The sequence below is a fragment of the Magnetococcales bacterium genome, from assembly GCA_015231755.1.
Taxonomy (GTDB): domain Bacteria; phylum Pseudomonadota; class Magnetococcia; order Magnetococcales; family Magnetaquicoccaceae; genus Magnetaquiglobus.
Genome location: JADGAZ010000007.1, coordinates 1 through 57,671 on the forward strand (window position 1 = coordinate 1; position 57,671 = coordinate 57,671).

General features: G+C 60.8%; 50 protein-coding genes (1 of these 50 running past the window's edge). 15 read left to right on the plus strand and 35 right to left on the minus strand.

All coding sequences use genetic code 11. The features are described from left to right. The first annotated feature begins 165 nt into the window (after window positions 1-165). Window positions 166-798 carry a hypothetical protein gene (locus HQL98_06065; GenBank protein ID MBF0271606.1) on the plus strand — a complete coding sequence of 211 codons (633 nt, stop codon included), beginning with the start codon at window positions 166-168 and terminating at the stop codon, window positions 796-798. Here HQL98_06065 and HQL98_06070 read toward each other — a convergent pair. The 4 genes from HQL98_06070 to HQL98_06085 all read right to left on the minus strand — a co-directional run bounded on the left by HQL98_06070 (window position 750) and on the right by HQL98_06085 (window position 6,335). Next, on the minus strand, window positions 750-1,595 hold the full coding sequence (locus HQL98_06070; protein MBF0271607.1) for a 3'-5' exonuclease: 846 nt from the start codon (window positions 1,593-1,595) through the stop codon (window positions 750-752). The genes HQL98_06065 and HQL98_06070 overlap by 49 nt on opposite strands. A 426-nt stretch (window positions 1,596-2,021) precedes the next feature. Next, complete coding sequence (gene feoB / locus HQL98_06075; protein MBF0271608.1) at window positions 2,022-4,157, minus strand: ferrous iron transport protein B; 2,136 nt, start codon at window positions 4,155-4,157, stop codon at window positions 2,022-2,024. A gap of 34 nt (window positions 4,158-4,191) precedes the next feature. After that, the gene (locus tag HQL98_06080) at window positions 4,192-4,461 is read right to left on the minus strand and encodes a ferrous iron transport protein A (protein MBF0271609.1); all 270 of its coding nucleotides are present in this window, start codon (window positions 4,459-4,461) and stop codon (window positions 4,192-4,194) included. Between the two features lie 176 nt (window positions 4,462-4,637). Further along, on the minus strand, window positions 4,638-6,335 hold the full coding sequence (locus tag HQL98_06085; protein ID MBF0271610.1) for a GGDEF domain-containing protein: 1,698 nt from the start codon (window positions 6,333-6,335) through the stop codon (window positions 4,638-4,640). Window positions 6,336-6,819: 484 nt separating this feature from the next. Here HQL98_06085 and clpB point away from each other — a divergent pair, with 484 nt between their 5' ends. The 3 genes from clpB to HQL98_06100 all read left to right on the plus strand — a co-directional run bounded on the left by clpB (window position 6,820) and on the right by HQL98_06100 (window position 11,597). Next, window positions 6,820-9,399: an ATP-dependent chaperone ClpB gene (gene clpB, locus HQL98_06090; GenBank protein MBF0271611.1), complete on the plus strand. Its 2,580-nt coding sequence runs from the start codon at window positions 6,820-6,822 to the stop codon at window positions 9,397-9,399. A gap of 222 nt (window positions 9,400-9,621) precedes the next feature. Then, window positions 9,622-10,893, plus strand: a complete 1,272-nt coding sequence (locus tag HQL98_06095) for an ATP-binding protein (GenBank protein MBF0271612.1) — start codon at window positions 9,622-9,624, stop codon at window positions 10,891-10,893. A 5-nt stretch (window positions 10,894-10,898) separates the two neighbouring features. Beyond that, on the plus strand, window positions 10,899-11,597 hold the full coding sequence (locus HQL98_06100; protein MBF0271613.1) for a hypothetical protein: 699 nt from the start codon (window positions 10,899-10,901) through the stop codon (window positions 11,595-11,597). A 62-nt stretch (window positions 11,598-11,659) separates the two neighbouring features. Here the strand turns inward: HQL98_06100 and HQL98_06105 are convergent, their stop codons facing one another. The 7 genes from HQL98_06105 to HQL98_06135 all read right to left on the minus strand — a co-directional run bounded on the left by HQL98_06105 (window position 11,660) and on the right by HQL98_06135 (window position 18,546). Further along, a complete protein-coding gene (locus tag HQL98_06105) occupies window positions 11,660-12,274 on the minus strand; it encodes a DedA family protein (protein ID MBF0271614.1) in 615 nt (204 codons plus the stop codon). Between the two features lie 61 nt (window positions 12,275-12,335). Beyond that, window positions 12,336-13,238 carry a phosphate ABC transporter substrate-binding protein gene (locus tag HQL98_06110; protein ID MBF0271615.1) on the minus strand — a complete coding sequence of 301 codons (903 nt, stop codon included), beginning with the start codon at window positions 13,236-13,238 and terminating at the stop codon, window positions 12,336-12,338. Between the two features lie 26 nt (window positions 13,239-13,264). Further along, window positions 13,265-15,490 carry an AAA family ATPase gene (locus tag HQL98_06115; GenBank protein ID MBF0271616.1) on the minus strand — a complete coding sequence of 742 codons (2,226 nt, stop codon included), beginning with the start codon at window positions 15,488-15,490 and terminating at the stop codon, window positions 13,265-13,267. Then, the gene (locus tag HQL98_06120) at window positions 15,487-15,690 is read right to left on the minus strand and encodes a hypothetical protein (GenBank protein MBF0271617.1); all 204 of its coding nucleotides are present in this window, start codon (window positions 15,688-15,690) and stop codon (window positions 15,487-15,489) included. Before HQL98_06120 ends, HQL98_06115 begins: the two co-directional genes overlap by 4 nt. 110 nt (window positions 15,691-15,800) lie before the next feature. Then, entirely contained in the window at window positions 15,801-16,940 is a 1,140-nt protein-coding gene (locus HQL98_06125) for a hypothetical protein (GenBank protein MBF0271618.1), read from the minus strand. Next, a complete protein-coding gene (locus HQL98_06130) occupies window positions 16,937-18,121 on the minus strand; it encodes an MFS transporter (GenBank protein ID MBF0271619.1) in 1,185 nt (394 codons plus the stop codon). Before HQL98_06130 ends, HQL98_06125 begins: the two co-directional genes overlap by 4 nt. Continuing rightward, the gene (locus tag HQL98_06135) at window positions 18,118-18,546 is read right to left on the minus strand and encodes a DUF2782 domain-containing protein (protein ID MBF0271620.1); all 429 of its coding nucleotides are present in this window, start codon (window positions 18,544-18,546) and stop codon (window positions 18,118-18,120) included. The genes HQL98_06130 and HQL98_06135 overlap by 4 nt, the downstream gene beginning before the upstream one ends. Between HQL98_06135 and polA the strand changes: the two genes are divergently transcribed. From polA to HQL98_06160, 5 genes are all read left to right on the plus strand, one after another. Continuing rightward, window positions 18,545-21,448 carry a DNA polymerase I gene (gene polA, locus HQL98_06140; protein ID MBF0271621.1) on the plus strand — a complete coding sequence of 968 codons (2,904 nt, stop codon included), beginning with the start codon at window positions 18,545-18,547 and terminating at the stop codon, window positions 21,446-21,448. The genes HQL98_06135 and polA overlap by 2 nt on opposite strands. A 161-nt stretch (window positions 21,449-21,609) precedes the next feature. After that, window positions 21,610-22,389, plus strand: a complete 780-nt coding sequence (locus HQL98_06145; GenBank protein ID MBF0271622.1) for a TIGR04255 family protein — start codon at window positions 21,610-21,612, stop codon at window positions 22,387-22,389. Beyond that, on the plus strand, window positions 22,386-23,057 hold the full coding sequence (locus HQL98_06150) for a hypothetical protein (GenBank protein MBF0271623.1): 672 nt from the start codon (window positions 22,386-22,388) through the stop codon (window positions 23,055-23,057). Before HQL98_06145 ends, HQL98_06150 begins: the two co-directional genes overlap by 4 nt. Window positions 23,058-23,154: 97 nt before the next feature. Next, window positions 23,155-23,520, plus strand: a complete 366-nt coding sequence (locus HQL98_06155; protein MBF0271624.1) for a hypothetical protein — start codon at window positions 23,155-23,157, stop codon at window positions 23,518-23,520. 22 nt (window positions 23,521-23,542) lie between these two features. After that, the gene (locus HQL98_06160) at window positions 23,543-24,232 is read left to right on the plus strand and encodes a leucyl/phenylalanyl-tRNA--protein transferase (protein MBF0271625.1); all 690 of its coding nucleotides are present in this window, start codon (window positions 23,543-23,545) and stop codon (window positions 24,230-24,232) included. A gap of 22 nt (window positions 24,233-24,254) precedes the next feature. Here HQL98_06160 and HQL98_06165 read toward each other — a convergent pair whose 3' ends face one another. From HQL98_06165 to HQL98_06205, 9 genes are all read right to left on the minus strand, one after another. Next, the gene (locus HQL98_06165) at window positions 24,255-24,830 is read right to left on the minus strand and encodes a hypothetical protein (GenBank protein MBF0271626.1); all 576 of its coding nucleotides are present in this window, start codon (window positions 24,828-24,830) and stop codon (window positions 24,255-24,257) included. A 26-nt stretch (window positions 24,831-24,856) separates the two neighbouring features. Further along, complete coding sequence (locus HQL98_06170; protein ID MBF0271627.1) at window positions 24,857-25,927, minus strand: sulfite exporter TauE/SafE family protein; 1,071 nt, start codon at window positions 25,925-25,927, stop codon at window positions 24,857-24,859. A 41-nt stretch (window positions 25,928-25,968) separates the two neighbouring features. Continuing rightward, window positions 25,969-26,202 carry a hypothetical protein gene (locus HQL98_06175; GenBank protein MBF0271628.1) on the minus strand — a complete coding sequence of 78 codons (234 nt, stop codon included), beginning with the start codon at window positions 26,200-26,202 and terminating at the stop codon, window positions 25,969-25,971. A gap of 138 nt (window positions 26,203-26,340) precedes the next feature. Next, window positions 26,341-26,880, minus strand: a complete 540-nt coding sequence (locus HQL98_06180) for a hypothetical protein (GenBank protein MBF0271629.1) — start codon at window positions 26,878-26,880, stop codon at window positions 26,341-26,343. A gap of 4 nt (window positions 26,881-26,884) precedes the next feature. Next, window positions 26,885-28,696, minus strand: coding sequence for a SulP family inorganic anion transporter (locus tag HQL98_06185; GenBank protein ID MBF0271630.1), 1,812 nt, complete (start codon window positions 28,694-28,696; stop codon window positions 26,885-26,887). 93 nt (window positions 28,697-28,789) lie between these two features. Then, a complete protein-coding gene (locus tag HQL98_06190; GenBank protein ID MBF0271631.1) occupies window positions 28,790-30,052 on the minus strand; it encodes a HAMP domain-containing histidine kinase in 1,263 nt (420 codons plus the stop codon). Next, complete coding sequence (locus HQL98_06195; protein MBF0271632.1) at window positions 30,036-30,740, minus strand: response regulator transcription factor; 705 nt, start codon at window positions 30,738-30,740, stop codon at window positions 30,036-30,038. The genes HQL98_06190 and HQL98_06195 overlap by 17 nt, the downstream gene beginning before the upstream one ends. A gap of 85 nt (window positions 30,741-30,825) precedes the next feature. Further along, entirely contained in the window at window positions 30,826-33,114 is a 2,289-nt protein-coding gene (locus HQL98_06200; GenBank protein ID MBF0271633.1) for a bacteriohemerythrin, read from the minus strand. A gap of 108 nt (window positions 33,115-33,222) precedes the next feature. Further along, on the minus strand, window positions 33,223-34,506 hold the full coding sequence (locus HQL98_06205; protein MBF0271634.1) for an HD domain-containing protein: 1,284 nt from the start codon (window positions 34,504-34,506) through the stop codon (window positions 33,223-33,225). 572 nt (window positions 34,507-35,078) lie between these two features. Between HQL98_06205 and HQL98_06210 the strand changes: the two genes are divergently transcribed. From HQL98_06210 to HQL98_06230, 5 genes are all read left to right on the plus strand, one after another. Further along, window positions 35,079-36,632 carry a DnaJ domain-containing protein gene (locus HQL98_06210; GenBank protein MBF0271635.1) on the plus strand — a complete coding sequence of 518 codons (1,554 nt, stop codon included), beginning with the start codon at window positions 35,079-35,081 and terminating at the stop codon, window positions 36,630-36,632. Beyond that, complete coding sequence (locus HQL98_06215; protein ID MBF0271636.1) at window positions 36,625-37,986, plus strand: SPOR domain-containing protein; 1,362 nt, start codon at window positions 36,625-36,627, stop codon at window positions 37,984-37,986. The genes HQL98_06210 and HQL98_06215 overlap by 8 nt, the downstream gene beginning before the upstream one ends. A 359-nt stretch (window positions 37,987-38,345) precedes the next feature. Continuing rightward, window positions 38,346-39,383, plus strand: coding sequence for a rod shape-determining protein (locus HQL98_06220; protein ID MBF0271637.1), 1,038 nt, complete (start codon window positions 38,346-38,348; stop codon window positions 39,381-39,383). A 97-nt stretch (window positions 39,384-39,480) separates the two neighbouring features. Beyond that, entirely contained in the window at window positions 39,481-39,768 is a 288-nt protein-coding gene (locus HQL98_06225) for a hypothetical protein (GenBank protein MBF0271638.1), read from the plus strand. A 91-nt stretch (window positions 39,769-39,859) separates the two neighbouring features. Then, window positions 39,860-41,119 carry a hypothetical protein gene (locus HQL98_06230; protein MBF0271639.1) on the plus strand — a complete coding sequence of 420 codons (1,260 nt, stop codon included), beginning with the start codon at window positions 39,860-39,862 and terminating at the stop codon, window positions 41,117-41,119. A gap of 6 nt (window positions 41,120-41,125) precedes the next feature. Here the strand turns inward: HQL98_06230 and HQL98_06235 are convergent, their stop codons facing one another. From HQL98_06235 to HQL98_06255, 5 genes are all read right to left on the minus strand, one after another. After that, a complete protein-coding gene (locus tag HQL98_06235; GenBank protein MBF0271640.1) occupies window positions 41,126-42,172 on the minus strand; it encodes a DUF697 domain-containing protein in 1,047 nt (348 codons plus the stop codon). Further along, a complete protein-coding gene (locus HQL98_06240) occupies window positions 42,169-43,611 on the minus strand; it encodes a YcjX family protein (GenBank protein ID MBF0271641.1) in 1,443 nt (480 codons plus the stop codon). The genes HQL98_06235 and HQL98_06240 overlap by 4 nt, the downstream gene beginning before the upstream one ends. Further along, window positions 43,608-44,378, minus strand: a complete 771-nt coding sequence (locus tag HQL98_06245) for a hypothetical protein (GenBank protein MBF0271642.1) — start codon at window positions 44,376-44,378, stop codon at window positions 43,608-43,610. Before HQL98_06245 ends, HQL98_06240 begins: the two co-directional genes overlap by 4 nt. Before the next feature lie 256 nt (window positions 44,379-44,634). After that, complete coding sequence (locus HQL98_06250; GenBank protein MBF0271643.1) at window positions 44,635-46,236, minus strand: hypothetical protein; 1,602 nt, start codon at window positions 46,234-46,236, stop codon at window positions 44,635-44,637. 37 nt (window positions 46,237-46,273) lie between these two features. Then, a complete protein-coding gene (locus HQL98_06255) occupies window positions 46,274-47,152 on the minus strand; it encodes a ParA family protein (protein MBF0271644.1) in 879 nt (292 codons plus the stop codon). Between the two features lie 103 nt (window positions 47,153-47,255). Here HQL98_06255 and HQL98_06260 point away from each other — a divergent pair, with 103 nt between their 5' ends. Further along, complete coding sequence (locus HQL98_06260) at window positions 47,256-47,447, plus strand: hypothetical protein (protein MBF0271645.1); 192 nt, start codon at window positions 47,256-47,258, stop codon at window positions 47,445-47,447. 21 nt (window positions 47,448-47,468) lie between these two features. On the opposite strand, the gene HQL98_06265 is transcribed toward HQL98_06260, so the two are convergent. The 10 genes from HQL98_06265 to HQL98_06310 form a co-directional block, all read right to left on the minus strand. Further along, window positions 47,469-48,098 (minus strand): methyl-accepting chemotaxis protein, encoded by a 630-nt coding sequence (locus HQL98_06265; GenBank protein MBF0271646.1) that lies wholly within the window; start codon window positions 48,096-48,098, stop codon window positions 47,469-47,471. Window positions 48,099-48,211: 113 nt separating this feature from the next. Further along, complete coding sequence (locus HQL98_06270; GenBank protein MBF0271647.1) at window positions 48,212-48,883, minus strand: AAA family ATPase; 672 nt, start codon at window positions 48,881-48,883, stop codon at window positions 48,212-48,214. 185 nt (window positions 48,884-49,068) lie between these two features. Then, window positions 49,069-49,563: a hypothetical protein gene (locus tag HQL98_06275; protein MBF0271648.1), complete on the minus strand. Its 495-nt coding sequence runs from the start codon at window positions 49,561-49,563 to the stop codon at window positions 49,069-49,071. A 48-nt stretch (window positions 49,564-49,611) separates the two neighbouring features. Beyond that, window positions 49,612-50,043, minus strand: coding sequence for a hypothetical protein (locus HQL98_06280; GenBank protein MBF0271649.1), 432 nt, complete (start codon window positions 50,041-50,043; stop codon window positions 49,612-49,614). Window positions 50,044-50,090: 47 nt separating this feature from the next. Further along, window positions 50,091-50,714, minus strand: coding sequence for a hypothetical protein (locus HQL98_06285; protein ID MBF0271650.1), 624 nt, complete (start codon window positions 50,712-50,714; stop codon window positions 50,091-50,093). Between the two features lie 302 nt (window positions 50,715-51,016). Next, entirely contained in the window at window positions 51,017-51,742 is a 726-nt protein-coding gene (locus HQL98_06290; protein ID MBF0271651.1) for a hypothetical protein, read from the minus strand. A 6-nt stretch (window positions 51,743-51,748) separates the two neighbouring features. Next, entirely contained in the window at window positions 51,749-52,516 is a 768-nt protein-coding gene (locus tag HQL98_06295) for a hypothetical protein (GenBank protein MBF0271652.1), read from the minus strand. A gap of 62 nt (window positions 52,517-52,578) precedes the next feature. After that, window positions 52,579-53,271, minus strand: coding sequence for a hypothetical protein (locus tag HQL98_06300; protein ID MBF0271653.1), 693 nt, complete (start codon window positions 53,269-53,271; stop codon window positions 52,579-52,581). Window position 53,272: 1 nt separating this feature from the next. Continuing rightward, window positions 53,273-56,956, minus strand: a complete 3,684-nt coding sequence (locus HQL98_06305) for an efflux RND transporter permease subunit (protein MBF0271654.1) — start codon at window positions 56,954-56,956, stop codon at window positions 53,273-53,275. A gap of 96 nt (window positions 56,957-57,052) precedes the next feature. Continuing rightward, on the minus strand, window positions 57,053-57,671 hold the 3' portion of the coding sequence (locus HQL98_06310; GenBank protein MBF0271655.1) for an efflux RND transporter periplasmic adaptor subunit. 569 nt of this gene lie beyond the right edge of the window; the window shows 619 of its 1,188 coding nt (coding positions 570-1,188); its start codon lies off the right edge, out of view; the stop codon is at window positions 57,053-57,055.

The window sequence follows — 57,671 nt, forward strand, 5'->3', positions numbered from 1 at the left end:
TTCGTGATGGAACGGGGGGTGCCGCATATCGAAATGGCAGGTATCCATTATCGGGATCGTTTGCTGCGGCTGGAAAAATTGGTGTGGAGGCATGAGTTTGGACATTACATAGATTATTGGCTTGATGGCTTCACGGAGGGTCCGATCAGCTTTCGGGATGGGGGTATGCGTCGTGCGGTGGTCATGGAGGGGCGGGCCATCGGGATGCGGGCTGGTCTGTTGGGATCCGGGGAGGGGCGCAGGCGCACGGTATTGGCCACCAACCGGGTTTTGTACGGGTTGCGTGAGGTTTGGCGGGGGTTGGCGCCTCAGGCCCGTTCGGGTTGGATGGATGGGGAGTTGCGGGGGTTCGGGTTGACGTTGAATCAGGTGGAGGGGGCTTTGGAGGTGGATTTGGGGTATCGGGGATTTGAGGAGGATCCGGAGCGTTTGTTGATGTTGTTGGTCGCGTTGCGGCGCCGGGATGCTTTTTTATTCGGGGAGCAGGTTTTGGAGTGGGGGCGGCGGCGTCATCAGGAGATGGGAATGGCGTTGATTGTGGCGGATTTGTTTGGGGCGTTGACGGGCAACGTGGTGGGGCGTGGTCATTCGGAGGGCTATTATCGGGACTCTCCGGCGCGGCGCGGGGGGGAGGCTTTTGCCAATGGTTTGGTTTTGTTGGGGGATGGCAATTTGTTTTGGAGTCGGGTGTTGATGGTTTTGGCTCCCCGTTTTGCCGGACGGTTGATGGCGGTGTTGCGTGGGGCGGGTCAGGCTCCCCCGGAGCAGGCGGAGAGGTGTTCCCAGGCGTTCAGGTAATCCAGCAGGTGGGGTTTGACGACCGCTTCGCGGGTGATCATGTCCCGGGCGCGTTGTTGTTCGGTTTGGTAGTCGTCCGGGGAGATGAGGCCGGCGAAGTGGGCCATGCGCAGCCAGACCAGATAGGTTGTTATCGCATCTCTTTCATTGTAGGCGATGATTTTATCCAATTGGCCATCGAGCCACATTTGGGGCACGTCGTCACCGGAGGCATCCATTTTTCCCGGGATGCCGGAGAGGACTGCCAGTTCGTGGAGGGACGGGGAGCCTTGGCCCCAGCCGGGGGCGGCGAAATCTTTCAAGTCGATGTGCCAGTCGCCGCCTTTGGCGAAGTAGTCCACGCCTTCCCAGGGTTTGGCGGGGCGGCGGGCGAAGCCGGGGGCTTGGATGCCCAGGCAGATGCCCCGTTGGGTGAGGATGCGCAGGTCTGCCGCCATGGAGTTGTAGCCCACCAATTGGGGGTGGCGTTCGCCGATGGCGGAGAGGAATTTCTGGATGATCTCTTTTTCGCTGGTTGGGGTTTGGGGATCTCGGGGCAGGGAGAGCAGCGACAGGGTGACCCGGCCATCCGAGTGGAGGTGGCGTTGGACGGCGGCGATGGAGACCATGCGGCACAGGATGGTTTTGAGGTACGGTTGGGGGTTTTCTTCCGTGGCGCCTCCGTTTTTCCACATGGTTTGCATGACTTCGTGGTCCGGGGTTTCTTCCGGCAGGTTATGCAGCAGGCGTCCGGCTTTGGGATCCGGGATCCATTCCGCGTCGAAGGCCCAGACCAATTTATGGATATTTTTGAACATGGGATGGGTGGGTCCGGAGGCGGGAGGGATGGGGTTATGGGGGTGGGAGTGATCATAGCGGAACCCGTTCGGGGTTGTCATGTGCTTTTTTGACTATTGAAAAAAAAGAGAGGGTCTGGGAGATGAATCTCCCAGACCCTCTCTTTTTTTTCAATGGTTGGAACAGAAATTGGAGCGGATTGGAAGCCTTACCTTACCGATTGTCTGGGTCGCTGACCATCTTGATCGGAATGACCTTCGGGCTGGATTCCTGACAGGAACCCTTCCGCTGATCCCCGGATGAAGAACAACCTTCCCCTCCCCCACATCCGCCACAACCGGAATCCGCCCCCGCCGACCGGGAAAACATCCGCTTTAGCCGCCTCAACATGTAAACCACACACCCCATCCCGATCAAAGTCAAAAGAACCGCATCCCAGGTGGCGTTCATGACAACCATCGACCCACAGTCACAATCCCAAACGCCAAACTCCAGGCAATCCCCAACGAAAACACCACCGAGAATCCAGCCCAATGCCATCCCCCCGCCTCACGCCGAATGGCGGCAACCGTGGCCAGACAAGGAGAATACAACAACGTGAACACCATGAACGCAAACGCAACCCGAGGCGGCATCGAACTGGAAAGCATCTTCTTGAGAGAGGCCGATTCCTCGGCTTTTTCCCGCTCCTCCGAATACAAAACCGCATAACTGGCCACCACCACCTCCTTGGCCATCAAACCGGTCAGAATCGCCACCGTATCCCGCCAGGTCAACTCCAACGGCGCAAACATCGGAGCCGCCGCCCGGGCGATCCGCCCCAGATGACTGTTGGACAATGCCTCCTGATCCCGCTGACGGGTCAACTGGGTGATGGCCTCCTGACGGGCCGGAGTCTCCGGAGTGGCCTGCAACCGCTCGATCTGACCCGCATAGTCCTGACTCCAGACGATCTCCTTGGGAAATTCTTTCAGAAACCATAACACTATGGAACCAATCAAGATTACACCAGCGATCTTGTTGAGGAAGTTCAAAGCGTTGTCCCACATGTGCCAAGTCAACGCCTTCAGGGTGGGCATGCGGTAAGGTGGCAACTCCATGATGAAACTCTCCGGCGCCCCCCGTGGCAACAGACGGTTGAGCAGCAAAGATCCTATCAACGCCATGGCCATGCTGATCAAATACATCAAAAAAACCATGCTGGCCGCATGCTCGCTGAAAAAAGCCCCGGCAAACAGGATGAATACCGGCAACCGGGCCGCGCACAACATGAAGGGATTGACCAAAATGGCGATCAATCGGGCACGGGGAGTCTCGATGGTACGGGTGGCCATCACCGCCGGAACATTGCACCCGAAACCGATCACCAAGGGAATCAACGCCTTGCCGTGCAACCCGAAGGTATGCATCAGCCGGTCCATCAGAAACGAAGCCCGGGTCAAATAACCGGTCTCGCTGAACATGGCCATGAAGAAAAATAAAATGACGATGTTGGGCAGAAAAACGATGGTGCCTCCAACCCCGGCGATCACCCCTTCCACCACCAGATCATGCACCATTCCCGTGGGCAGCCATCCCCCCACCATCTCCTTGACCCACCCCACACCCGCCTCGATCCAACCCATGGGATACTCCCCCAGGGTGAAGGTGGTCTGGAACATCAACCACAAGAAAACAAAAAACAAGGGCATCCCCAACAGCGGATGCAGCAACAACCCGTCGAGACGGGCCGTCCGGTCCGGAAGCGGCTCCCCGACAACCCCGGAACGGTCCACCACGGTGGTGATCAGTGTGTGGACATGAGCGTACCGGGCATCGGCGAACAACATTTCACACTCACCGCCATGCTCGGCAGCCAGCGCATCCCGCTCCTGCTGGATCATCTCCAGCAACGAGGCATGATCCCCTTCGCGACGCAACAAGGCGTCATCCCCCTCCAGTAGCTTGATGGCCAGCCAGCGGACCTGATGCGGGGTCATGCGATCCGGATGAAATTGACGGATCTGCGCGCTCACCCGCTCCACCGCGGCCACCAGATGGTCGTCATAGTCGATGACCACCGGCTCCGGGGTCTGTTCGCTGCGGGACATTTCCAACAACGTGGCGCGCAACCGGTCCAATCCCTGACCCGTCACCCCGTTGACCTTGATCACCGGTCCCCCCAGATGACGGGATAACGCTTCGGCGTCGATCGACCACTGCTTGCGCTCCGCCTCGTCGATCATGTTGAGCACAAACACCATGCGCCGTCCCATCTCCACCAACTGGGTGGTCAGGTAAAGCGCACGCTCCAGATTGCCCGAATCCAACACATTCACCCAGATGGAAGCCCGTTCGTCGTGAATGTAATCCCGGGCGCCACTCTCTTCCGGGGTTTGGGTGGTCAGGGCGTACAGACCCGGCAGATCCGCCAGACGGAAGGTCACCCCCTCGTAATCGAAAGTGCGCTCCCGTACCGAAACCGTCACCCGGGGATAGTTGCCCACCGGATCGTTGCTGCGACAAAGACGATTGAAAATCGTCGTCTTGCCGCTGTTGGGATTGCCGATGAGGCCAACGGTTACGGTTGGTTCGGAAGTCATGCCGGGGGCGCCTTGCTTTTTGATGTGGAGTGATTCAGACCGCGGAAACCAGAATGTTTCTGGCGTCGTCGTTGCGCAGAGAAAGACGGTATCCCAGCAGGGTATAAATGCGGGGATCCCCCAGAGGGGCCTTGGTCTCCAAAGCGATCTCGTTGCCCCGCACCACCCCCAAAGCCATGAGACGCCTCTTGGCGATGGCATCCCCGATGAGACCTTCGATCCGGGCGGATCGGCCTGCGGGCAATTCGGCCAGGGTGATGGATTTTTTTTCGGTGGCTGGAACGGCGGGCGTGGAATGATCCATGGAAGATCTCCGAAGGGCGACGGTTGAAAGGTGCTTTAAGAGTCCGGATTCATAATGTAAATGAAAAGCACTCTCATTGTCAAGCGGGAACCCGGTGTCAACGATGGGTTTATTGCCTGGGAATCGACGGGGTGTGCTGGATGTGACGCGGGGTTTTTGATCCGGTCTTTGTGAATTCATCCGACGCGATCGGTAAATGAATGTCTATTTTCAAGATCAGGGTGATAAACGGAAGCATTGTTTTTGCCGCTGCGTTTGACTTCATACAAGGCCAGATCGGCTTTGCGCAACAATTCATTGGGATCCATGTCGTGGAGGGGATAAAGCGCCACGCCAATACTGCAACCGATACGGCAGGATTGGTCGGATATTATGAATTCCTGTCCCATGGCGTGAATAATTTTGCGTGCAACCACCAATACATCTTCTTCGTGGGCGAAGCCGACCAGAAGAACGCAGAATTCGTCTCCCCCCAGTCGGGCGACCCGATCCGACTCCCGCACGCACTCCACGATCCGTTGACAGGATTGAATCAACAAGGCATCCCCGGTCTGGTGTCCGAAGGTGTCGTTCACCTGCTTGAACCCGTCCAGATCGATGAACAACACCGCGCACAGCCGATTTTCCCGACGGCCCCGCACCACTTCCCGACGACACTCTTCCAGGAAGGCCCGTCGGTTGAGCACGCCGGTGAGGGGATCGTACCGGGCCATTTTGGACAGATCCGACTCCAGGTGGTGGCGTTCCACGATGCCGGCCAGGGTATTGGCGGTGGCGTGCAGAAATTCCGCTTCTTCTTCGGGCAGGATGCGACCGTCCGGCACGAAAAGGTTGAGCACGCCCAGCAGACGCTTGCGGGACAGAATGGGCAGGATATGGTGTCCATGGGGCTTGATGCCCGGAAACCGGCTCTCGTGGCGATGATCGAGTTGGGTGGTGAACAGCATCTGTTGGGTTTCGGCCACCCGCCCGCACAGACAGTGGCCCAGCGGAATGCTTCGGCAGTTTTCCACCAATGCCGGGGGCAGTTTGACCTGGGCGGCCAGATACAGATGATTTCCGGAGTCGTGCATCAGAAAAATCGCCCCTTTGGTTTCGACGGTCAACCAGGGCACGGCCAGGATGGTCTCCAGGGCCGAGGTGAGCATTTGCGTCAAGGTGATGGGGGTCAGGGACATTTCCAGCAAAGAGGAGATGGCCATGCGGGAAGTCAGCGCCCGTTGATTGCGTTCGTCGATTTGCCAGCGGGTCCGCACCTCCCGCATGGCCAGGATGCCGGAGGCGATTTGTTCCGTCACTTTGGTCAGATAGTGGACTTCCCCCTCCCGGAACGCCTGTTCCCGGTCGGCGTAAAGATTCAATACCGCGATCACCTGGTCGCCATCCATCACCGGCAGCGCCACGGAAGAGATCAATCCCATCTCGATCAGTCGCGCTTTCCAGGGGTGGAGGGTGGGATCGGAGGGAATGGAGGGGCAGACCTGTGGAACTCGGGTCCGCACCGCCCGACCGGTGGGACCGTGACCGATTTCCACCCGTTCCGACCAACTGACCTGCAACCCCTGAACATAATGGTTACCCGCTCCCGCCCAGGCCACCGGTTCCACGCGGCGGGCCTCATCGCGGTGGGGCACCCCGATCCAGGCCAGACGATATCCCCCCTTGCGCACCACATGATTGCAGAAATGTCGAAACAGATCGGTCTCCGAGGTCGCCTGACTCAACGCCTGGGTGCAGCCGGTCACGGCATGCACGATGCGTTGGGCGCGTTTGAGTTCGTCTTCATGGCGTTGGAGTTGTTTTTTTAATTTATGAATCCGGTGTATCGCATGATGGTTGCACGGACACGGATTTTTCTTTTTGGAGGATTTCATGTTTCGTTTCCAACGATGGCGATTGAATTATAAAATTTGTTTGTCTATAAATGGATTTTGTCATGACTTTGTTTGATCTGTTGGCCATGTTTCAAACAGTTTGATCTGTTGGTTTTGTAAAACTCAATTATGTTCTAAGAATGAGGATGCTGGCAACTGTAAAACGGAGTGCCTGTTTGTCAGCATTATGATGACACGGGCAGGATTGCACGCTTTGTTTTGCATGGAAACCGGAGATTTGTTCTTGTGAATCTTTACAGGATTGGCTGTTGGACTGGTGGATCCGGCAGGATTTCTCAAAAAGAATGGGGAGATGATGATATGGGTTGGTTGTCGAATTTTCGCTCCGGTTAAGGGATGTCCGCTGGTGGCTGAGGTCAAATTGTGGGGGTGCCCTTGTGACCTGGGGGCATCGTGCCTATCTCATTCATCACAAGAACCTCTCTTTCCCCCGGTTTGACCCGAACCACAAGGATCCAAGACCATGCAACAGGAACGTTTGACCACCAAATCCCAGGAGGCCTTGCAACATGCCATCGGTCTGGCGGCGGGCAAACGTCATCAGCGTTTGGAGCCTGAGCATCTCCTGACCGCGTTGCTGGAACAGCGGGATGGCATGATCCGTCCGATTCTGGAGAAACTGGGAGTGCCTTTGGTCCGGCTTGCCGAGGAGCTGAACCGGCTGCTGGAGCGGATTCCCCGGGTGGAGGGGGCGGGGGCGGATCAGGTGTTGTTTTCCCGGCGCATGCAGGCGTTGTGGGCCGATTCGGACCGGCTCGCCCGGGAGATGCGGGATGCCTATGTCTCCACGGAACATTTTTTGTTGGCCATGGCCGAGGAGAAGGAGGGGGATCTGGCGCCGCTGCTCAAGCGTCTCGGGGTGACGGGGGAGGCGTTGCGGCGCACCTTGAGCGAGGTCACCGGCAATCGGCGGGTCACCTCCGCCGATCCGGAGAGCGGCTTTCAGGCGTTGGAAAAATACGGTCGCGATCTCACCGAATTGGCCCGTCGGGGTGAGCTGGATCCGGTGATCGGGCGCGACGACGAAATCCGGCGGGCGATTCAGGTGTTGTCCCGCCGCACCAAGAACAATCCGGTGCTCATCGGCGAAGCCGGGGTGGGCAAGACCGCGATTGTCGAGGGATTGGCGTTGCGGGTGGTGCGGGGCGACGTGCCGGAATCCCTCAAGGGGGTGCGTTTTGTCGGATTGGACATGGGCGCGTTGATCGCCGGCGCCAAGTATCGGGGAGAGTTCGAGGAGCGGCTCAAGGCGGTGTTGAACGAGGTGCGGGAGGCCAATGGTCGGGTGGTGCTGTTCATCGACGAAATGCATACCCTGGTGGGCGCGGGACGCACCGAGGGGGCCATGGACGCCTCCAATCTGCTCAAGCCCGCCCTGGCCCGGGGGGATTTGCACTGCGTGGGGGCCACCACCCTGGACGAATACCGCAAACATGTGGAAAAGGATCCGGCTTTGGCCCGTCGTTTTCAGCCGGTGATGGTGGGGGAACCCAGCGTGGAGGATGCGGTTTCGATTTTGCGGGGTCTCAAGGAGCGTTACGAGTTGCACCACGGGGTGCGCATCACCGACGGGGCCATCGTGGCGGCGGTGACCCTTTCCGACCGGTACATCACCGAGCGTTTTCTGCCGGACAAGGCCATCGATCTGGTGGACGAGGCGGCGGCCCGCATTCGCATGGAGATCACCTCCAAGCCCCAGACCATCGATGAACTGGATCGGCGCATTTTGCAACTGGAGATCGAGCGTTCCGCCTTGTCCAAGGAGACGGATCCGGTCTCCCGGGAGCGTCTGGCGCAACTGGAACGGGATTTGGCCAACGACAAGGAGCGTTCCGCCGGTCTCACTTTGCGCTGGCAGCAGGAGAAATCCCAGATCGACGCCGGACGCCGATTGAAAGAGACTCTGGAAAAATCCCGTCAGGAGTTGGAAGAGGCGGAACAGCGGGGGGATTTGAACCGGGCCGGGGAGCTGAAATACGGGGTGATTCCGGATTTGCAGCGGCGCATGCTCGAATCCGCCGCCGCCACCCCGGAGCGGGATCGGCTGTTGCGGGAAGAGGTGGGGGAAGAGGAGGTGGCCGCCGTGCTGGCCCGCTGGACCGGCATTCCGGTGGCCCGCATGCTGGAAGGGGAGCGGGACAAGCTGTTGGCCATGGAGTCCCGGCTCGCCAAACGGGTGGTGGGTCAGGAGGAGGCGTTGTCCGCGGTTTCCCGGGCGGTGCGGCGGGGACGGGCCGGCTTGGGAGATCCCAATCGTCCCATGGGTTCGTTTTTGTTTCTCGGCCCCACCGGGGTGGGCAAAACCGAACTCACCAAGGCGTTGGCGGATTTTCTGTTCGACGACGATCGGGCCATGACCCGGCTGGATATGTCCGAATATATGGAAAAACACTCCGTGGCCCGCCTGATCGGCGCCCCTCCCGGTTATGTGGGGTTCGAGGATGGGGGACAGTTGACCGAGGCAGTGCGGCGGCGTCCCTACGGGGTGGTACTCCTTGACGAGATCGAAAAAGCCCATCCGGATGTGTTCAACGTGCTGTTGCAGATCCTCGACGACGGACGGCTCACCGATTCCCAGGGACGGGTGGTCAATTTCAAGAATTCGGTGATCATCCTTACCTCCAACATCGGTTCCGCCCATCTGGTCGCCACCCAGGAACAGACCCCGGAGCTGACCCGTGCCCGGGTGATGGCGGAATTGCGGCAGGCCTTCAAGCCGGAATTCCTCAATCGTCTCGACGAGATCATCTTTTTTCACCGCCTGGAGGCCGGACAGATGGAATCGGTGGTGGAGATCCAACTGGATCGGATCCGTCAGGTTCTGGCCCGGCAGCGCATCACCCTGGAGTTGACCCCTGCGGCCCGGCAGTGGTTCGCCCGGGAGGGATTCGATCCCCACTACGGCGCCCGGCCTTTGAAACGGCTCATGCAGCGCCACTTGCAGGATCCTTTGGCCGAGGCGCTGCTGGCGGGAAAATGCCGTCCCGGCCAGACCGTCACCGCCGATGCCGACGCCAACGGGGTGAAATGGGACATGGGGTGAATCTCTCCCCTTTTGTCACTTGGACCGTTATGATAAGATGGTGGTCAACCTATCGAAATCATTGAAAGAAAAGAAGGGGTCTGGGGGATTCGTCCCCCAGGGGTTTGCCTTTGATTCTTTAAGAAAAAATGAATCCTTTTCAGGGATTGAAACCCTGGGGGATGAATCCCCCAGACCCCCTTTTCTTTTTTAATAGTAGATCTTTCACAGCGGATCGTTTGAATGCTTATCGAATTCAGCGTCACCAACTACCTCTCCTTTTGCGAACGCCAGACCCTGAGCATGGCGGCCAGCAGTCAGTATCGGGAAAATCCGGAAAACACCTTCGCTCCCGGTCTGCCCCGCATGCCCAAGTTGCTCAAATCCACCGTGATCTACGGTCCCAACGCCTCGGGCAAGAGCAACCTGATCCGGGCCGCGTTGTTCATGTGGGATTTTGTGCTCAACTCCTCCAAGGGTCAGGAGGGGGACATCATCGATGTGCATCCTTTTTTGCTCAACAACAAAAACATGCAGGCTCCCAGCGTCTTCGAGATGATCTTCATCGAAGACGAGATTCGTTATCAATACGGCTTTGCCGTCACCCGGGAACGGGTCACCCACGAATGGCTCATCGCCTATCCCAGCGGACGCCCCCAACGCTGGTTTGAACGCTATCTGGACGCGGAATCCGGCAAGGAGGTGTGGAACCTCCACAAGAAATACATGCCCGGCAACCGGGAGGTGTGGCGGGATGCCACCCGCAAGAACGCCTTGTTTCTTTCCACCGCCATCCAGCTCAACAGCGCGTCGTTGCGTCCGGTGTTCGACTGGTTCGACAAACGGTTGCGGGTGTTCCGTCCCCATCTGGAGGTGAGCAAGGAGTTTTCCGCCTCGTTGTGCAAGGATGCGGAAGGATGCCTGAAAGTGTTGAAATTCCTCAATCAAGCCGACATGGACATCGAGGGGATCCGTCTGGAAAGCCGGTCGGTGGGGGATCTGGGCATGGAGGATCTTCCTCCGGAGGTGCGGGCCGCGCTGCAAAAAGAGATGTCCAGCACCATCGTCACCGAAGTGCGCTTTGAACGCTCCATGGCCGACACCGGCAAGCCGGTGCTGCTCCCCTGGGAGGCGGAGTCCAGAGGCACGCAGAAACTGTTCGCTTTGGCTTGGCCCTGGATGAACATTCTGGGACAGGGACGTGTGTTGTTCATGGACGAAATGGATACCAGCCTGCACCATCATCTGGTGAAATTTCTGTTCGGCCTGATGCACGATGTCAACACCAACCAGCATCGGGCCCAACTGATCAGCACCACCCACGACACCGCTTTGATGGATCCCGGGGCGTTCCGTCGGGATCAATTCTGGATGATGGAAAAAAGCGGGGATCGGTGCAGCGAACTGTATCCAATCTCCGATTTCGACATCGAACAGGGTGAGCCGTTGCAACGTCGTTATCTGGAAGGCAATTTCGGAGCCATTCCGACCTTCAAAAGGTTCAAGGAGTTGTGAGCGTCTTGCCCAAGGAAGGGATCACCCGTGGCAACGCCTCCCGGATCCGGGAGCGGGCCGGACCCACGCTGGAGCGGGCCACTCCCCGCCGTCCTCCCCACGATCATCATCTGTTGTTGGCCCCCGAGGCGGCCCTGGGTTATCTGGGCGCTCTGATCCTCGCTTTGGGCCTGGAAAAAAAGATTACCCTCGCCCCGTTGCCCCCCATGGCGCTGTGGCTGAAAACCTGCCGGGAGCAGATCCGCCGTTTTGGACCCTTCATGCGGATCGATTGCCTGTTGGAGTGGGATGGAACGGATGCGGATGGCCTTCAGGAGGGCTGGGAAGCGTTCCGGGAGGAGCTTGGCGCCGCCACCGGAGTCCGGCCCCGGCTGGTTTGCTGTCGTCCGGTGTTCGAGTTGTGGATTCTGCTGCATTTTGAATCCCCGGGTCCGGAGTGGGACCACGGGGAGTGGGTGCGGGAACGGGTACGGCAATGCCTGGAGACCCTGCCGGATTCCGGATCCGCCTCGCTGTGGGTTCGCACCGCTCCCCGGTTGGGTCTGGCGGTGCGACGGTCCAGGGAGATGGCCCGTGTGCGTGTCGCCGGTGGTTCCGGGGATGACCGACTGCCAGCCGTGCCCGGTACCCATCTGCACGAATGGATCTGCGGTTGGTACCGCATCGCCCGCTGTGATCTGCCCGCGGGCGACGGCGCGTCTTAGAGCCGATCCGGCCTGAACGCGCCGCCATCCGTCTTGGCGGGTGGATCTTCGTCGAAATCAGATCAATTCCCGTTGGCTTCCGGGGCGGGGTCCACGGCCTGGGGGGACTCTCCCTGGCCCTGCTGGAAAAAACGCCGCCGGACCCACAGCCCGATGAACAGCAGACCGATTCCGGTGAAGAAATAGATCTGGTAGTGCTTGATCTTGTCCAGAAAAGCCTCCATGGCGTGTCCGAAGATGAATCCGCCATAGGCAAAGCTGATGGCCCAGACGATGGCGGCCAGGGCGTTGAGGATCACGAAGCGCAACGTGCGGATTTCGCTGGCCCCCAGGGCGAACGGGGTGACGTTGCGCACGCCGTAGACAAAACGGAATCCCAGAATGAACCAGGTGTCGAAGCGTTGCAGCAGATCCATCACCCGATCCGTGCGCCGTTTCCAGCTTTCGCTGCTGGTGCGTTTGACCAGCAGATGTCCCCAGCGGCGACCGATGAAAAAATAGAGTTGATCCCCGCAATAGGTGCCGGCAAACGACGACAGGATCACCATATTCAGGTCCAGCAATCCGGTCTTGGCCATGTATCCGGCCACCAGCACCATGGTTTCTCCTTCCAGGAAGGTGCCGACAAACAAGACGATGTAACCGTATTCGCGCAAAAAAGCTTCCAGCGTTTCCATCATGCGGTATCCGTTCCTTGTGACGTGATGGGAGGGTATGGGAGGACAGAGGGTGGCGGTTTCAAGGGGGCGGCGTGTAGCCGTTGCGGGTCAGGATCTCCTGGCCCGGGGCGCTGACGATCCACTCCAGGAATTTTTTGATTTCTCCTTGAGGTTCCCCCAGGGTGTACAGATACAAGGACCGGGACAAAGGATAGGTATGGTCCAGGGTGGAGGCGGCGGTGGGGGGCACGCAGGGGGCGTCGGTTTCGTGGAGTTTGGAGACGCACAGGGTCTTGACCGCGTTGGTGACGAAGGCCATGCCCGAATAGCCGATGGCGCAGGGCATTTGCGCCACCATGTTCACCACCCCTTCGGAGGCGTCCAGGCTGAACAATTGCGGATCGAACTGTTCGTTTTTGTTGAGGATGGTCTGCCGGAAGAACATGTAGGTGCCGGAGTTGTTCTTGCGGCTGATGGGTTGGATCTTTTGATCCGGACAGCCGGGAATGCGGACGCCGAGGGAACTCCAGGAGAGCAGGGGATTGCCTTTGCTGTAGATTTCGGTCAGTTGCGGCAGCGACAGCCCGTTGATGGGATTGGAGGGGTGGACCACGATCGAAACCGCATCCTGGGCCACCACGTGGGCGACCGGGATGGCGTGGGCATGTTTTTTGGCGAACAGTTGCAGCTCCCGCTCCCGCAACTGACGGCTGACGGAGGCGATCTCCACATGGCCGTTGAGCAGGGCGGCGACGCCGTTGCCCGATCCTCCCCCCGTCACCTCGATGCGGACATGGGGTTCCCGCTCCTGATAGAGCCGCACCCACTCCTTGAGCACCTTGGACAGGGTGTCGGATCCTTTGATGCGGATCTGGGCATGGGGGGTGGAGCCTGAGGATTCGGAGGCCACCAGCAAACCCGGCAGCAGGATCACGCACAGCAGGAAGGTGGCAAAAAGCGTCGAGGGAGCTTTGGTTTTCATGGTTGATCCCACCTGCCCTGTCAGTGTCAGGAGTGCGGTTGATCCGGAGTACACGGGATGTGACGGGAGGTGGCCAACAATTCCGCCTCCATTTCCGGTGCCGCGACCCAGACCTGGGTGAGCGGGCCATCGAGGGCCAGGAGCGCTTCCAGGGATTCCCGTCCCCGTTGGCGGTCCGAATAGGCCAAAGGCTCGTCCAGGGCGATGAACCGGGCCGATTGGGAGCCGGAGCGGGCGGTGAGAGCCTGACACAGGGCCAGACGCAGAGCCAGATTCACCTGGCGACGCACCCCGGTGGACAGCGCGGTCATGGGGATCGGGTCGTTTTGGGTGGCGGAGCCGATCTCTCCGTTGAGGGCGTCATCCAGGCGCGGCGTGTGATAACGTCCCTGGGTGACCACAGGCACCAGTTGGGCCATCACCCGGTTCAACTCCGCCACGAACAGGGTGTGCAGCTCTCCTTCCGCCCCCTGGAGCAGCTTTCTGGCCAGGTCGCGGATGCCGATGGCGTGCCGATCCTGGTGATTTTCCGTTTCGCGGGCCGCCAGTTCGGCGTTCAGTCGGGACCGTTCCCGTCGTCTGGCCAGTTCGTGGGCCACTTCGGTGGCCACCCGGGTTGCCTGGGCCTGACGTGCGTTTTGCTCCTTTTCGGCCTCCAGGATCCGGGTGGCGATCCGTTCCCGCAGGTCATTCTGTCCATCCAGGAAGATTTGCAACTGTTCGGACAGGGGGTTCAGCTCCCCGGCCAGCAGGGTTTCGTCCATCAGGGGGGCACCCGCTTCCCGGGTCCAGCGGTTCAGGTCGTGGCGCCAGGGGGTGTTCTCCAGGGCGAGCAGTTGTTCCACCTGTTTTTTCAAAGGCTGGCTGGCAGCCTCGGGGATGGTGTCGATGGTGTGCCACGCCGTGGCCGCCTGGAGATCCTGTTGCGCCTTGTCCGCCATGGCCCCGCGGATGCGCATTCCGGCGAACCAGCGGGCGAGCAGATTCCACACCAGGAGCAACGAAAACAGTTCGGCGGTGTATACCAGCAACAGATTCGGCGCCCGATTCAAAAACGGCAGGGCGTTGGACAACAGAGGGGACAGCCAAGCGGGTAGCCGATCGTGCAGGATATGCTGCCACACCACCAGGGTGGCAAACCAACTGGCGAGACTCAACAGCAAAAACAAGGTGATGCGCCGACCCCGCAGGGCGCGCCGATCCCTGGCCCGCTGTTCCTTGTCCGTCAGTTCGGCCCGTTCCCGGGGGAGCGTGGGGGGATCGTCGGGATTCGGCGGGGCCGCCCCCAGCCAGCGCAACAGCCGATCCCGTTCCTCCTGGACCGTGGCCAGGATTTTTTCCAGACCCTCCAGCCGGGCCACCCAGCCCGCGTGCCATTGGCGCAACAAGGTGGCGGGGGGATCGATTGGACCCAAATGGTTCTCCAGACCCAGGGTTTCGATCTCCCGGAGTCCGTCATCCAGTCGGGCGCAATGGTTTTTCCACTCCGGCAGGCCGATGGCGGCGGGAGTCTGGATCAAGGGGGTGCAGGCGGACTCGATACGTTGTCCCGCCTGGACGATTCCCGCTTCCAGCCCGGACCACCGGGCGATGGTGGCGTTGGCGGTGGCGACCTGGGCACAGGCCTGCTGGTGTTTTTCTTCCAGCCGGGCCCGGGTCGATTCCTGGATGTTCAAGGTGACCAACGCGCTCCGCAGGGCCGCCTGTTGGTTTTGACGGGCTTCGATCTGTTGGGCGAGGGTTTGGCTTTCGGCGTCGAGGGAGGCTTCCAGCGCTTCGAGCCGGCTCACACCCGACAACGCCTTGATCGTGCCGCCGGGACGGCCATGGCGTCCCTGGGCCTGATAGAGGGTGTCCAGGTATTCGGAAAAATCACAGCCGATGAGGGGGCTCATGGCCCAGTCCACCGCTTCGACCCCCGAGGCCAAAAGCTTGCCGTCACGGGTGAGGGTGGCCTGATGGTTGCCCTGGCGGTCGAGTTGACGTCGCAGGGTGTGCGGAATCCGGTCCGGACCGATGAAGTCCAGGGTGACCGAACCCTGATCCGCTCCCCAGCGGATCGCCTTGGGAAGATCGGCGCCGGACAACTGGACCGTGCGTCCGAACAGGGCCAGACAGAGGGTTTCCAGAATGGCCGACTTGCCGGATTCGTTCGGGCCGGTGATGAGAATGCCACCGCGCTCGGGCAGATCGTCGAGATTCAGATGCTCGAAGCGCAGAATGTTTTCGGATTGGAGCCGCCGGATGATCATGCGGATGTCTCCCCAGGAGAGCGGGTGGTGTTCAGGCGGTTGAGCAGCAGTTCCGTGGCTTCCCGGAGTCTGGCGGCCTCGATGGAGCCTGTGGGATTGGGAAAGATTTCCAGCGCCTTGCGGCAGTGGGCTTCGAGAATGAACAACGGATCCTGGACGCGGAATGTGGCGCCGTTTGCGGACGGTTCAGGGAGGGACATCGGTTCACCTCGTGGCGGGCCGGGGGTCGTGAAGACGCAAAGAGGCTTGGATTGGAGATTCCGGGATCCATCTTATTCGTTTTGCGGTTCCGGGTAAACCCGGCATCTCACTAGATGAGGCGGATCGGCTGAAAACCGTTGCCCGGTTCGCGGAAATTGGTCACCTGACCCCGGTAGACCCGGGCCGCGACCCCTAAAATCCGATCCCGGTAGACAAACAGGCGTATATCGGTTTTCAAGGGGGTGCCCTGGGGGTCCACCACGGTGAGGGAGGGGGGCACGTGACGTTGCACCAGGGTGGCGGCGGGGTCGAGGGAGTCGAAGCGGGCGCGGCTGATCTTGTCCCCCAGCAGCACTCCCCGTCCTCCGAATCCCTGGCAGGGTTTGAAGACCCAGCGTGCCCGCTCTTTCCAGACCTGGTTGCGGTCCCGTTGGTGGAGAAAGCGGGTTTCCGGCACGATGGAGGCGATGAAGGCCGCCTCTTCCGGGGAACATCCCAACCCGACCAGGGCCGCGGGATCCGACCAGACCACCAAGTGGCGTTTGTCCGCCAGCAGACCGTAGAGGCGGGGATTGGGGGTGAGGCAGACGGTACGGTTGAGCCAGGCGGCTTTCAGACCCGCGAGGGGTGGGCTTTCCAGGTAGAAATCGCAGTGGCGGTTGTAGATCAGATCCACCCGGTTTCCGGCGTGGAATACCCCGTCGGCGTTCATTTCCAGTTTGGACGGATCGAGAATGGCGCAGGGGCTACCGGCGGCGGTGAGCAGGGTGGCGCAGGCGACCATCTCCGGATACAGGAACTGGGCTTCCGGTTGGGCGTCCAGGATCACGATGCGCCGGGGTCTGGCCGCAGGATCGCCGCTGAAGCGGGCCATCTCTTCCCAAAAGGTTTCCAGCAGTCGGGTCTGATGGGGATCTTCGAGGTCGAAGATCTCCGGGGGAAAGGTCGGACCCGGGGGGAAACAGGGATTCTGGGCGCAATGGGCCATGAGGGCGCCACCGGCATTGGTGTTGACCTCGATCAGGCGCGGTCCATCCGGGGTGAGATGAAAATCATAGCCCATCATCACCGCCTCGTGACCCGGATCGAACCGGGCGGTATCCGGGGTGTCCGGCAGGAGGCGGGGATGGTTCAGGGCCAGTCGGCGCAGGGCGCGGGTCAGCCGGATCATGTGGCGCAGATCCCGGCGGCGGATGGTGGCGTGGGGGCGGAGGGGATCCGGCTGCCAGGAAAGGGGGCTTGGGGTCATGGAGCGGTCTCCGGTCGGGCGGCGAGCAGGTTGGCGGCGCGCTGGGAGGCCAGGGTGCCGATGAGGGCGGCGAGTGCCAGAGTCAGGAACATGGCTGCGTGACCGAACCGTTGAAAGATCACCCCGGAGAGGGCCATGCCCAGTCCACCCCCCATGCCATAGGAGAGGGCCGAAAGCCATCCCTGGGCCGTGGCCCTGGCCCGGGGCGGGGCGAAGTCGTGAACCCGGCGCACCGAGGAGACGTGAAAGGTGCCGAAGGTGAATCCGTGCAGCAGTTGGGCGCAGGCCAGCAGGATGATTTCCGTGGTGGTGGCGTACAGGGTCCAGCGGATCGTGGCCACCAGCAGAGAGAAGGTGAGCAGACGCGCCACTCCGAAGCGGGCCAGAATGGCCTGGGAGCGGTTCATCAGCAGCACTTCCGCCAACACGCCCACGGCCCACAGCAAGCCGATGGTGGTGCGGTTGAAGTCGTGTTGCTGCAGATGGAGGGACATGAAACCATAATAGCCCCCATGGGAGAACTGCATCATGGCGGCGCTGAAATAAAACCAGCGGACATCGTGGCGGGCGAACAGGGTGGTGAGGGGGATGCGTTCTCCCCGGGGAACCGGCATGCGGGGCATGCCGGTGGCGCACAGCACCGTGGCGCCCAGCAGCAAGGCGATGACCACCGGCACGACTTCCAGTCCCACCCGGTCGCTTAAGGGCCCCACCCCCAGGGAACACAGAATGAATCCCCAGGATCCCCACAGGCGCAACTGGCCATAGTCCCAACGGTGCGCCACCGCCAGTTCCATGGCGGTGGCGTCGGTCAGGGCCAAAGGCCCGGTATGAAAGATGCTGTAGACCACGGTGACCGCCAGAATCCACAGGGGTCCGGAATCCACAAAGAACAGACAGAAGGATCCCAAGGCGCCGACGCAGGTGGCCAGGATCACCGTGTTCCGGGAGCCCCGATCCGCCCATGCGGCCCACAGGGGCGGGGCGGGAATGCGGATCCATTGGGACAGGGCCGTCAACAGACCGATGGACTGGGCGCCGTATCCCAGACTGGCCAGATGCAAGGGCCAATAGGGAATCCACACCCCCACCACCGCGAAGTAGCAGGCGTAGAATCCGGCGATGGGCCAGCGGGACGGAGTGGTCAACGGAAGGCGGATGGGCCGGGCCGATGGGGTCAATAGCGGAACAGTACCCAGTGGGGGACGGCGATTTTGAGTTCGTAGCCGTTGGAGCGGGACTCGAACAGTCCATCCCCGTCGGTGTCGATGAGGTAGTAGGTCGGACCGTTGACCGGAATCACCTGGATCTGATAAATGGCCCCATGGGTCATGAATTCCCGTACCTGATTGCCCTGGGCGTCTTCGTATTTGCGGATGACGGTTTCGTGACCCGGATGGTCCGGATCCAGATTTTCCCGCAGTTCCGAAACCAACGGTCCTTTGGTGGGGATCGGCTGGGGGTCTCCCCGGTAGGTTTCGGCGGCCAGGGCGTTCTGGGCGGTCAGAAGCAGCAGCGCCAGCAGCGTGGAACACATCACCCGGTCGCGGCGGTCGCGGAGACGGGTTGGACCTTGGGCAACAAGAGAGGGTGATTGGGACTTCATGACGACTCCCCGGCTGTTTCTGATGGATGGCTCCGGATTTTTGTACCGGGCGTTTTATGGCGTCAGGCCCCTTGCCAGACGCGACGGTTTTCCGACCAACGCCATTTTCGGCTTCTTGAAGATGATTCGCAAGGTGGTGCATGAACACAAGCCGGAATACCTGGCGATGGTGTTCGACGCGGGGGGGCCGGTTTTCCGTCATGGACTCTACCCCGAATACAAGGCCACCCGCCACGCCATGCCGGATGATCTGCGGGCGCAGATTCCGGTGATCCGACGGCTGGTGGCGGCTTGGAACATGCCGATCTTCGAGCAGATCGGCCACGAGGCCGATGATCTGATCGCCACTCTGGCCCGTTTGGGGGAGCGGGCGGGATGGGAGGTGGTGATCGTCACCGGGGACAAGGATCTCTCCCAGATGGTGTCGGAGCGGATCCGGATTTTCGATCCGGGCAAGGAGCGCTGGATCGGTCCGGCGGAGGTGGAAGAGCAATGGGGCGTGCCGGTCTCCCATCTCACCCAGGCCATGGCGCTGATCGGCGACACTTCGGACAACATTCCCGGCGTGGCGGGGGTGGGCATCAAGACCGCGGCCAAGCTGATCCGCCAGTTCGGCGACCTGGAAAATCTGCTGGCCCATGCGGATCGGCTCACCCAGCCGGCCTTGCGCAAGAACCTGATGGATCCGGAAACCGTGCGGCTGGCGCGGCTGTCGTTGCAACTGGTGACCGTGGATGACGGGATGGAACTGCCCTTCGATCCCGAGGCGTTGCGGCGTGGCATGCCGGATCTGGAGGCGTTGCGGGCGCTGTTGACCGAAATGGAGTTCGTCTCCGAATTGCGGGATCTGGAACGCAGTCTGCCGGCGACCCCGGCAGCCTCTTCCCGGGGGATGTCGGCTGCGACTCCTCCATCCCCTGGGGAATCCCTTTTGCCCGGCACGTCGGAATCCCCTGGGGAAGCCCTTCTGCCCGACACGTCGGAATCCCCTGAGGAAGCCCTTCTGCCCGGCACGTCGGAATCCTCGGCCCCGACCTTGGAATCCTCCCCCGAATCCCCTGCCGGGGAGGGGATGGAGGCGTCCGCGCCGTTTTCTTATCGGGCGGTGACCGACGAGGCGGGCTGGACCGCGTTTTTGACCGTCTTGCGGGGTCTGGGGGCTTTCGCCCTGGATACCGAAACCACCGGGCTGGATCCGGCGTTGGCGGAGCTGGTGGGGTTGTCGTTTTCCTGGCAAGGCGGGGAGGGGTATTACATTCCGGTGGGGCATCGGCCCGAAACCTTGCCGGAGGGGCGGCAGTTGGACCGGGAGCGGGTGCTGGCGGACCTTGGGCCCATCCTGGAAGACCCCGGGGTGAAGAAGAGCGGTCAGAATTTACGGTTTGAATATGCCATGTTGCGTCGCTACGGCATTACCCTGGCCGGGATCGATCGGGATACTTTGTTGATTTCCGGTCTGTTGCACGGCGCGGGGCGGCGGCACAATCTGGATGCTCTGGCGTTGGCGGAGTTGGGGCGTCAGACCATCACCTTCAAGGAGGTGGCGGGGGTGGGCAAGAAGCAGGTCACCTTTGATCGGGTGGCTTTGGCCCAGGCGGTGCCTTATGCCTGCGAGGACGCGGAGATCGCTTGGCTGCTGGCGGAAAAGATGGCTCCGCAACTGGCGGCGATCCCTGCGATGGAGCGGTTGTACCGGACCATCGAGCTGCCGTTGATGCCGGTGCTTGGCGAGATGGAGCTGGCCGGCACCCTGGTGGATCGGGGGGCGTTGGGGGTGCTGACCGAGGATTTCACCCGGCGGCGGGAGGTGTTGACCGCCCGCATTCACGAGCTGGCCGGAGAGGTGTTCAACATCAACTCCACCCAGCAGTTGGGGGAGATTCTGTTCGGTCGCATGGGCATCAAGGGGGGCAAGCGCACCAAGACCGGGTTTTCCACCGATGTGGAGGTGTTGACCCGTCTGGCCGAAGCGGGGCACGAACTGCCGGAACAGGTGCTGGAGTACCGTTCCCTCACCAAGCTGCAATCCACCTACACCGACGCCTTGGCCGAACGCATCGATCCGGCCAGCGGACGGATTCACACCCGTTTCAATCAGGCCGCCACCCTGACCGGACGGTTGTCCTCCTCGGATCCCAATTTGCAGAACATTCCCGTGCGCCGTCCCGAAGGCAAGGCGATCCGCGCCGCCTTTGTCGCCCCTCCCGGATGTGTCTTGCTTTCCGCCGACTACAGCCAGATCGAGTTGCGCTTGCTGGCCCACATGGGGGACATTCCCCGTCTGAAGCGCGCCTTCGATCAGGGTCTGGACATCCACGCCGCCACCGCCGCCGAGCTGTTCGGAGGCGATCCGGCCCAGGTGGATCCGGAGTCCCGCCGTCTGGCCAAGACCATCAATTTTGGCTTGATCTACGGCATGAGTCCGTATGGATTGGCCAAGCGGCTCAAGATTCCGGTGGGGGAGGCTTTTGCCTACATGGATTTGTATTTCCAGCGTTACGACGGGGTCAAGGCCCACATGGAACGCACCATCCGTTTTGCCCGGGAGCATGGTTATGTCGAGACCCTGGGGGGACGCCGCTGTTTCGTCGCCGACATCGACCACACCAACCGCACCCTGCGGGAGTTGGCGGAACGCACCGCCATCAACGCCCCCCTGCAAGGCTCCGCCGCCGACCTGATCAAGCTGGCCATGATCCGCCTGCACCACGCCTTGCGCCGGGAGTCCCTGGCCAGCCGCCTGATCCTCCAGGTACACGACGAACTGGTCCTCGAAGTGCCTGAAACCGAACTGGAACAGGCCCAATCCCTGACCCGGGAAGCCATGGAACAGGCCCTGTCCCTGTCGGTGCCGCTGCGGGTGGATATGGGGGTGGGGAGGAACTGGGCGGAGGCGCATTGAGGGGGGGTGGTTCGCGGGGCGTATGGGGCTGAACGGTTGGTTTTTTGGTCCGGAGCCGGTTTCTGGCTTGGCCAATCGGAGAGATTGTGATTAACTTTCGGACGAAGAATACCGATTGAATCCCATGATGGTCAGGGTACCCATGTATAGGAGATGATCGGATGTCACGGAACGCACCACTGAAAGAGATGGTCCTTGGGGTGGCTTTTGATCCTGTGAAGGATTTCAAATCTGTACATTATGGCTTGTTTTGGAATCGAATCCGGGAGAAGTTCCCCTTGTGTCAGGATGCGCCACCTTTGGCGCCTTCCGGTCGTGATGGATCAGTGTCCATCCATTTGACCCCTGTTTCGTTGCCGCGTGTGTGGTATATCAATCAGGCTGAGGACCGTTTGCTTCAGATTCAAGCGGATCGTTTTCTCGTCAACTGGAGAAAAAATGAACGCTCCGAGGTTTATGTCGGGTACGAAGCCTGTTTGGGATGGTTTCTGGAAGATTGGAATCTTTTTCAGCAATGGCTGGTTGAGGAAGGATTGGGTGAGGTCAAGTTGCAGCAGTTGGAGTTGAGTTATATCAATCAGGTTTCTCGTGAAGAGATGGATCGGGAAATGCGGCGTCTGGGAGATGTTTTCCCTGTGGTTCGTTTGTCCGACTGGCCTGTGGAATCCGCCTTGCCTGTGCCGGAGAATTTTGCCTGTCAGTTCAGGATCGTTGCACCGGATCGTTCAGGAGAGATGTTGATCAAATTGGCAACAGCGGTCAGGCATGTCGATCAAATGCCACTGATTCAAGTTTCTTTTCATGTGACTGTGCCCATTGTTGGCACGGATCCTGATTTGTTGAAGGAACAGTTTGATGCGGCGCACCATTGGATCAATTTTGCTTTCAAGAAAATGATTTCTGATTCGGCGCGCGAGACGATTTGGGAAAGGCACTCATGAAACCTTCAAAAATGCTTGAGCATGCCATCGAGCAACCTTGTCCCCTTGAAGGCTTCTTCCTGGATTCTTGTTCTTTTAAATACAGGGAAGAACAAACGGATAAGGTTGATCGGGTTGTTCGTGGTATCAAGAATGGTCATGATGTCTGGGATGATCAGACTTGGGGACAGAACACTGTTGGAAAGCTTGAAAAGCAGGTTGAAACCACGACTCCTCTTGCCGAGCGTGATCGGGTTGTCTTGCCAGAAGATCGTGTTCGTCGAATCATTGATGACGCCTCCCGCGATGCCTCGTTGCCATTCAAGGAGGATCTGATTGCGGATTTGAATTATTTGTTGGAACCGGATCCCATGGATGAGGGGATACCGTTTTCTCCCGAAGCTTTGCAATTGTTTTTGGATTTTATGAGGCGGGCGGATTGGTTGAATGAACCACCCCGCTTGACGGCCGGGGTCAATGGTGGTTTGTGTGCCGGGTGGCAGAGATCCAAGAGTCATTACCTTTTTGTTTATTTTATGCGGATCGGGGACATACAGTATATTGTCAAGCATCCGGATGCAGCGTATCAATCGGATCGACTCGCCAGTTCGTTGGACAGGGAGCAAAAAATGGCCCCATTATCTGCGGCCTTCAAGCTGTTTTGTTCGGGTGGTGCGCATGCCTCCTGAGAAGCTGTCTCTCTTGAGGGGGCAGGAGAAATTGCTCCGTTACTGTAGAAGAAAATTTGTTCCCAGAGGTGAGGAGCGGGCAAGTCCGGGGGCGTTCATGCTGCAACCGACGGATCAAGGATTTCTTTCGACCAATTGGTTGGGGAAATATTCGGATCGTTCGGAGAGAGAGCAAGTTGCTTCGTGCGCGCGCGATTATTATGGGAAGGTGCCGATTGATTTCGATGAGAAAGAAAGAAAACGGCTGCGATTTGCCGTAATTCCGGTCGGCAAGACCACGGAGGCATTCTTGGCGCATGATTCTTTGCGCCTTGAGTTGGAGGCGTGGCATCTGCGACACGCGGTTGATCCTTCCTACGCTGGGTTGCTCGGTTTCCCCGAGGGGTTGCCCGAAGAGAACCTGGAGGCTGCGGCAAGGCTTTTGTGGGAGCAAACCGAAGAACACTACCCCGGAAATCTGTAACCCGCGACCCCCATTCCAAGCCATGCCCATCTTCCGCCTCCCCCACGAACCCGTATTTCCCGATCCCGCTTTGGCCGGGCAGGAGGGGCTGTTGGCTGTGGGGGGGGATTTGTCGGTGCGGCGGTTGCTGGTGGCCTATGCCGAGGGGATTTTCCCCTGGTATTCCAAGGGGGAGCCGATTCTGTGGTGGAGTCCGGATCCCCGGCTGGTGCTGGATCCGGCGGAGCTGCATGTCTCCCACAGTCTGCGCAAGACCTTGCGGCGGGGGACTTATGTGGTCACCTTCGATTGCGCCTTCGCCCATGTGATCCGCGCCTGCGCCCGGGCCCGGGAGGCCAGCGGCACCTGGATCACCCGGGATATGGAACGGGCTTTCATTCGGCTGTACCGACTGGGACTGGCCCACTCCGCCGAGTCGTGGATCCTCGACGAGGAGACCGGTTCCTCCCAACTGGTGGGCGGGGTCTACGGTCTGGCTTTGGGGGCGGTTTTTTTTGGCGAGTCCATGTTTTCGGTCCAACCCGACGCTTCCAAGGTGGCTTTCGTCACCCTGGTGGACCATTTGGTGGCGTCGGGATTCGAGATGATCGATTGTCAAGTGGCCTCGGATCACATGTTGCGCTTTGGCGCCCGGGAGATTTCCCGGGAGCTGTTTTTGTCCCGCTTGCGTGCCGCGTTGCTCAAACCCCGTGGTGTGGGATCCTGGCGCTGACTGGGGTTGGGATCCGGATTTTTCAGGGTCGGGCGGCGTGGCTTTGGGATGGATTGGCCGGAGTCGGGGCTTCGGCGCGGGAGACGACCGGAGGGGTGCTGTTGGCGGTCGGAGGGGAAGATCTCAGCCAGCGGAAGCGGCGCAGCAGTCCGGTGATGGCGACCAGAAAGGCGGGCGGGGGCGGCTCCACCACGTGGATCGGACAGGTCAGGGGGGTGGAGGCGTGCTGCCAGGGAAACCAGCCGCTGTGAAGATCCCGGGCCGTGGCCGGGTCGGTGAGGATCAGGGTGGCTCCCCACTGGGCGGTGAGGAGCGCCATCTCTTTGGCCGGATGACCGGAGAGCAGCGAACAGGGCCACTCTCCGGCTCCGGCCTGGGCTACGGCGTTTTCCAGTCCCCCCAGCATGGAGGCCGCAGCACACCCGAAACGATCCTGGCTGGACAATTGTCCCGAGTCCGGAATCCAACCCTGATCGAACAAAGCCACAAAGCGTAGCTGTGCCCGATGCAGCCGTGTCAGCGTGAGGGCTGTGCGGATCACCTGTTGCGGGTGGTCGTGCAGATCGACAACGACGATGACGCGTGCGACGGGTTGCATGGTTTCCTCTTCGGATGGTGTTTTTTTCAGGTGGCAGGCTTGGGAGCCAGCGGGGCCGATTCCTGTGCGGCGGCGCGTCGTCCCTGGATCAGGGCGAACACGATGATCCCCGCACCCAACGCCAGGGCCAGAATCATGATCAAAAAGCTGGAATTTTTCATCAAGGTCATGGTGGCGGGTTCCATGGGCGCCATCCATTGCAACTGGGCCAGATAGACCGGAATCACCAGGGCGCGACTGACCATCACCGTGAGCATGATCACGCCCATCACCAGTTTGATCATGTAGGGTTTGACGTAGGTGGTGCCGATGGCTCCCAACTGAATGCCGAACAAGGAGCCGGCCAGGATGATCATGGCCAACCGGATGTCCACATAGCCGCTCCAGGCGAATTTGATGGTGCCCCCCAGACCCATGACGAAGGCGATCACCAGTTCGGTGGCGGAGGCCATGAGGCTGCTCATGCCCAGCACATAGATCTGGGCCGGGACGCCGATGAATCCGCCCACGGCGATGGTGGCCGCCAGCAGACCGGTGGCGAATCCCAACGGAATGGTGAACAGAATCGAGATGCGGGTGCCCAGGCTGGAAAAATGGACCATGGTGCCGGGAATGTGGATGCTTTGCACCCACAAGGCGAGGCGACCGGGTTTTTCCTCTTCGGCGGTGCCGGAGCGCATGGTTTTAACGGTATCCCGCATGACGAAGCCGCCGACGATGCCCAGCACCACCACAAAGGCCACGGAGACGTACAGATTGGAGCCGATATCGCCGAAGCGTTGTTTGATCACCTCCTGGAAGTGGGCACCGGTGAGCACGCCGGCTTCGGCGGACAGACCCATGATCAATCCCATTTTGACATCCACCTGCCCATAGCGTGCCCGTTTGAGGGCTCCCACCAGGGCCTTGGGAAATTTGTGACACATGTTGCTGGCCACAGCGACGATTCCCGGAACCCCCAGACTCATCATGGCCGGCGTGAGGACAAAGGCTCCCCCCGAGCCGATGAATCCGCTGACCAGTCCCCCGACAAATCCCACGATGAACAGATACAGTCCATTGGTCACATCCAACTGGATGAATTGAAGCGCTTCCATGAGGCACGTTCCCTTTTGCTTGGTATCGAAACCGGATGGTTTCAGTTCTTGGCGCGAATCCCCAGACTTTCCCAGAACTCGCCGGTGAAACGGCCATGTACCAGGGAAAATGTGAAGGCGATCACCACAGGCAGGATGAAAAACCATCCGCCACGAGACGACCAGGCCAGAACCGGCTGCTCGAAGATCAGGAGCAGGGCGTACAGGATCACCGACGCGCCTCCCCAGAGCAGGAGTTTGCCATAAGAACGTGTATCCGGTGGTGCCGATGCCATGATTGTCTCCCGATTGTGCTAGGTTTTGATATTTTGTTGGCGGGAGAATATGTCAAACCAAACGTTAAGCCAACGTTAAGCGAACGTTAAAAAGGTGTTAAGCGAACGTGAATGGCAAAAAATTCCCTCAGCGTATCATCATGGATCAGTTCCTGGTTTGGGGGTGTGGAAATCCGGCCAGAGCCGGACAAGCGGATCGCGACAGTGTTTCAACAGCGTTGCCAGCCGGGAGGGTGGCGCGGGCAGAGGGTGTACGGCACCGGTCAGGGGATGGGGAGGAAAGAGCCAAGCGGGGGCATCGTCTCCGGTGATCCGTTTCAGTTCCGGTTGGGGGGCCAGGATCAGATCCGCGCCCCAGGAGGCGGAGAGTTCCGCCACGGCCCGATTGGCCGGTCCGGCGAGCAGTTTGAACGTCCAGCGGGGCATATCCAGGCGTTGGGCCAGTTGTTTGAAACGGTGTTCGAGGCACTCCTGGGTCCGTTGTTGCCATTGGGCCGGGGTCAGGAATGGCACGTGACAGCTTTCAAAGCCCAGACCGGTTTCCCCCATCAGGGTGACCCAGAGCAGATCCCGCACCCGGGAGCCGCTCAGGAGCTCCATCACCTGTCGGGCGGTGGTTTCGCCGGCGGGCAAGGGATCGAGGATTGCGATCACCCGATAGTGGTGAGGTGTGTTCATGTGTTCAGGCCGCCAACGGGGGGGCGGGCATGGCCACGAGCTGCCCTGGCCGGAGCGGTTCCTGGCTGATGGTGCCGCACTCTTTGAACAGCCGGTGGGTACACAGGGCGCAACCGGCGGGATCCATGCGGGCGAAAATGGCCTGGATCGCGTCTTCCTTGGAGGGGAACAGGTGTTCCGGGCCAATGGTCTGGAGAAATCCGCCTTTTTCCAGCAGAGTGCGGGGACTTTCCTTGAGCCGCACCAAAGAGAGGCTGCCTCCGGCGGCGCGGCGTTTGATGGACTCCTGGGCCAGGAATTCGGCGCCCGCCAGATCCACGAAATTGATCCCCGAAGCCACGATGATCAAGTGGGAGTCGGGTGTGGTATGGTTGTCCAGTTGTTTCTGGATGGGGCCGATGGCCGCGAAGAACAAGGAGCCGTCCACCCGGGCCACCTGGATGCGGGGGCAGGGTTCCCGAAGGGCGGCGGCGGTGAAGCGCCGTCTGGGATGGTCCGGATCCGGAACCCGGAAGACGATGCGGGGATGGGAGGTGCGGGCCAGATGGATGCCCAAGGAGAGCATCACCCCCAGCAGAATGGCCAGTTCCAGATTGACGAACAAGGTGGCCAGAAAGGTGGACAGCAGGATCACGCTTTCCGCACGGCTGGCGTGGAGGGTTTTGTGGATGTGATGCCAATCGATCAAACCCCAGGCCACCAGGAACAGCACTCCGGCCATGGCGGCGTGGGGCAGGAGTTGGGCCAGGGGGGCCACCAGGGTGACCAGACCGATGAGGATCAGTCCGGAGGCGGCGGCGGCGATGGGGGTTTTGGCGCCGGCTTCGATGTTGAGACCGCTGCGGTTGAAGGATCCGGTGGCCACATAAGCCGAAAAGAAGCTGCCGCACAGATTGGAGAGTCCCTGGGCGATGAACTCCTGATCCGAGTCCAGGTTCTGTCCGGAACGCAGGGCCATGGCCCGGGCGATGGAGATGGCTTCGGTGAGGGCCAGCAGGGTGACGGCGATCACACCCGGAGCCAGGGCCCGCAGGGTGGCCAGGGAGAGATCCGGGGTGGACAGGGGAGGCAGGGAGGCGGAGAGGGCCTCCACATGGGTGATGCCGGTGGGCGTGGTGGACACGGATTCCAGGATCCAGGCGATCAGGGTGCCGGCGCCCATGGCCACGATCATGTAGGGAACCCGGGGCAGCCAGCGGCGGCACAGGATGCCGGCCAGCAGGGTGACGGCCCCCACGGTGGTGATGAACGGATTGATATGGCCGATCTGCCGCGCCAGGATCATGAGGGTGTGGATAAAATCGCTGCCCTGGGGAATGGGAATGCCGAAGAAGTGGTGGATCTGGTTGGCGGCGATCAGCAGGGCGGCTCCGGAGGTGAAGCCGATCACCACGGAGTGGGAGATGAAGTTGACCAGCACCCCCAGTCGCAGCAGGCCCAGGGCGAACTGGGTCACGCCCACCAGGAAGGTCAGGGTCAGGGCCAGTTGCACATAGGCGGCGCTCCCCGGTTCGGCCAGGGGGGCGAGCAGGGAGAACAGCACGATGGAAGCGGCGGTGGTGGGACCGGAGACCAGATGCCACGAAGAACCGAACAGGGCGGCCACGATGGCGGGAATCATGCCGGCGTACAGACCGTAGACCGGAGGCATGCCGGCGATGGCGGCAAAGGCCACCCCTTGGGGCAATACCACGATGGCTCCGGTGATGCCGGCGATCAGGTCGGCTTTGACGGTTTCCGGGGTGACCCGATACCACCATTTCAGGGGGGGAAAGAGGATGGGACCGAGTTTGCCGGATGATCGAACCGCAGGCATGGACATGTTGAGACATCTCCCTTGTGAGTATTGTTTGGGGAGAGTCTGGACCGTGTTCGGTTAAGAGATGGTGAGGATTGGGTTAACGCAGGGTTAAAGGATTAAAAATCGTATCACGGCGGTGGTGCCGACACCCTCCTGGCCGGTGAGTTCCAGGGACCAGCCGTAGCGGTCGCAGATGCGCTTGACCAGGGTGAGGCCGATGCCGGATCCCTGATGGTTGGTGAGGTGGCGCGGCAGCAACGAATCGTTTTGTCGGGTTCCCATTCCCCGTCCGCTGTCGCGGATGGTCAGGGTGGTGGTGTCCTGGGTGATGTCGATGGTGCCCTGGTCGGTGTAGGCGAAGGCATTGCGGATCAGGTTGGCGATGGCGATGAAGAGCAATCCCCGGTCCGCGGCGAGGGTGAGGGTGGGATCGGTGGCGATGGTGACGCGGATCGGTTTGTTTTTCAATAAGAAACGGTGTTTTTCCACCGCCTCGCTGACGGTTTCCGCCACACAGGCGTGTTCTTCCAGAGAGAGGGAGCGCTCCTCGCGGGCCATCAGCAGCAGGGCGGCTCCCATTTCGGCCATGTCCCGGGCGGCCCGGTCCACCCGGTCCACGCGACTTTTTTGTTTGTCGGAGAGGGTCTCGTCGGCCTGGAGGATTTCGGCGGCCCCCAGGATCACCGCCAGAGAGGTGCGCAGTTCGTGGCTGAGGTCGGCGGTGAAGGCCCGTTCCCGCTCCATGAAGGCCCGGATGCGCGCCAGATGCAGATCAAACGCATGGGCCAACTCCCACACTTCGTCGTGGGAGAAGTCATCCGCCAGTCGCAGGGACCAGACATCCGGTTGACGGTGTTTGACCCGTTTGGCCAGTTCGGTGACCGGCGCGATCACCAGTCCCACCAGCCAGAATCCCCCGCCGGCGGAAATCAGCACGATCACCAGAATGCTGATGGCGATCAGCAGCAGAAAACGTTGCTCCCGTTTTTGCAGCAGGGAGGTGTCGTAAAGAAAAAAATAACGGGTCTCCTGCTGATCGGTCACCGCCACCCGATAGGAGAGTTCTCCGATGATCAGGTCGTGGCGTCCCGGAGTCAGGGAGGCCAGGTAGTGGGGGAGTTCGTCGCGACTGGCGCCTTTGTCCAGCACGTAGCCGTGCAAAGTGACGGTCCGGGGGGGCAGGGAGTGGGGATTGCGGGCGCGACGGGCGAAGAAGTCGTCGAGTTCGGCGGTGAGGGTTTCGTCGATGAGGCGTACACTCAGATCGTGGGTGGCCAGCAGCAGGGAAAGGGCCATCAGAATGCCCACCATGGCCCCGAAGGCGGCGAACGCCAGAGCCACCCGGGAACGCAGATCAAGCCGTCGGTGCATCACGGCGGGCCAGACAGTAGCCGATACCCCGCAGGGTGTGGAGCAGGGGGGCGCCGTGACCGGGTTGGTCGATGGCGGAGCGCAGGGTGTGCATGTGGACCCTCAAGGCGTCGCTGTCCGGGGGAAAGTCGCCCCAGACCGCCTGTTCGATATCCCGGCGCGCCACCACCCCGGGGGAACGCAACATGAGCAGTTCGAGAATTTTCAAAGGGATGGTCGGCAGTTCCAGGGCGCGGGATCCCCGGCGCGCCAGCAGGGTATCGAGGTTGTATTCCAGATCCTCCACCTGGAGCACCCGCTGTGTCAACCGACCGCTGGCCCGTTTGGTCAAAGCCAGGATGCGCAGTTCCAGTTCTTTGAGTTCAAAGGGTTTGACCAGATAATCATCCGCTCCGCTGGCGAATCCCGCCACTTTGTCGTCCAGGGTGGCCCGGGCGGTGAGCATGATCACCGGAGCGGAGCCTCCCGCCTCGTGACGCAGTTTGCGGCACAAGGTGATGCCATCCATTCCCGGCAGCATCAGGTCGAGCACCAGAATGTCGTAGGGGTTGACCAGGGCCAGATGCAATCCGGTGACCCCATCCATGGCCACATCCACCACATGGCCCTTCTCTTCGAAGTAGTCGGCGAGGTTGGCCGCCAAGTCGGCGTGGTCTTCGATGAACAGGATGCGCAAGGGGGTATGCATGGTCGACAAGGATAGTCGGTTTTTGTCTGCGGGCCAAGAGGGATCGTGGTGATCGAAAGACCGTGCCGGAAAGGCATGGAACCGGTCAGTGTACCCCACGACTGCGTAGATAGGGGGCGTAGCGCAGGTCGGTGCCTTTGATGTGGTTGATCAGCCAGTCCCGGAGGAAGTGGAGAATTTCCAGCCCGACGATCTCTTCCCCCTGCTGCAACTGGGTGCGGAATTGCAGCACCTCGTTGACCAGTTTGGCATGTTTTTGCAGGTGTTCGGCCCGGTCCGGATAGTCGTGCTGGGTGAACAGCACCTCTTCCCGTTTGAAATGGGTGGCGGTGTAGTCGATCAGGCCATCGAGAATGGTGTTGACCTGGGCCTGACCCTGACCGGTCTTGATGGCGTGATAGATCCGATTGATCATCTCCACCAACACCCGGTGATCCTCGTCCAACTGGGCGATTCCCAGGTAAAGACTGGAGTTCCAGGTTACCAGTTCCAGGTGTTTGGCCCTGTCTCCGGTTTCCACCAGATAGAGCTGATCCAGCAGTTTGAACAGGGTTCGGCGTTGTTGATGGATGGGGGCCAGGGGATCCGAATCCCCAGCGTGGAACTCCGGGCGGAGCGTCTCGTCCACCAACCGGTGCAGATGTTCGTGACTGGCGATGACTTCGTCCATCAGCGGCAGGGGCTGGTTCAGGCTGCGCTGGAAGGTGTGCATCCAGCGGCAGAAATCACAGGTTTTCGGGGTGAGAGCCGGCTTCTCGCCACCGCGACGGCTCTGTTCCAACTGTTGCATCCAGTCAAGATGAAAGCGTTTTTTCTCCTGGATGGAAAAGAGGGCATTCTCCACCTGGATGCCCCGTTTGGCGCTGTCCAGGGCCTGGCTGGTTTCCGCCATGCTTTCGATCAGCAGGGCCGCGTGCTGGATCACCCCCTTGAGGTGATCCATGGAGTCGGTGGATTGCAGCATCAGTTTCTGCACGTCCACCGAGGAGATGAAGATTTTTTCCACCGCGTCTCGCACGGATTGACTGCTCTCCTGGGCGGCCAGGATTTCGTCCACCACCTTGCAGGCTTCCTGGGCGATTTTTTGTGCGGAGCCGGCGATGGTGGCGGTCTCTCCGGCGGTGTTGCGGGCCAGTTCCGCCACTGCCGTGGCCGAGTGGGCGAGGGCGTCCACCTGACCGGTGACCTCCTCGGACAGATGGGCCACCTGGGTGACCGCGGCCACGGCGGTCTCCATGGAGCCGTTTTGTTGATCGATCAGCTCCAGGATTTCGCCATTGAACTGGGAAACGATGCGGATCGCCTGATCCAGTTGCTGGGTGCTGGAGAGGGTATCTCCGGCCCGTTTCTGGATGTTCTGGATCAACTGGGAGATGGTGTTGGTGGCGGTGGCGGTCTGGTTGGCCAGTTCTTTGACCTCTCCGGCCACCACGGCGAAGCCCCGGCCCGCATCCCCGGCTCCGGCGGCCTCGATGGCGGCGTTGAGGGCCAGCATGTTGGTCTGACTGGCGATGGTGTCGATCACATCCACCATGGATTGGATCTGGGCGGCGGCTTCCGCCAGTTCGTCCATGCGCACCGCGTTGTCCTTGGAAAGCTGTTCGGCGGCGGAGGTTTCCGTTTCCGCCTGCTGGCAGCGTTCGGTGATGGTCTGCATGCCCTGACGGATATCCTGGAACGCCTGACTCACCGAATGGGTGGTGGTGTCGATGGAGTTCAGATGGGTCTCCACATCCCCCAGATGGCTGCGCATGGTGTCGGAGGTGTCGGCCATGATTTCGGCATTGCGGCTGGTGATCTCCGAGGAGTGGGCAATGGCGGAGACATTGTCCGACAACCGCGTGGAGGCGGCCCGGATGCTCTCCATGTTGAGGGTCACCTGTTCGATGCCGGTTTTGACTTGCAGGGTTTCCGAGTCGAGCTGATTGTTTTCGTTGACCACCCGGTTGGACAGTTCCAGGGTGGTGGTGGAGTCCGCATCCAGGCTGGATTTGGCGTTCAGCAGCGCCTCGGTGATCCCTTTGGCGGTTTCCGATTGCAAATCGATGGTGTGGATCATGTGGGCCAGGCTGCCGATCATGGTGTTGACCCGGGCCCCGATGATGGCCAACTCCGGGCCGAATTCGTGTTCGATGCGCTGTTGCAGGTCTCCCGTGGCCAGATTGTCGAGTGTGACGATCAATTTTTGAAATTGTTTTTGGAGGTTCCGGTAACCGAGGAGCATGCCCACGGTCAACAATCCGGAAACCAGACCCATGCCCCCCACCAGCCAGCGGGGGCCGCAGCCGGGAATCACCCAAAGCAGCCACACCGACAACACAAAAACCACTCCCATTCCGATGCAACCGAGCAGAATGATCGTCAGAATGCCCATGGAGCGGAGCATCCGGGGAGACAATGGCGTCAGTGGCGTGTTGAACACAATATGCTTCCCTTGAGGCGAATTTCTTTGGGGTGATCCGCGTGCAACAGTCGAACCGGGTTACGCATTGTAACGGGGAGCCTGGAGGCATTCCGGCAGGGTGTTGAAGAAATCGCTGTAGCGGGTTTGGGCGTATTTCTGAGAGGTGAGGCAGACATATTTGGCCATTTCCGCCTCTTCGGACAACAGCGAGACCACCCGATGATCCAGCATGCCGCTTTTGACCTGATCTTGAATGATTTCCAAAGCCTTTTCGATCTCCATGCCTTTCCGGTAGGGTCGGTCTTCGATCAGGGCCGTGAAGATGTCCGCCACCGCGAGGATTTTGGCTCCCAGGGGGATCTGCTGGGAGTCGAGACGATAGGGATATCCGGAGCCGTCCAGGCGTTCGTGATGAAAGGCGCACCAATCCACCAATCCGGGGAGTTCTTTCAAGGGGGCGAGGATCTTGCGGGTGAGATAGGCGTGGGGTTTGACCTGATTGAACTCTTCGGCGGTCAATTTGCCGTTTTTGTTGATCAGTTCGGTGGGGACGCCCAGTTTGCCGATATCGTGCAGAAAACCGGCGATCATCATCATCTGGCATTCGTTTTGGGAAAAGCCCACCAGATTGGCCAGCCACTCCGCCACCGCCGACACCCCACTGGAGTGGGTCGCGGTGAACGAGCAGCGAAAGTCGATCAACCGGGCCATGAACCAGGAAAATTCGACCAGATTCAACAAACTCCAGTCTGCGTGGATTTCCGGTATGTTGCGGAACGCATGATCGCTCTGGGTGGCGGAGAGCAGTTCCAGCCAGAAGCTCTCCTTGGCGGATTGCTGGTGGAAGGCGTCGATCACCAAAGGGGAAAACACCGTGCCGGACAGGGGCAGCACCTTGTCGCGAATCGGTCCGGCCTGTTCCAAAAGATTGCGCGAATAGTCCACCAGCACATCGATGCGATCCGCCAGATGCAGGATGTGGGCGGCTTCCGGGATGGCGTCGTCGCTGTCCGAGTAGAAGTTCCAGGGGTGGTGGTGATAGCGCACCACATCCGCGACCGAGGAGAACAGAGGGAAATCCTTGAGATGGTTGTACCCCATCTCGGCGTGGACATGGTGATTTTTCTCTTCAAAGTCCAGGGCGCGTTTGCGGTCCAGCAGGCTCATGGCGCCGATGTCGTGCAGACTGGCGGACAGCACGATCAAGGAGAGGCGGTCGGGAGAGGTCTCCATGGCCCGTCCCAGGGCGTAAGACAGATAGGCGACCCGCTGGTGATGACCCATGATGACCGGACTGACCATATCCATGGCGCGGGAGATGGATGTGGTTAGATCGAGTACGTTGATCATGAATCGTTGCATGAATATTCCTTTATGCAATAAGCGGATTTGATCGATAATGTCGCCCGATTGATACTGAAAGTCGTTTTTGTTTGTGATGGAAATGATGCATTCCTGTACAGCCATTCAAAATATACGTTAGCAGCTTCTTGACGACAATGCAACCATCGTCTGAACATTTTTTGTAGTCAATATAACGACATAACAGACTGTAAATATTTCTGCGTCCTGTTTGTATAACTTTTAAGATACATGAATCCGGAAAAGTCTGAAAACCGATTGATTCAAATCCCGGGTTTAATTTTGATCCGGATCAAGATTGGCCGGAGTCTGCTTTGAGTTCAGGTTTTTCTGTCGAGCCAATGAGTGATCGAATTTTCAGCAAAATTGGCAAAAAAAAGTGAAACGTTTTACTGGTTGCGGTGATTTGGCGGGCAAAGGGTGTGTGAGTTTATATTGATAGAAGTTGTGATGGGGAGGGAATTGAAAAATTATTGAACGGTACGATAATTGCATTGTCTTGCTCCCGATGCGGTCCCCCGCAGCGGGCAGCGTTTGAAAATTGACAGCTTGAAAAAATGAGGATGACCAAAATGAACTTTCCCATTCCCTGGCGAACGGTTTCCACGGATCCCTCCCCCATCGCGCCCGCCAGACGGGTGGAAGAGGCGGTATTGCCTCCGGGGATGCGGCGGGTGAAGAGTACCTGCAAGGCGTGCGGCAAGTCGTTGGGCATCAAGTATCCGGAGGCGGTCACCTGCTGGAAGGTGCAGTGTCCCTCTTGTGGTCAGGTGATCGCCATCGAGCTGGTGGGGGGGCGGAAGTGTCTGGTCTTCAACGTCCAGGGGCGGCGGACCGTGGAGCGGATCGGTTTGACCGATCAGCGGCGGCGTTTTTTTCGCGCCCGCTGTTTCGTCTGCGACGAGACCCTGGTGGTGCCGGAGAGCGAAGCGGGTCGTCTGCGGGGATGTCATGGTTGCGGGTTGGAGTACACGGTGCGGGAAGAAGGCGAGGTCTATTACGAGACCGCGGTGCGCATCAACGACGAGATGACCACCTATCGGGAGAAGGTGCAGGAGTCTTCCGGTTATCTGACCAACAAGAACACCGCTTTTTTTCTCGGTGAGGAGCCGGGTCCGGGCCAGAAGGGGGGGCGGAGCGGGATCGAGCCGAGCGCGACCCTGTTGGCATTGCGGCGGGAAAGCGAGCAGTTGCGGGTGGATTATCGTCAGGCGTTGGCGGAAAAGGAGGCTTTGACCCGCAAGCTGGCCCAGGAGCAGGAACGGGTGAGCGCCTTGGAAAACGGAGCGGAAGCGGGGCTGGAGGTTTGTGTCACCGGGTTGCAGGCCCGGCTCGCCGAATTGGTCCGGGAGCGGGACCGGATCGGGGAGGAGCGGGATGTGTTGCAAAACCGGATGCAGGCCCACAACGAGGCGTTGCGCGCTCTGGATGAGGAGTTGGCCAAACGGGCCCGGTTGGAGAGTCGGCTGACCCAGTTGGAAGCGTCATTGCGTCGCAGCGAGGAGAGCGTCGAGGTGTTGCGGCGGGAGCGGGACGGGGCGCGTCTGGTTTTGCAGGCGAGCGAGACCGCCCAGGCCCAGGCCAAAGAGGGGTTGCGTCAGGCGTTGGAGGAGCGCAAGGGGTTGGAGGCCCGTCTGCTGGCGGCCCGCGAAGCGGTGGCGCGCCTGGAAGAGCGGTTGGCCCGGGCCGATCAGGGGAGTGGATCGGTTCACGGGGCGCGGTTGCGGGAGTTGGAGGCGGAAAACGCCCGTCTGGCCGCCCGTGTGGCGGAAGGCGAGCGGTTGTTGCAGCGGGCCCGGGATCTGGAGCGGGAGGTGGAACGGTTGCGGGCTCCGGGAGCCGGGGAGATGACCGAGTTGGAGGAGGGGGAGAGCTGGTATTGCGAGGAGGGGCAGGAGGGATGCATCCGGGCCGACAGCGAAGTGGGCATGGCCCGTCGTGTTCTGGGGCTCAAGGGGCAACCCACGGTGGCGCGTATCAAGACCGCGTTCCGGCGACGGGTGAAACGTTATCATCCCGACAGGGTTACCTCTTTGGGGTTGGACCTGCGGGATCTGGCCCACAAGAAGATGCAGGAGATCAACCGGGCCTATGGCCTTTTGATGAAAGAGTACGGCAATGGATAGACGCAAGCGTTGGATTTCCTGGTTGGGAGCGGGGTTGCTGTGCGGGGTGGCCTGGGCCGGGGAGCCGGTGGGAGGCGACGGGGCCGATCCTTTGGAGACCGGTCGGGCCTTGTCCCGGGCCGGAGCGCATGCCCGGGCGGTGGAGGCTTTCACCCAGGTGTTGCAGGGCAAAGACAGAGGCCCGGAACGGCGTCTCGGGGCGCTGGAGGGTCGGTGCGAGGCGTTGACCCGGCAATCGTTGCTCGAAAAGCGTGGGGAGTTGGCCTTGCGGGCCGTGGAGGACTGTTCCGAACGGCTCCGGTCGGAGTCGGGTGTGGCGCGGATCTGGCGTTTGCGGGGTTTGGCCCGACTGGCCGCCGGTCAGCCCGAACAGGCGTTGATCAATTTCAACCACGCCTTGCGGCTGGAACCGGATGACCGCTTGACCTTGCGGGATCGGGGGGTGGTGTTGCTGGGTCTGGGGCGGTTGGCCGAGGCCGAGGGGGATTTTCAGCGGGTGGCCCGTCTGGATCCGGATCAGGCGTGGAACCATTTCAACCGGGGACTGGTGCTGGCGCGTAACGGTCGGGTGGCGGAGGCGGCGGAGGCGTGGCGCGCCTTCGTGCGGGTCCGTGGGGAGGGATCCAGGGAGTGGCTGGCCCAGGTGGTGGCCCGTCCCGGGGGGGATCCCGACTCCAGGCGGGTGTTCGAGGCCATGGAGCGCACCGAGCCCGCGGGAGATTCTCCCCAGGGGCGGGGCGATCCGGCTTCGACAGCAGCGGCCACGGCATCCCCGTCCGCCACTCCGGCTGCGACTCCGACAGCCACGGCCACCTCGTCTCCGTCCCCCCCCTCTTCGGGCGCCGCTCCGGCTGCGTCCGTGTCCGTCACTCCGGCTGCGACCGCCACGGCCTCTTCGTCTTCGTCACCCGCTCCATCCCCGTCTTCTTCGGCAACCCCCTCCGAGACCCCGGCTGCGTCCGCGGCGGCCTCTCCGGCTTCGGCTGGGACTCCGGCCCCGTCGCCAGCCCCGCCCAGTGCCGTGGCGGCTTCCGAGGGCACGGGCAAGAACAAACTCCCTCCAGGTGGCGTGGCCCCATCGGCGACAGCTCCCACCAAAACAACCCTTCCGGCCTCGGCCAACGGTTATGAGGTGCGATTGGGTTCGTTTCAGGATCGGGGTAACCTGGAAGCCACGGTGCGCTCCTTGAGTCGTCTGGGTTTGACCGCCCGGGAAGAGGAGGTCACGGTGGGCGAGCGGCTGTTTTATCGTCTGGTGGCCGGACCGTTCGCCGACGAGGCCGAAGCCCGTTCGGTCATGGAACGGGCCGCCAAATTGCCCGGGGTACATCCGGAACCGGTGCGCGCCCGTTGATTTTTACATCAAAAGAGCCAGAAACCCGGCTTTTCATGGGTGGTCGGTCTGGCGCGCCGGGAAAAAATCCGTTAATCTGATCCGATGGCCGATTCCACACGGAAAAAACCTTGAAAACCTGCCCGATGGTCGGGTGTTTTGCACCAGGGGATGATCCGGCTTGCCTTGATGCCGAAGGCGGTCTTGCACCGTGACGGGATCCACGCCATAATTTCCAGCAGATTGAAGGCGTTCGGTCTCTCGTCAGGGTTGGCCCGACGCCGGGAAGGAAAACGGATTGGATATTCACGGGATCGGGAAGTGGTTCCCGGTCATTGCGACTTTTGGCGGACGGTCACGTGCGCAGTCGGGAGGCAGTCATGACGAGCGGGAATGGCGGTAGGGCATTGCTTTTGGGCATAGACATGGGCACGGCGCGGACCGCGGTGGTGAGCAACCGGCAATACAAGGCGCTGGTGAGTTCCGTGGTCGGTTATCCCAGAGACATCATCGGGGTGAAGATCCTCAATCGCACCCAGGTGATCGGTGCCGAGGCGATCGAAATGCGCTCCTGTCTGGATCTGCATTTTCCGTTGCAAGACGGGGTGCTGAAAGAGGCCAGCGACAAGGATCTGGAAGCGGCCCAGGAACTGCTGAAACATATCATCGCACTGGCGGATCCCAAATCCGGAGACAAAATCTGCGGCATCATCGGGGTTCCGGCCCGGGCTTCGGTCTCCAACAAGGGGCAGTTGCTCAAGATCGCCGGGGAACTCATGGATATCGCCATGGTGGTCTCCGAGCCGTTCATGGTGGCCTACGGCCTGAATCGACTCAACAACGCCATCGTGATCGACGTGGGCGCCGGAACCATCGACCTGTGCGCCCTGCGGGGCACGGTGCCGGGTCCGGAAAATCAGTTGAGCATCCTCAAGGGGGGCAACTACATCGACCGGCTTTTGGAGGCCGCGATCCGCGACGCCTACGCCGGGGTGCAGATCGATCGTTATCTGGCCCAGGCCATCAAGGAGCAGTATGCCTTTGTCGGCGAGCCGCAACAGCGTGTGGTGGTGCCCTTGCGGGTCAACGGCAAGCCGGCGGAGGTGGATGTCACCGACGCGGTGCGGGTGACTTGCGAAACCATCGTGGTGGATATCGTCGAAAACATCAAACGCATGCTGCCGTTGTTCGATCCGGAAAACCAGTCCGCGGCCTTGGCCAATCTGATCCTGGCGGGCGGGGGTTCCCGCATCCGGGGTCTGGGCGCCATGATCGAGTCCCAGTTGCGGGACTACGGCCAAGTAAAGGTGACCACGGTGGAAGACCCGGAGTTCGCCGGCGCGGACGGGGCGTTGCGTCTGGCCATGGAACTTCCGCCGGAATATTGGGATCAGATCGGGGAGAAGGTGGGGCAGTGACGGGGTGGAAGAAAGGCCGGGATTTCGGCGTATCGGTTGCCGATGCCGGTTGTCTTTGGCGGTTTTTTCTGATTCATCCTTGAAGGAGAAGGGGTTTGTGGAATCCTGGAATCGACCCAAGAGAAATTCTTTTAATCCGAAAAGAAAAATGCGTCCTGCGCCGCAGAGTGAGCAGGATCAGATTTTTCTGAATGCGTTGGCGGCACGGGTGGGTTATGGAGGCAACCCGGAACACAAACGCAATCCAGGTGATTTTGGTTTGACACCACCCAGCCATCCAAGACCCGACAAGACGTTGTGCGATCAGGTGGGAATTTTTACCCGGGCAGCGGCTTTGTGCCTGCTCAGGACAGGAATCAAGAGGGGTTTCGGCAGGAAGTGCTGAACCGATGGAACAAAACAAAGTGTGAAAAGTCATGAGCGGATCTTTTGTCTTCTCGCCTGAGTGGTCGCTTACAGATTTCGGTCCTGAAGAAATGCGACGGACCTCGGGCACTTTGTCCATCAATCTGAACGATCGTCTGGTGACACGGGTGGAAGAGGCATTGTCCAGGTCGGTCCGCACGACGGTACGGGTATCCTGCTATCCCCTGGCTCTTTGGTTCGCATCCTCGTGGTGGCGTTTGTGCTGGGAGTTGGCTCCATCATGGAGAAAATCCCAGACCGATTGGTCCTTGTCGCATGAGATGAGCAGTGCGGGTCATGGTTATCTCTGGCCACCCATGCGTTTTGAATCGGATGGCGAGATGGTGAGTGTCAGCTGTCAGTCTGCGCTTTCTTCCGGACACGAACCGATCCGTTATTTGACTGAGTTTCGTGATGTCGCCATTCCTGTACCTGTACTGACAGCAGCCATTGAGTCGTTCGTGCAAACGGTTTTGGCCCGCCTGGAAGTCGTTGGGATCCAAGACACGGAGTTGCACGCGCTTTGGCAGGAGCTGTCGAATGAAAGACGGGATCCAAGAATCGCGCTTTATCGCAAGCTGGAGGCCGGGCTTGGTTTTGATCCGGATGACGCGCCAGAAGATATTGTTGATTTTTTTATGGGATTGAGTGCGGAAGCGGGGAAGGCGGCGGTTGGGGAGTTGGCTGCGGCTTGTGCAAGCAGGGACTCTTCTTTTGTATGGGATGCGCTTGACAAGAGCAGGAGTTCCGGGGGCGTGCCCGGCAGTTTCTCCGAGCTTAGAACATTAAAGATAAAAAACACCCGTCATGATTTTCCCTGGGATCGGGGCAGACAGTTGGCACGGGCAGCGCGCTGCGCCATGGGTCATGGGAATGATCCGATTTCAGACAAGAATCTTTGTGACCTGCTGGGTTTGCGGGAAGCGGAGTTGACCGACAGCGCGTCTCCCCCCGTGGATGCTTTGCCTTGGAGTCTGGCCATTCGGGAACCGCAGCGGGATGAGGCGCGTTTGCTGTTTCGGCGCAAGCACCGGTGTGGGCGGCGATTTGAAATGGCGCGGTGGTTGGGTGATTTTCTGGCCGACCCCCAGGAGCGGTGGTTTCCGGCAACGGATACCAAGACAGCCCGTCAGAAGCAACAACGCGCCTTTGCCGCCGAATATCTGGCTCCGATCGATGAATTGGGCGCCTTTCTGGGAGAGGCGATCACCGACGAAGAGCGTATTGAAGAGGCCGGAAGGCATTTTGGCGTCTCGGCTCTCACGGTCAAAAGTCACTTGGCCAACCATGGTCTGGTGCATCCGGACGAGGTGAGGACTCCCTCTTATTGATGCGTTTCATTCCCCTGCGGTTTTGGGTGCCGCCAGTGCGGCCTTGAGTTCCCGGCGGATCTGTTTCAATCCCGGCTCTTCGTTTTTGGGGAAGGGGATCGGGCGGCACAGGCGCAGACACTTCAACCCCACCCGGGCGGTGAACAGGGCATTGCTGGCCGCCTGACCCGCGCTGGCCAGGGCCACTCCCGCCAGAGTCTCCCCCAACGCCTCGCTGGCGGATTTGGCGAGTACCTCTCCGGCCCCGGCGGCCAGCATTCCTTCCGCCAGATGACGCATCAGCACCACGGTTCCCGCCGGTCCGGGACGCAGACCGTAGATGGTCGCGATCTCCCGCATCATGCGGGTATTGCGCCACAAGAACAGCAGCGCGTCCAGAATCGCCAACGGACTCAGCACCGCCAGAAAGGCCGCCGAGGCGGCGTGACGGCCAATCACCCGCAAGGCCGCCTCATCCAGGGGACGCAGGGCGCGGGAGGAGAAGAGTTCCAGCATCTCCCGGTCTCCCAGATGGGCTTGATTCATGGCCCGGAAGGCTTCCAGGGAGTCCCGCAGTTCCGGGCGATGGCCGTGCTGGTCCGTCAACTGGGCAATCAGAGGCTGGGCATTGCCGAAAGAACCCCCGGACATCAGCCGCGCCGCCTCGCTGCGTATCGCCCCCTGGGCCCGCAGTTCCCGCAGGGCCAGGAACTCCCGTGTCACCGCCGTGACCAGCAAAGTCAGCAGCACCGCGATCAATCCCGAGAAAAAGACCCCCAACACCACATGCAGACGGAACTGATTCACCAGAAACAGGGCGCTTTCCTCCAGAATGAGTCCGGTCAGAAGCAGGGTCGCGCTCCAGAAAAACCAGCGCCAGCGCCGTCCGGAGTGGGTGAAGGCCAGCTCTTCCGGGGTGGGATCGGGATCCAGGATCTCTTCTTCGGGTTCCGGGGGGTGGTTTTCGTGTTCGGTCAGGGGCAGACAGACCGGACCTGTGGCACGGGGGGTCTCTTCCGGAGGCGGCTCCGGGGACAGCTCCACAGGTGGGGTCCAGCGGGGGCGCAGATTCATCGCAGTTTATCTCCCAGCAAAAATTCCAAAGCCTGATCCATGCGGATGTGGGGTGGCGTGGGGCTTTCGGCATCCGGCGGACGGCGTGGCTCGAACTCCATGAAATGAAAACGATGGGTATCCCACTCTTCGGGGTCGGGGAGGGTTTCCGGGATTTCGCCGGGAAACAGCAAAGTCTCTTTTTCCCGCCCCTTGGGGGTGCCCTGAACAAAAGAAAGGCGTCGTCCGTTGTGATCCCGCACCACGGTACGGGTGCAGCGCAACGAGGCCAGGGACTGGCTTTGGATCTCCACCCCCAGAAACGAGGCGTCGTTGGCCGAACGGGCCACCAACCGACGCAACAGCCGTTCCATGTTGTGATGCTGATTGGCGGCCACATAGTCGGCCTTGGTGGCGGCGAACAGCAGACGGTCGATGCGGGGACTGAACAGCCGGGTCAACAGGCTGGAAGGACCATGGCGGAAATTTTCCAGAATGGCTTCCAGGGAGGTGTGCATGTCGGCAAAGGCGGTCGGCCCCCGGTTGAGGGCTCCCAGCAGGTCCAGCAGCACGATCTGACGGTCGAAACGGGAGAAATGACGCTTGAGAAATCCTTCGGCTACCAGTTTGAGATAGGAGTCGAAACGTCTGGCCATGGCCTCGCGGATGGATCCGGCGGGAGAGCCTTCCGGACCCGGCGGGGGCAGAGGACAGAAGGTGAGCAGCGGCGCCCCCTTGAGGTCGCCGGGAATGGTGAAGCGTCCGGGTTGCAGAAAGCTCAATCCCACCTTGGGATGTTTGCAGGCCATGAGAAATTCGGTATAACTCTCCGCCGCGCCACGCATGATCTCTTCGCTGGCGGGTTCCGCCGGGTTCAAGGCGGCCAGATGATCGCGCCAGCGACCGGAAAGGGTACGCCGTGGCTCCTCTTCGCACAGTTTCAAGGTCAGCTCCGACCAGGAGTCGAAGGAGTGCTTGAGCATGGGCAGATCCAGCAGCCACTCGCCGGGATAGTCGATGACATCCAGGTAGAGGGTGGAGGAGGCGGAAAGCTTGCTGCTCAACAGTCCGGCGGGACGGAAGCGGATGGCCAGACGGATTTCGCTCAAGGCCTCGGTGGGCATGGGCCAGGCGGGCTTGTTGGCCAGCAGGGTGCGGATGTGACGCTCGTAGGGAAAAGCGGGAATGTCCAGATCCGGTTGCATCATGATCCGGGTGCCCAGCAGACGGTTTTCTTCCGCCGCCTTCAGCCCCGGCAGGTTGGAACCTTGCAGGGCGTGCAGCAGATGATGGATCAAGGTGGTGGTGAAAACCGTCTTGCCGCTTTGGTTCAGGCCGGTGACCGCCAGTCGCACCGTGCGATCCAGGGTGAGATGGAGCCAGTCATCCAGTTGGGTGCCCGCCTGATTGACATGACGGGTGAGTCGTTCCGGGTTCCAATCCTTGAAGGGATTTTTCATGGTTTGATCGTGGGCTGACGTGGAAGGGGTGGGGAAGGATGATGGGCGTCACCGGTCGGGGAACTCCCCGGAGCCGGAGCGGATCCGATCCATTTGAGGGTGGCGTTTTCCTGTTTCAGGCGTTCCAGTTCTCGGTTGAGCCGGGTCACCTCGTCGGACAGGGGGCGCTGTTGCGGCTCCGAGGTCGCTGCCGGCGGAGCCGCGACAGGTAGAGTCGCGCCACCGTTGCGACTGGTGAGGGCGTTCAGGTCGTGGCCCATCTGAACGATCCGATTCTCCCGCTCCTGGAGTCTGGCTTCCAACTCCACCCGCAGACGGCGCGCCTCCCCGGTCTCCCGGGTCGCCTCCTCGATGCGGGTGTTCAGGCGGGCGATTTCGGTTTGCAGACGGTCGATGCGGGCGGTCTGGCCTTCCTGTTCGGCTTCCGCCAGCACAGGGGGGGATGCGGCGTTTTTATCCCCTTTCCACTGTTTCAGCATGGCGGCGTTGCGGGCGGTCAGATCCGCCACCTCGCCTCGCAACAAGGCCACTCCGGTCCATTCCGCCGCACGGGAAGAGGGAGGCGTGGTCTCCCAGTCCTCCAGACGGCCCGCTCCCTGGCTATCCCCTTGAATCAGACCCTGAATCCGTCCCTCCCGCACCTGGAGTTTGGCGGTCAATTCGGCATTGAGGGACTTCAGACGGCGTGTCTCCGCCTCGACGGGTTCCTGGGTAGCGAGCTGGGGCAGGGCGCTCACCAGAATCACCACCAGAAAGACCATCCCCATCAAAAGATCAAACCATAATATCCGCATACCCAACCCGATGTTACCACTTCTTTGGAAGGTTATGATCGGTGCCCAAGGGCTTCGTTCCTGGACCCCACCAGGGGGATGATCCCCCTGGACCCGCAATTGTTTTGGAATGATGGATCCTGCCAAAGTGGAATCCGAGGGATTCATCTCCCAGAATCTGTTCTTTATATAATCATTACTGTTTTTCAGTTACTAAAACTATTGAAAAAAAAGAGGGGGTCTGGGGGATTCATCCCCCAGGGTTTGTCCTTTTCCCAGCCCCCCGTGAGCGCATGAATTGGTCGAACAATCGGGGCAGTTCTTTTTTTTCGGGTTCGGGTTCCGGGGTGATCAGGAGTGAGTCGGCCCGGTCCCGGTCCAGGCCCGAGAGCATCTGGGAGACCACCTGTTGATTGTTTTGCGCCAGGCGGTTGAGCAGGGCTTCCGCCGAGCGGGAGAAGGTGCCTTCCATGCGGGTGTTGAAGTGTTCCACCGCGTGGACCAGGCTTTCCACCGCCTCCCGACCGGCGCGGATCGATCCTTCGCTGGCGCGGCGGGTTTCGTTGGCCAGGGCGCTCAGGCCGTTGAGGCTTTCGGATTGTTTTTCCAGGGCGCGGGCCGCCAGTTCCATGCGATCGATGATGCGCATCCAGGATTCTTGTTCCGGGCGGCTCAGGTGTTGCGAGCCGTCCACGGTTCGGGCGCCACCCGGTTGCAGCTCCCGGGCCAGATGATGGGCCAGTTCCCGGGCCAGATGGCGTCCCTCGTCCCGCAGGGATTCGATCATCGGGCGCCATACGGCGGGATCCGGGGCGGAAGCCGGAGCCGTCGCCACCCAGTGGGTCACTTCGCCTTCCCGGGGGAGGGCTTCCGGCAGGGGGGCGTGACTGCTCTCCAGGATGGGTTGCAGGCTTTGGGTCAGGGATTCCAGCAGGTGTCCGAGCCGTTTGCCCTCGTTCAGCAAGGTGGCGTTCAGGGTGCGCAGCTCCGCCGTGTTTTCTTTGGGATCCGGCAGGCGGGTTTGGATCAGGGTGAGCAGCTTGTGGTTTTCCGCCCGCAACGCCTGGATCAACGGCTCCAGGGTGGCGGTGGAGAGGGTGACAGCCAGGGGGGCGGGTTCGGCTTCCGGCGCGACAGGGTGACGGAGGCGATCCATGGCGGTCATCTGTTCGTGGGCCAGGCGTTCCGGGGTGATGAACACCAGCCGGATGGCGAGTTGGTCGCACCACAGCTCCAGCTCTTTTTCGAGGCGCCGTTGCCACACCCGGGTACGCCATCCCAGCAACCAGGCGGACAAAAATCCGGCGATCGAGGCGAGAAATTTGAGGGATGCCATGGCCAACACCCCCCGCAGGGCCATGCGCACCGTCTCCGGATCCCCGGAGAGCAGGCCCCGGGAGGCGTAATGCAGCGCTCCCACCAGTCCCACGAAGGTGAAAAGCAAGCCGGATCCCGCCAGATGGGTGGGCAGGGTTTGCAGGCGTTGCGCCCGGGGGTGATGGGCGGTGAGGGGGGCGAGGCGGAAAAACCGATCGGGTCGTTGACCATACAAAATCATGGTTCCGGGGGATTCGGTGGGAATCCAGGTGGCGGTGAAGTGACGCCAGGCTTTGGCCAGATCCGGCAGCACGTTCAATCCGGCGTCCAGATGGGGCAGATGGGGGGGGAATTCCGCAGGGGAATCCGGGGTTTCGTCGAGCAGTTGCCGGGCCAGTCGGATCTGGGCCAACAGGGGATCCAGGTAGGTGTCCCGGGCGAACCACCATGCCGCCCCGGCCCACAGGGGGATCAGCAGGGCCGGAATCCACGGGGCGAACGGGTGATTGACGACGGTGACGATCCACTCGAACATGGGGGTTGAGGCTCCTGGCGCGACAGTGTTTTTTTATTTAAGAGGGATCGGATTCCAGGGCGTGCCAGCGCCGGAACGCCTCACCCACCACGGCCTTGACGTGGGGATAGTAGCCGCCATAGCGTTCCCGCAGGGAACCGGTGGCCAGTCCTTCGTCGGTGGCCGAGGCCAGAGCCTGGGCATTGGGCAGCACCTGCTCGAACACCGGAATCTGCAACCGTTCGGCCATGGCGTGGACCCAGGGAATGTTGCGTTGGTACTGCTGACCCCGTTTGTCCGCCCGGTTGAGGAGCATGCCCAGGCATACGGGTCGTTTGCCATCGCCTTGTTCCCGGGCGTAGCGGATCATTTCCACGGTATCGGGCATGGCGTCGATGGAGAAGCGGGAGACTTCCACCGGGCTGATCACCGAATCGCTCATGATCAGGCCGTTGACTGCCAGCAGGTTGCGTGCGTCGATGTTGCCGGGCAGATCCAGCAAGGCGATGTCGAAGGATTGGGCCAGCAGGGGTTTGAGCCGGTCCCGGAGGATGGTGAGGCGATGGAGGGGATTGGCCTCGAAGGCGAAGGCGCTGTTTTTGTCCGAGATCATCACCCCCACCTCGGAAACCGGGGTGGCTCTTCCCTTGACCGTGCCTTTGGGACGGGTGAACACACAGGATTCCAGGGCCACCGTGCGTCCCAGATCCAGATCCCGGGCCAGGGGGCCGAGGGTGTGGCCCGAGGCTCGGGCCTGGGCCAGTCCCGCGCTTCCCAGCAGGGAGGCTCCGCAGGAACCCTGGGCATCCAGATCCAGCACCACCACCTTCATGGGGCGGCCCCGCACCGCCAAAGACGCCAAAAAATCGGCCATGAACACGGCGAGCGTCGATTTCCCGACACCGCCTTTGTTGTTGTAGATGGCGATGGTGTACATCGAATCAGGCCTGTAGGGTGATGGGAGGGTGTTGCCGGATTGGCATGAGCATTGCGTTAATCTCTCTCGATTCCATTGTCACCCAACCTCGAAGGAGACCGCCATGAGCCGTGAAATCCAGGCATTGCAAGAAAAGGTGAACTTCCTGCGTCAAACCCCCCACGTCTATGACATCGTTTCCGCCCATTGTGGCGTCAGGGATCTGACCAATCTGAAAGGAATCAGCCCCAACGCCATGCAGCGGGTTCAGCGGTATGTGGATTATTATTATGGGATTTTCGCTTATCCCTATTGAGCTTCGGATGGGTCGTGATCGTCACCAGGGCATGAAGCGGTTGATGAAGCTCATGGGTCGCGTGGCGCCGCTCATGTCGTAACTCATGGAGTTCATGGTTCCGGCCATGTTGTGGACCGCCTGTCCCATGACCGCGACATTTTGACTGATGGGGGTCAGAACGGTCAATTTCTGGTTGATGTCGGACATGGTTTTGTCCATGCTCTTGATATTGCCGGTGAGGGAGGCGACATTCTGGTTCATGCCCGCGACATTGCCGTTCATGGTATTGATGGATGAGGTCATGTTTTCCATGTTTTCGGCCATGTTTTGCATGTCCACGGACATGGTTTCCATGTTGTCGCTGATGTATTCCAGATGGGTGGACATCACCTCCATGTTATTGGAGAGTTGGCTGATGTTGTTGGACAGGCTTCCCATGTTCACCCCCATCTTGGGATCGATGGAGGAGGCCATGGTGCGTATATCCTGGGTGAGGCTGTAGATCAGGAAAAAACCGTACATGGCCAGAATGATGAACGCGAACAGCGACGGATAGACGATCAATTCCCAGCGTCGTGCGCTTTTGTCGAAGCTTTTGGCAAAATCCGACAGGATCATGGCCGAGCATTCGCCGCACTCCCGGTATCGACCGGCGGGGACGATGGGCATGTTGGGCGGCATAATCCTGGCCTGTGGGGCTGGTTTTCCGTCCATCGGCTCGGGATGGCTGGAACCCCTGGAGGGCTGCGGATTGGGGTTGTCCGACATGGATCAGGCTCCTTCTAGGATGAACGCGACTCCGATGGACGATCGGAGGAGAGTAGCTCCGGATAGAGCGTGCCGGCGAGATCCAGGAACTCCTGGGATGCCTTGCCGCCAGGCGCCAACTCGAATACCGCTCTGCCTTCGCTGAACGAGCGACGGTAGGCGGTGCGCTGACAGATCCGGGTCTTCAAAATGGTCACACCCGGCAGTGTGGCCAACGCCGCTTCGGTTTCATCCGACTCTCGCAACATCGGATGGGTATCGGCACGATTCACGAACAGACAAATTTCCGGTCTGCGGGATCGGGCCGAGGCCGTTTCTTTGACAATTTCCAGAAAACGGGCCGTGGACCAGACATCCGCCTGACTTGGAGGCACCGGAACCAGAATCCGATCCGCCTGACCGATGGCCTGACGCATGGCCCACAGGTTGGAAGCGCCCACATCCACCAGGGCTTCTCCTTTGTGATTGGCCATGATCCGGGCCGGATCGCTTTCGGAGCGGAACACCTTCACATCCGGTGTCACGCCTTCTTCCCGTCGCACTTCGATGGCATCGCTCAAGGTGGCCTGGGGATCCAGATCGAAGGTCACCACGTCGATGCCACGACGGGCCAGCCACACGGCCAGATTGAAGGTGATCGTGCTTTTGCCGCAGCCGCCTTTGAGGTTACCTACGACGGTGATCATGCGTTCCTTTTTTGTTTCGGTCCAAGCGAGGTCGAGGGCGAATTCCGAGGCTATCTTTTTACGCAATAACTGTCCGGAATTCAAGTGTACACTCGACGGATGCACGTGCCGCGACGGACAAAAAAAAGGGGCGACCCCGTGGAGCCGCCCCAGATCGAACCGTCCGTTACCGGAGCAGGGTCGTTTTACTTGCCAGCCGGAGCAGCCTCGGGAGCGGGCGCGCCTTGCGGACCGGCCATGGGAGGAGCACCCCACGCGCCGGGAGGAGGCGGCGGATAGCCGTAGCCATAACCAGGACCGCCATAACCATAGCCGGGGCCGCCCCAGTTGTTGCCGTTGTTCCAGCCATTGTTCCAGCCGTTGTTGTTGTTCCAGCCGTTGGAATTGTTCCAGTTGTTGTTGCCGTTGCCATTGCCGCTGCCATTGCCGGCCACGTCACCGCCCATGTTGAAACCGAAGTTGCCATTGGCGCGGCCATTGCCACTGCCATTGCCAGCTCCGTTGTTGGCCCAGTTGTTGCCCCAGTTGTTGCTGTTGTTGTTGCCCCAACCATTGTTGCCCCAACCGTTATTATTGCCCCAACCCGGGCCACCCCACCAAGCGGAAGCATCCGGCGCGGTCAGCAGGGCGCCGCCACCGATCAGGACCGCAACCGCCAGCACCTTCATACCATTTTTCATTGTATTCTCCAGTTCGAAATTATTGAGGGGCGCTTCGTGGTCAATCCCTTACCACCAGCCGCCGGGGCCCCAGCTGCCGGGTCCCCAGCCGCCAGGTCCACCGTTCCAGGGACCGCCCCCAAAGGGCCCCCAGCCGTTGTTGTTGTTCCATCCGTTATGATTGTTCCAGCCGTTGTTGTTCCAGCCGTTGTTGTTCCAGTCGTTGTTGCCGTTCCAAAGATTGTTGGCCCAGCCGTCCACGTCGCCATCAACGCTGAAGGTGAAATTGCCTTTGGCACGGCCATTGCCATTGCCGTTGCCCCAACCGTTGTTGCCCCAATTGTTTCCCCAATTGTTATTGCCCCAACCATTGTTGTCCCAATTGTTGTTGCCCCAACCATTGTCCCAGGGACCCCACCAGGCGGAGGCGGTTTCGGGAAGGGCGTGACCCAGGGCGGTGAGAACACCGGCCAGGGCAAGAATGCGAGCGGTTCTTTTCATATTAAGCTCCTTGTCCCACTAGAAAAGTTGACAGACCTGGACGCTTCCTACCACCAGTTGCCCCGACGTGACCCGTTGGACCAGGGGGCGTAAGCCCTTGGCGCAGAGGGATCTTCCGGAGGTGGTGGGCCATATGCCGCTGCCGGGTCCTGACGGTCGTAATAGGAGGGGTCATGCCAGCGCCGCTCCGCATTGGGATCCTGTGGGGGTTCGTGGCTCTCCCAGGGAGCCAGTCCGGCCCCGTAATAGCCCCGTCCCCGATACCAGTTTTGATCCGCCGCCCAGCCATAAGGTCCAGGTTCGTTCCAATTGCTGCTAGGGGCTGGATAGCGGTGTGTTCCGTAGGGACCACCCCACATTTCCGTTTCCAGATAGGGGTTGCCCCGATCCGCACCCCAGGGGTCATACAAGGGGACGTAACGCAACACTTCCCGGGGTTCGCCCCGTGCGTTGCTGTTGTCCCGGTCGCGGTTGCGCTGGGCATCCACCGACGGACTGCCGCGGGAGTCGCCGCGCCAATTTTCGTTGGCGTCCGTCCGGTCCGGCGCATTTTTCATTTCACGCATGAAGGATCCCATGAACTTCCCCATGCGTTCACCCATCACCGTCGCATCACCTTGGTCCGCGATGCCCACCATGCCCGGAGACAAGGCGGTCATATCCGGGGTCATGCCACCGGCATTTCCTTGGGTCGGTATGGCCATCCAGAGCACACCGACAGCCAGCAGGTAAAGATTTTTTTTATTTTGCAAGGATTTCCTCATGGCGCACCGATTGACTGTTGGCCCGAAAACGGAAGCGATCGGACAAGAGTTCATTAAACCATAATATCAACCTGCGCCACAGTGAAACCAGGGAATAAATCCGTCATCGGCATTTATTTGTATATTATTAAGTTCTAATAAACCCTTTCCGAACGCTTTGCAAGGGAAATTATCCGTATTGGGCGTTTTTTCAAGGGGGCGGCGACTCGCTAAGGAGTCGATGGCCCGGTTGGCGGGGAATTTCCGCCTGCCGAAGGGGGAGTCTGCGGGGTGGAATCCAGGGCGGTTTTTTGAAAATTTTCTGGAATGACGAAGAGTTCCGATGGCTGTGGTCCCTCCTGGATATGGCTCAGTTCCACCGAAAGACCATCGGCGTACTGTTCCCGGATCGCCATGCCCAAACGGGGGTCGATCCAGAGATGGGCCTGGAGGCTTTCCCGGTTGTCGGGTCCACGCATGCGGATCTCCCAGTGCAGGGTGCGGCGACCTTCCAGATTTTCCATACCCACTTGGCGGCAGATCAGGCTTTTGTCGTGACGGCAGGGACTGTTGGCCTCATCCGGCAGGGGAGGGCGGGCCGGTTCGACTCCGGTGCGTTCGGTGTAGCTCTTCTGGGACGGGATCAGGGTCCAAACCGTCTTGCGGGCGGTATGGTGGATCATGACCACCGCCACGCCGTTGCGTTGACTCTCGCCACGGATCCCTTCCGGAGAGACATACATTCGCCCCCGGGTTTGCATCTTTTTGTCCAACCGGGTGCGGGTGACATCGGCGGAAAATGAAACCATGACCGGGGGCGCGGCTTCGGCGGCTTCGGCCCCGCACGCGATTTCCGGCGTGATCCCCCCCAACAGGCCTATCAACGCCAGGGCTGCCATCCCCTGAAACAATCCCTGCGGTTTCCTGCGGACCTTTTGTGTTGTGCGGATGGTCATCTCTTTTTAACGCTCCTCGGGCCAATAACGGTTGCGGCCCGGTTCATCCCAGTAACGATCATCCCCCCGTTGTCCCCACCAGCGATCCTCCTGGCGGGGCGGCTCCCGGGGCGGAAGAGGGTCCAGGGTGGACCGGTCATCCCGGAGGGCGCCGGAGGAGTCCCGGTTCCAATCCGTTCGCGCCGGGGCGTACTCCTTCTGATACGGCCCATCCCAGAAAGCGGGCGGAGAGCGTGGATCCCGGTCATCCCGAGGCGGGGAACGGTAGGCGTCCGGGGAGGTCGGAGAGCGTGGATCCCGGTCATCCCGAGGCGGGGAACGGTAGGCGTCCGGGGGGGGATAACGGCGCTCATCGACGGGTGGCAAGGGGCCATCCGACCAGCGCTCAAAGCCGGGATTGGCGGAGGACGCGGCAGGGGGGCGGATCGGATCCCGTTCCTCGGCAGGGGGGTAGCGATCCGATTCGGAGGGAATCGCTCCCCAGGGGCGATTGCGTTCCGACAAATGTTGCTGGTAGCGATCCGGTTTCCAGATGGGAGGGGTTGCCCTTTGGGGTTCCGAGCCGTTGGGCTGGGGTTTGTTTGGCCATCGGGCCACCGGTTCGTCGTCGTCCCAGGACTGACGGCGGGGCGGTTCGGGCCGGATCTTGAATGGACTGCGTTCCGGGTCGGCGCGATAGACCCCCGATGACCAGTTGGCATCCTCTTCCGCGTGGCCGGATGTGGCCAGTCCGAGCAGCAGGGTCATGGCCATGAGCCGGATGGTACGCGCCATCGCGCCCGATGCCTGACCATCAAACCGAAAAATGGGCTGCCCGGTGCCTGTGTTCAAACGCATCACCTCCAGGGAGTGCTGTCCTGACCGTACCATTCCCCCGTCGGATTCCACCCGTCGGCACTCTCCGGCTGGGTGAGTGGGCCGGAAGGCAAGGTCAACGTGCCCCGTGGCACTGTCCGCTCCAGATCCATCTCCTCCTCCAGACCGGACGCGGCTCCGGGTGCGGGTCTGCGGGGATCGAGTCCCGGAGGCGGGGAGGCTGAAGGGGTCTCTCCGATGAAATAGGGATCATCCAGAATTTCCCGGGAACGGGCGGCCTCCCCAGCGGGTTTGGTTCCAGCCGGGCGGCTCTCCTGGAGACCGGGGCCCGGGTCGTTGGTGCGTCCTTGAGCCGGCGGTTCCGCCACGGTCCCTTTGGATCGGTTCTGGGGCGGAGGGGATTTGGTGGTTGGATTGCCGTTCCCGGCGGTCGATCCCGGGGGACGGTTGCGGGGAGGTGCCGCTTCATCCGGGGGGCCGTCCAGGAGATTCAGGGCCATCATGTATCCTCTGGACCCGTTGATCCGGGACTCAGGTTCCCCGTCGCGGATGGGGACCGGAGCCGGACCAGGCTGACTGGCCCTGGATTCCATCGGGATGTCGCCTCGTTCCCCGGAGGTGCGGGGAAGGTCGGAGGCCGACAGCGGTTTGACGGCCAGCAGCAGGGTCGCCGTGGCGACTCCCCAGATCCATCCGTGCGCGTTTGGTTTCATGTCAGGATTCGCCCCCCCGGGATTCGTCCTTGATGTGGTCGTTTTTCAGCCGGATGCCCCGTCGGGCGGGAGCCTTGGCCGGTTTGGATTCGTCGCGGCCCTCCCCGGAACCGGCGGTGACCGGAGCGGTTTGGGACTCTTCCCCCCCGGCGGAGGTCGCCGGCACGGGAGCCGTTTCGGGCTGGGCGGCGTCACGGGATTCCGTCGGATCCAGCACCACGGGGGGCTGGGGCGGCGGCGTCACGGGGCGGGGCCGGGGTTTGGATTTGGCCTTGGGAGGGAAAAAGTGCAGCCAGATGGTCCGCATCAATCCCTGACGCTTGATCGTCTGGGGCCGGACCGGAGCCTTCACGGTTGGTGCCCCGGAGGAAGGCAGATCCGCTTCGCAGGCGGCGTCCCGCATTCCCATGACGGATTGCGGGGAGTATTCGGGATGGATGAAGGCGTGACTGGCGCTCACACACCCCAGCGGAATCACCAGCAGGGTCAACAGGGTGGAAACCAGGGAGCCGAACAGCAGCGAGATGGCCATGCCCTGAAAGATGAAGTCGCCCAGGATCACGCTGGAACCGGCCACCAGGGCCAAGGCCGTGATGATGATGGGCCGGGTGCGGGCCTTGCAGGAGAGAATCACCGCATCCCGCACGCTGGTGCCCCGCAGGATCTCCTGTTGGGCGAAATCCACCAACAGGATCGAGTTGCGCACGATGATCCCCGCCAGCGCGATGAAACCGATCATCGATGTGGCGGTGAACTTGGCGTTCATCATCCAGTGGCCCGGCAGAATGCCCAGCAGGGTCAAGGGGATCGGCGCCATGATCACGGCGGGCAACATGAAATTGCCGAATTCCCATACCACCAGCATGTAGATCAGGATCAAGGCTACACCAAACGCCAGACCCATATCCCGGAAGGTCTCATAGGTGATGGTCCACTCGCCGGTCCACTCGAAGGCTGACTGGGTGTAGCTTTTGGGCGGACCCATCATTTCGCCGCTGATTTTCACCCCGTCGGGAGCGGTGTAATCTTTCAACATTTTTTCCACGTCCATCATGCCGTAGATGGGCGCGTCCAGCCGTCCTTCCACTTCGGCGGTCACGTATTCCACTGGGCGTAGATCCTTGTGGAAGATGATCGGATCGTGGGGCTGCTTGACGAAGCGACCCAGTTCACCCAACGGCACGGTTTTGCCCTGGGGGGTGCTGATGGGCAGATCCCCCAGGCTGGAGATGTTGGAACGCACCTCCATGGGCACCTGGATCACGATATAGGTGGGTTCCAGCACGCTGCCCCGCTTCACATCCCCCAACTGGGCGCCACCCATGGCCATGCCCAGATTGCGGTTGATGGCGTCCACGGTGATGCCACGGCGTACCGCTTTTTCCGTATCCACCTCGAAGCGCCAGATTTCGTAAGGCTCCCGCATGTAGGTGTCCACATCCACCAGGGAGGGGGATTTGCGGAACATCGCTTCCATGTCCCTGGCCAGACGGCGACGGGTTTCCGCATCCGGCCCGGTCACTTCCGCCACCACCGATTGCAGCACCGGCGGTCCTGGAGGCATCTCCACCACCTCGATGCGACCTCCCAATTCGGCGGCCAGAGGGGTGAGGAGTCGACGGGCGTTGATGGCGATGTCGTGGCTGGTGCGGGCCCGTTTGCTCTTGTGGAGCAGTTGCACCTGGATATCCGCGTGCCAGGAGTCCTGACGCAGATAGTAGTGACGCACCATGCCGTTGAAATTGAAGGGCGAAGCCGTGCCGATGTAGGTTTGCAGGGCGGTGATTTCCGGGATTTGATCCTTGAGGGCCAGGGTCATGCGTTGGGCCAGATTGGCGGTCTTGGGCATGGCCGTGCCTTCCGGCAGGTTGATGACCACGTTGAATTCCGGCTTGTTGTCCAACGGCATGATCTTCACCGTCACCCCGGTGGTGTAGAACAGCACCATGGTCAGGAAGAACAGTCCCACCAGCGCGAAGAGAAAACCGTAGCCTTTGATCTTGCTGTCCAGCAGTGAGGGAATGATCCAGCGGAAGAACCGTTCCAGCCGTTCGGAGCCTTTGAGTTCCTTGTCCGAGTGGTGGTGCAAGGAGCGCATGCTCGGTTTGATCAACTGGGCCAGCCAGGGGGTGAAAATGAAGGCCGCGAACAACGAAAAAACCATGGCCACCGATCCCAACGCCGGAATCGGCAGCATGTACGGTCCCATCATGCCCCGCACGAAGCCCATGGGCAGCAGGGCGGCGATCACGGTGAAGGTGGCCAGGATGGTGGGATTGCCCACCTCCCGCACCGCGTCGATGGAGATCAGGTGGCAACATTTGTCTTCCAGGAGCCAGCGCCGGTAGATGTTTTCCACCACCACGATGGCGTCGTCCACCAGAATGCCGATGGAGAAGATCAAGGCGAACAGGCTCACCCGGTCGATGGTGTAACCCATGATCAAGGCGGCGAAGACGGTCATCAAGATGACCACCGGGATCACGATCAAGGTCACGGTGGCGGGCTTGAAGCCCAGGGTGTACCACACCAGCAAGGTGACCGCCAGGGTGGCGATCATCAGTTTGAACAGCAGTTCGTTGACTTTTTCGTTGGCGGTTTCGCCATAGTTGCGGGTCACGGCCACATGGACGTTGCTGGGGATCAGACGGCCTTTCAGTTCTTCGACCTTGGCCAGCACCCCGTTGGCCACGGTGACGCCGTTGGCGCCTTTTTTCTTGGCGATGGCGATGGTCACCGCCGGGGCCTGTTCGGCCTTGAGTCCTTTGGCATCCACCGCGGCCTTGCCGGTGGTGTAGGTGACCATGCGGTTGGTCTCTTCCGGACCGGAATAGACCTCCGCCACATCCCGTACCCGGATCGGATTGTCCCCCTGGGTGCCCACCATGAGGCGGGCCACGTCGTGGGCGTTTTTCAGAAAGGAGCCGGAGTAGACCTGGAAGCCCTGATCGGCGGATTCCACGCTGCCCAGTCCTTTTTCGCTGTTGGCGGTGCGGATGGTCTGGGCGATTTGGTCGAGGCTGATGCCGAATCCGTTGAGCCGTTCCGGGGAGACTTCGACCCGGATCTGTTCCGGCCTTCCGCCCACCACGAATCCCTGACTGGCGTTTTCCACCTCGTTGAGTTTCTGAAGCACATCCAACGACAAAATCCGCAAGGCCGAGTCATCCACGTCGTTGGACCACAAGGTCAAGGTGACCACCGGCACGTCATCCACCGCCTTGGGTTTGACCAAAGGCTTCATCACGTCCGGTGGCATGAGATCCATGTTGGATTCCATCTTGTCGTACAACTTGACCAAGGACGCCTCCATGTCCTCGCCCACGTTGAACTCCACCGTGACCATGGCCTGTCCCCGCAGGGATGCGGAGTAGACATGCTTCACTCCCTTGATCTCGCTCATGATCCGTTCCATGGGTTCCGCCACCAGGGAGGAAACCTGATCCGCCGAGGCGCCCGTGTAGCGGACGAAGATGTCCACCATCGGCACCGAAATCTGGGGATCTTCCTGTCTGGGGGTGAGGATCAGTCCCATGATGCCCATGGCCAGACAGGCGAACAGCAGCAGGGGCGAAAGCGGCGAATGGATGAAGATCTTGGCCATGGATCCCGCCACCCCGAGATCGTGTCGCATGGTGGTCGGGATGGGAGGTGGGGTGAGGGATTCTTTGCTGGTCGTCGTCATGGTCCGCGCTTCCGGGTCTCTTGGGTTCAAGGCCGTCGATGGGAGAGGGAGGAGCCTGACCGGCGGGCATTGGCCACGCCGGTCATGCGGATGGGATCAGTGCTGCTTTTCCAGTTTTTTGCCCGCCGGTTGGGTGGACGAGGGATTCCAGTCCGTGGCCATGCCGCTGGGTGGAGTGGAGAGGATCCGTTCTCCGATGGACAGTCCCGACAACACGCTGACGGATTTGTCGTCCACGAAGCCTCCCAGACGGATCATGCGCAGGGCCGGTTCGCCGCCGCCCCGTTGGTCCGGGGCCACCAGCACCGCCGGCAGGCTGCCCCGCCAGATCACAGCCGACTTGGGCACGATGGGGAGATTTTTCACCGGTGTGGTGACATCCGGAATCATCACTTCGGCGTACATGCCGGGTCCACCCGGGGCGTCCTTGGGCAGGTCGAGCTTGACCGTGACCGTGTGACGCTGGGAGTCGGCCATGGGATAGATCTGGGCCACACGGGTTTCGATGCGGGTATCTCCCACGTCGAGTTTGGCCGGGATGGTCATATCCTTCTGGATGCCCGGCATGAGGCGGGCCGGGATATCCACCTTGATTTGCAGATGGCGGGTGTCGGAGAAGGTGAGCAGTGGCATGCCGGGTTGCACGGTATTGCCTTTTTCGATGTGTTTGGCCACGATCACCCCGGAAAACGGCGCGATGGATTTGGTATCCCGC

Excerpts from the sequence above, each read along its gene's own strand:
- HQL98_06065 (MBF0271606.1), top strand. The coding sequence starts at position 166 with ATGCGTCGTGCGGTGGTCATGGAGGGGCGGGCCATCGGGATGCGGGCT.
- HQL98_06070 (MBF0271607.1), bottom strand. The coding sequence starts at position 1,595 with ATGTTCAAAAATATCCATAAATTGGTCTGGGCCTTCGACGCGGAATGG.
- feoB (MBF0271608.1), bottom strand. The coding sequence starts at position 4,157 with ATGACTTCCGAACCAACCGTAACCGTTGGCCTCATCGGCAATCCCAAC.
- HQL98_06080 (MBF0271609.1), bottom strand. The coding sequence starts at position 4,461 with ATGGATCATTCCACGCCCGCCGTTCCAGCCACCGAAAAAAAATCCATC.
- HQL98_06085 (MBF0271610.1), bottom strand. The coding sequence starts at position 6,335 with ATGAAATCCTCCAAAAAGAAAAATCCGTGTCCGTGCAACCATCATGCG.
- clpB (MBF0271611.1), top strand. The coding sequence starts at position 6,820 with ATGCAACAGGAACGTTTGACCACCAAATCCCAGGAGGCCTTGCAACAT.
- HQL98_06095 (MBF0271612.1), top strand. The coding sequence starts at position 9,622 with ATGCTTATCGAATTCAGCGTCACCAACTACCTCTCCTTTTGCGAACGC.
- HQL98_06105 (MBF0271614.1), bottom strand. The coding sequence starts at position 12,274 with ATGGAAACGCTGGAAGCTTTTTTGCGCGAATACGGTTACATCGTCTTG.
- HQL98_06110 (MBF0271615.1), bottom strand. The coding sequence starts at position 13,238 with ATGAAAACCAAAGCTCCCTCGACGCTTTTTGCCACCTTCCTGCTGTGC.
- HQL98_06115 (MBF0271616.1), bottom strand. The coding sequence starts at position 15,490 with ATGATCATCCGGCGGCTCCAATCCGAAAACATTCTGCGCTTCGAGCAT.
- HQL98_06120 (MBF0271617.1), bottom strand. The coding sequence starts at position 15,690 with ATGTCCCTCCCTGAACCGTCCGCAAACGGCGCCACATTCCGCGTCCAG.
- HQL98_06125 (MBF0271618.1), bottom strand. The coding sequence starts at position 16,940 with ATGACCCCAAGCCCCCTTTCCTGGCAGCCGGATCCCCTCCGCCCCCAC.
- polA (MBF0271621.1), top strand. The coding sequence starts at position 18,545 with ATGACGACTCCCCGGCTGTTTCTGATGGATGGCTCCGGATTTTTGTAC.
- HQL98_06135 (MBF0271620.1), bottom strand. The coding sequence starts at position 18,546 with ATGAAGTCCCAATCACCCTCTCTTGTTGCCCAAGGTCCAACCCGTCTC.
- HQL98_06145 (MBF0271622.1), top strand. The coding sequence starts at position 21,610 with ATGTCACGGAACGCACCACTGAAAGAGATGGTCCTTGGGGTGGCTTTT.
- HQL98_06150 (MBF0271623.1), top strand. The coding sequence starts at position 22,386 with ATGAAACCTTCAAAAATGCTTGAGCATGCCATCGAGCAACCTTGTCCC.
- HQL98_06155 (MBF0271624.1), top strand. The coding sequence starts at position 23,155 with ATGCTGCAACCGACGGATCAAGGATTTCTTTCGACCAATTGGTTGGGG.
- HQL98_06160 (MBF0271625.1), top strand. The coding sequence starts at position 23,543 with ATGCCCATCTTCCGCCTCCCCCACGAACCCGTATTTCCCGATCCCGCT.
- HQL98_06165 (MBF0271626.1), bottom strand. The coding sequence starts at position 24,830 with ATGCAACCCGTCGCACGCGTCATCGTCGTTGTCGATCTGCACGACCAC.
- HQL98_06170 (MBF0271627.1), bottom strand. The coding sequence starts at position 25,927 with ATGGAAGCGCTTCAATTCATCCAGTTGGATGTGACCAATGGACTGTAT.
- HQL98_06175 (MBF0271628.1), bottom strand. The coding sequence starts at position 26,202 with ATGGCATCGGCACCACCGGATACACGTTCTTATGGCAAACTCCTGCTC.
- HQL98_06180 (MBF0271629.1), bottom strand. The coding sequence starts at position 26,880 with ATGAACACACCTCACCACTATCGGGTGATCGCAATCCTCGATCCCTTG.
- HQL98_06185 (MBF0271630.1), bottom strand. The coding sequence starts at position 28,696 with ATGCCTGCGGTTCGATCATCCGGCAAACTCGGTCCCATCCTCTTTCCC.
- HQL98_06190 (MBF0271631.1), bottom strand. The coding sequence starts at position 30,052 with ATGCACCGACGGCTTGATCTGCGTTCCCGGGTGGCTCTGGCGTTCGCC.
- HQL98_06195 (MBF0271632.1), bottom strand. The coding sequence starts at position 30,740 with ATGCATACCCCCTTGCGCATCCTGTTCATCGAAGACCACGCCGACTTG.
- HQL98_06200 (MBF0271633.1), bottom strand. The coding sequence starts at position 33,114 with ATGGGCATTCTGACGATCATTCTGCTCGGTTGCATCGGAATGGGAGTG.
- HQL98_06205 (MBF0271634.1), bottom strand. The coding sequence starts at position 34,506 with ATGCAACGATTCATGATCAACGTACTCGATCTAACCACATCCATCTCC.
- HQL98_06210 (MBF0271635.1), top strand. The coding sequence starts at position 35,079 with ATGAACTTTCCCATTCCCTGGCGAACGGTTTCCACGGATCCCTCCCCC.
- HQL98_06215 (MBF0271636.1), top strand. The coding sequence starts at position 36,625 with ATGGATAGACGCAAGCGTTGGATTTCCTGGTTGGGAGCGGGGTTGCTG.
- HQL98_06220 (MBF0271637.1), top strand. The coding sequence starts at position 38,346 with ATGACGAGCGGGAATGGCGGTAGGGCATTGCTTTTGGGCATAGACATG.
- HQL98_06230 (MBF0271639.1), top strand. The coding sequence starts at position 39,860 with ATGCGACGGACCTCGGGCACTTTGTCCATCAATCTGAACGATCGTCTG.
- HQL98_06235 (MBF0271640.1), bottom strand. The coding sequence starts at position 42,172 with ATGAATCTGCGCCCCCGCTGGACCCCACCTGTGGAGCTGTCCCCGGAG.
- HQL98_06240 (MBF0271641.1), bottom strand. The coding sequence starts at position 43,611 with ATGAAAAATCCCTTCAAGGATTGGAACCCGGAACGACTCACCCGTCAT.
- HQL98_06245 (MBF0271642.1), bottom strand. The coding sequence starts at position 44,378 with ATGGGGATGGTCTTTCTGGTGGTGATTCTGGTGAGCGCCCTGCCCCAG.
- HQL98_06250 (MBF0271643.1), bottom strand. The coding sequence starts at position 46,236 with ATGTTCGAGTGGATCGTCACCGTCGTCAATCACCCGTTCGCCCCGTGG.
- HQL98_06255 (MBF0271644.1), bottom strand. The coding sequence starts at position 47,152 with ATGTACACCATCGCCATCTACAACAACAAAGGCGGTGTCGGGAAATCG.
- HQL98_06260 (MBF0271645.1), top strand. The coding sequence starts at position 47,256 with ATGAGCCGTGAAATCCAGGCATTGCAAGAAAAGGTGAACTTCCTGCGT.
- HQL98_06265 (MBF0271646.1), bottom strand. The coding sequence starts at position 48,098 with ATGCCCATCGTCCCCGCCGGTCGATACCGGGAGTGCGGCGAATGCTCG.
- HQL98_06270 (MBF0271647.1), bottom strand. The coding sequence starts at position 48,883 with ATGATCACCGTCGTAGGTAACCTCAAAGGCGGCTGCGGCAAAAGCACG.
- HQL98_06275 (MBF0271648.1), bottom strand. The coding sequence starts at position 49,563 with ATGAAAAATGGTATGAAGGTGCTGGCGGTTGCGGTCCTGATCGGTGGC.
- HQL98_06280 (MBF0271649.1), bottom strand. The coding sequence starts at position 50,043 with ATGAAAAGAACCGCTCGCATTCTTGCCCTGGCCGGTGTTCTCACCGCC.
- HQL98_06285 (MBF0271650.1), bottom strand. The coding sequence starts at position 50,714 with ATGACCCCGGATATGACCGCCTTGTCTCCGGGCATGGTGGGCATCGCG.
- HQL98_06290 (MBF0271651.1), bottom strand. The coding sequence starts at position 51,742 with ATGACCATCCGCACAACACAAAAGGTCCGCAGGAAACCGCAGGGATTG.
- HQL98_06295 (MBF0271652.1), bottom strand. The coding sequence starts at position 52,516 with ATGGCGCGTACCATCCGGCTCATGGCCATGACCCTGCTGCTCGGACTG.
- HQL98_06300 (MBF0271653.1), bottom strand. The coding sequence starts at position 53,271 with ATGAAACCAAACGCGCACGGATGGATCTGGGGAGTCGCCACGGCGACC.
- HQL98_06305 (MBF0271654.1), bottom strand. The coding sequence starts at position 56,956 with ATGACGACGACCAGCAAAGAATCCCTCACCCCACCTCCCATCCCGACC.